General features: G+C 71.2%; 51 protein-coding genes and 2 tRNA genes (1 of these 53 running past the window's edge). 22 read left to right on the top strand and 31 right to left on the bottom strand.

The window, feature by feature from the left end; all coding sequences use genetic code 11:
- Positions 1-272 carry the 3' portion of a hypothetical protein gene (locus IE97_RS0125550; protein ID WP_030899902.1) on the top strand. The gene continues 217 nt to the left of window position 1, outside the view, so only the last 272 of its 489 coding nucleotides appear in the window; its start codon lies beyond the left edge, outside the window; it ends in the stop codon at positions 270-272.
- Between the two features lie 35 nt (positions 273-307).
- Here the strand turns inward: IE97_RS0125550 and IE97_RS0125545 are convergent, their stop codons facing one another.
- Positions 308-1,297, bottom strand: coding sequence for an NAD(P)H-quinone oxidoreductase (locus IE97_RS0125545; RefSeq protein ID WP_030245027.1), 990 nt, complete (start codon positions 1,295-1,297; stop codon positions 308-310).
- A gap of 170 nt (positions 1,298-1,467) precedes the next feature.
- Here IE97_RS0125545 and IE97_RS0125540 point away from each other — a divergent pair, with 170 nt between their 5' ends.
- Positions 1,468-2,487: an ATP-binding cassette domain-containing protein gene (locus tag IE97_RS0125540; protein ID WP_030245025.1), complete on the top strand. Its 1,020-nt coding sequence runs from the start codon at positions 1,468-1,470 to the stop codon at positions 2,485-2,487.
- On the top strand, positions 2,484-3,332 hold the full coding sequence (locus tag IE97_RS0125535; RefSeq protein ID WP_030245022.1) for an ABC transporter permease: 849 nt from the start codon (positions 2,484-2,486) through the stop codon (positions 3,330-3,332). The genes IE97_RS0125540 and IE97_RS0125535 overlap by 4 nt, the downstream gene beginning before the upstream one ends.
- A gap of 69 nt (positions 3,333-3,401) precedes the next feature.
- On the opposite strand, the gene IE97_RS0125530 is transcribed toward IE97_RS0125535, so the two are convergent.
- From IE97_RS0125530 to pdhA, 6 genes are all read right to left on the bottom strand, one after another.
- Positions 3,402-4,508, bottom strand: a complete 1,107-nt coding sequence (locus IE97_RS0125530) for a potassium channel family protein (protein WP_030245019.1) — start codon at positions 4,506-4,508, stop codon at positions 3,402-3,404.
- Positions 4,505-5,911, bottom strand: a complete 1,407-nt coding sequence (locus IE97_RS0125525; RefSeq protein ID WP_030245016.1) for a molybdopterin molybdotransferase MoeA — start codon at positions 5,909-5,911, stop codon at positions 4,505-4,507. The genes IE97_RS0125530 and IE97_RS0125525 overlap by 4 nt, the downstream gene beginning before the upstream one ends.
- Entirely contained in the window at positions 5,908-6,831 is a 924-nt protein-coding gene (locus IE97_RS0125520) for an NTP transferase domain-containing protein (protein ID WP_030245014.1), read from the bottom strand. Before IE97_RS0125520 ends, IE97_RS0125525 begins: the two co-directional genes overlap by 4 nt.
- 86 nt (positions 6,832-6,917) lie before the next feature.
- Positions 6,918-8,288 carry a dihydrolipoamide acetyltransferase family protein gene (locus IE97_RS0125515; protein WP_030245012.1) on the bottom strand — a complete coding sequence of 457 codons (1,371 nt, stop codon included), beginning with the start codon at positions 8,286-8,288 and terminating at the stop codon, positions 6,918-6,920.
- Positions 8,288-9,292 (bottom strand): alpha-ketoacid dehydrogenase subunit beta, encoded by a 1,005-nt coding sequence (locus tag IE97_RS0125510; protein ID WP_030245010.1) that lies wholly within the window; start codon positions 9,290-9,292, stop codon positions 8,288-8,290. Before IE97_RS0125510 ends, IE97_RS0125515 begins: the two co-directional genes overlap by 1 nt.
- Positions 9,289-10,440: a pyruvate dehydrogenase (acetyl-transferring) E1 component subunit alpha gene (gene pdhA / locus IE97_RS0125505; protein WP_030245008.1), complete on the bottom strand. Its 1,152-nt coding sequence runs from the start codon at positions 10,438-10,440 to the stop codon at positions 9,289-9,291. Before pdhA ends, IE97_RS0125510 begins: the two co-directional genes overlap by 4 nt.
- Before the next feature lie 190 nt (positions 10,441-10,630).
- Here pdhA and IE97_RS0125500 point away from each other — a divergent pair, with 190 nt between their 5' ends.
- The gene (locus IE97_RS0125500) at positions 10,631-11,128 is read left to right on the top strand and encodes an Lrp/AsnC family transcriptional regulator (RefSeq protein ID WP_030245007.1); all 498 of its coding nucleotides are present in this window, start codon (positions 10,631-10,633) and stop codon (positions 11,126-11,128) included.
- A gap of 10 nt (positions 11,129-11,138) precedes the next feature.
- Here IE97_RS0125500 and IE97_RS0125495 read toward each other — a convergent pair whose 3' ends face one another.
- Complete coding sequence (locus IE97_RS0125495; RefSeq protein ID WP_030245004.1) at positions 11,139-11,729, bottom strand: TetR/AcrR family transcriptional regulator; 591 nt, start codon at positions 11,727-11,729, stop codon at positions 11,139-11,141.
- Positions 11,726-13,243, bottom strand: a complete 1,518-nt coding sequence (locus IE97_RS0125490) for a 3-hydroxyacyl-CoA dehydrogenase (protein ID WP_030245003.1) — start codon at positions 13,241-13,243, stop codon at positions 11,726-11,728. Before IE97_RS0125490 ends, IE97_RS0125495 begins: the two co-directional genes overlap by 4 nt.
- A 160-nt stretch (positions 13,244-13,403) precedes the next feature.
- On the opposite strand from IE97_RS0125490, the gene paaN reads away from it, so the two are divergent.
- Positions 13,404-15,098 carry a phenylacetic acid degradation protein PaaN gene (gene paaN, locus IE97_RS0125485; RefSeq protein WP_030245002.1) on the top strand — a complete coding sequence of 565 codons (1,695 nt, stop codon included), beginning with the start codon at positions 13,404-13,406 and terminating at the stop codon, positions 15,096-15,098.
- A gap of 637 nt (positions 15,099-15,735) precedes the next feature.
- Positions 15,736-17,049, top strand: coding sequence for an LPXTG cell wall anchor domain-containing protein (locus IE97_RS42215; protein ID WP_030245001.1), 1,314 nt, complete (start codon positions 15,736-15,738; stop codon positions 17,047-17,049).
- Between the two features lie 86 nt (positions 17,050-17,135).
- On the opposite strand, the gene IE97_RS0125475 is transcribed toward IE97_RS42215, so the two are convergent.
- From IE97_RS0125475 to IE97_RS0125460, 4 genes are all read right to left on the bottom strand, one after another.
- The gene (locus IE97_RS0125475) at positions 17,136-18,740 is read right to left on the bottom strand and encodes a sigma-70 family RNA polymerase sigma factor (protein ID WP_051705099.1); all 1,605 of its coding nucleotides are present in this window, start codon (positions 18,738-18,740) and stop codon (positions 17,136-17,138) included.
- Positions 18,741-18,999: 259 nt separating this feature from the next.
- Positions 19,000-19,752 carry a TrmH family RNA methyltransferase gene (locus IE97_RS0125470; protein WP_030244995.1) on the bottom strand — a complete coding sequence of 251 codons (753 nt, stop codon included), beginning with the start codon at positions 19,750-19,752 and terminating at the stop codon, positions 19,000-19,002.
- On the bottom strand, positions 19,749-20,960 hold the full coding sequence (locus tag IE97_RS0125465) for an HTTM domain-containing protein (protein ID WP_030244991.1): 1,212 nt from the start codon (positions 20,958-20,960) through the stop codon (positions 19,749-19,751). Before IE97_RS0125465 ends, IE97_RS0125470 begins: the two co-directional genes overlap by 4 nt.
- Positions 20,957-21,754 (bottom strand): DUF5819 family protein, encoded by a 798-nt coding sequence (locus IE97_RS0125460; protein WP_030244983.1) that lies wholly within the window; start codon positions 21,752-21,754, stop codon positions 20,957-20,959. The genes IE97_RS0125465 and IE97_RS0125460 overlap by 4 nt, the downstream gene beginning before the upstream one ends.
- A gap of 309 nt (positions 21,755-22,063) precedes the next feature.
- On the opposite strand from IE97_RS0125460, the gene IE97_RS0125455 reads away from it, so the two are divergent.
- On the top strand, positions 22,064-23,197 hold the full coding sequence (locus tag IE97_RS0125455) for an acyl-CoA dehydrogenase family protein (protein ID WP_030244981.1): 1,134 nt from the start codon (positions 22,064-22,066) through the stop codon (positions 23,195-23,197).
- Between the two features lie 44 nt (positions 23,198-23,241).
- Here IE97_RS0125455 and IE97_RS0125450 read toward each other — a convergent pair whose 3' ends face one another.
- The 4 genes from IE97_RS0125450 to IE97_RS0125435 form a co-directional block, all read right to left on the bottom strand.
- Positions 23,242-23,571: a rhodanese-like domain-containing protein gene (locus tag IE97_RS0125450; RefSeq protein ID WP_030244979.1), complete on the bottom strand. Its 330-nt coding sequence runs from the start codon at positions 23,569-23,571 to the stop codon at positions 23,242-23,244.
- Between the two features lie 65 nt (positions 23,572-23,636).
- The gene (locus IE97_RS0125445; protein ID WP_030244977.1) at positions 23,637-24,473 is read right to left on the bottom strand and encodes a hypothetical protein; all 837 of its coding nucleotides are present in this window, start codon (positions 24,471-24,473) and stop codon (positions 23,637-23,639) included.
- Positions 24,474-24,597: 124 nt separating this feature from the next.
- Positions 24,598-26,031: a DUF2252 domain-containing protein gene (locus IE97_RS0125440; RefSeq protein ID WP_030244975.1), complete on the bottom strand. Its 1,434-nt coding sequence runs from the start codon at positions 26,029-26,031 to the stop codon at positions 24,598-24,600.
- 127 nt (positions 26,032-26,158) lie between these two features.
- Positions 26,159-26,884 carry a ScbR family autoregulator-binding transcription factor gene (locus tag IE97_RS0125435; protein WP_030899920.1) on the bottom strand — a complete coding sequence of 242 codons (726 nt, stop codon included), beginning with the start codon at positions 26,882-26,884 and terminating at the stop codon, positions 26,159-26,161.
- Positions 26,885-27,063: 179 nt separating this feature from the next.
- Between IE97_RS0125435 and IE97_RS0125430 the strand changes: the two genes are divergently transcribed.
- Positions 27,064-28,104, top strand: a complete 1,041-nt coding sequence (locus tag IE97_RS0125430) for a ScbA/BarX family gamma-butyrolactone biosynthesis protein (RefSeq protein ID WP_234331855.1) — start codon at positions 27,064-27,066, stop codon at positions 28,102-28,104.
- Positions 28,101-29,033 (top strand): NAD-dependent epimerase/dehydratase family protein, encoded by a 933-nt coding sequence (locus tag IE97_RS0125425; protein ID WP_030244967.1) that lies wholly within the window; start codon positions 28,101-28,103, stop codon positions 29,031-29,033. The genes IE97_RS0125430 and IE97_RS0125425 overlap by 4 nt, the downstream gene beginning before the upstream one ends.
- Here the strand turns inward: IE97_RS0125425 and IE97_RS0125420 are convergent.
- The 4 genes from IE97_RS0125420 to IE97_RS0125405 all read right to left on the bottom strand — a co-directional run bounded on the left by IE97_RS0125420 (position 28,978) and on the right by IE97_RS0125405 (position 33,185).
- Complete coding sequence (locus IE97_RS0125420) at positions 28,978-30,318, bottom strand: cytochrome P450 family protein (RefSeq protein WP_030244966.1); 1,341 nt, start codon at positions 30,316-30,318, stop codon at positions 28,978-28,980. The two genes, IE97_RS0125425 and IE97_RS0125420, sit on opposite strands and share 56 nt — an antisense overlap.
- A gap of 153 nt (positions 30,319-30,471) precedes the next feature.
- Entirely contained in the window at positions 30,472-31,167 is a 696-nt protein-coding gene (locus tag IE97_RS0125415; RefSeq protein ID WP_037844779.1) for a ScbR family autoregulator-binding transcription factor, read from the bottom strand.
- Positions 31,168-31,264: 97 nt separating this feature from the next.
- Entirely contained in the window at positions 31,265-31,924 is a 660-nt protein-coding gene (locus tag IE97_RS0125410; RefSeq protein WP_030244962.1) for a response regulator transcription factor, read from the bottom strand.
- Positions 31,914-33,185, bottom strand: a complete 1,272-nt coding sequence (locus tag IE97_RS0125405) for a sensor histidine kinase (protein WP_420706138.1) — start codon at positions 33,183-33,185, stop codon at positions 31,914-31,916. The genes IE97_RS0125410 and IE97_RS0125405 overlap by 11 nt, the downstream gene beginning before the upstream one ends.
- Positions 33,186-33,343: 158 nt before the next feature.
- Between IE97_RS0125405 and IE97_RS0125400 the strand changes: the two genes are divergently transcribed.
- Positions 33,344-34,069: an ABC transporter ATP-binding protein gene (locus IE97_RS0125400; protein WP_030244957.1), complete on the top strand. Its 726-nt coding sequence runs from the start codon at positions 33,344-33,346 to the stop codon at positions 34,067-34,069.
- A complete protein-coding gene (locus tag IE97_RS0125395) occupies positions 34,063-36,504 on the top strand; it encodes an ABC transporter permease (protein ID WP_030244956.1) in 2,442 nt (813 codons plus the stop codon). Before IE97_RS0125400 ends, IE97_RS0125395 begins: the two co-directional genes overlap by 7 nt.
- 216 nt (positions 36,505-36,720) lie before the next feature.
- On the opposite strand, the gene IE97_RS0125390 is transcribed toward IE97_RS0125395, so the two are convergent.
- Positions 36,721-36,804 (bottom strand) — tRNA-Leu (locus IE97_RS0125390).
- Positions 36,805-37,277: 473 nt separating this feature from the next.
- Between IE97_RS0125390 and IE97_RS0125385 the strand changes: the two genes are divergently transcribed.
- The 7 genes from IE97_RS0125385 to IE97_RS43155 all read left to right on the top strand — a co-directional run bounded on the left by IE97_RS0125385 (position 37,278) and on the right by IE97_RS43155 (position 47,297).
- Complete coding sequence (locus IE97_RS0125385) at positions 37,278-38,147, top strand: FhaA domain-containing protein (RefSeq protein WP_030244953.1); 870 nt, start codon at positions 37,278-37,280, stop codon at positions 38,145-38,147.
- 10 nt (positions 38,148-38,157) lie between these two features.
- Positions 38,158-38,670, top strand: coding sequence for an FHA domain-containing protein FhaB/FipA (locus tag IE97_RS0125380; protein ID WP_030244951.1), 513 nt, complete (start codon positions 38,158-38,160; stop codon positions 38,668-38,670).
- 140 nt (positions 38,671-38,810) lie between these two features.
- On the top strand, positions 38,811-40,382 hold the full coding sequence (locus IE97_RS0125375; protein ID WP_030899938.1) for a Stp1/IreP family PP2C-type Ser/Thr phosphatase: 1,572 nt from the start codon (positions 38,811-38,813) through the stop codon (positions 40,380-40,382).
- A gap of 27 nt (positions 40,383-40,409) precedes the next feature.
- Positions 40,410-41,867, top strand: coding sequence for an FtsW/RodA/SpoVE family cell cycle protein (locus tag IE97_RS0125370; protein WP_030244946.1), 1,458 nt, complete (start codon positions 40,410-40,412; stop codon positions 41,865-41,867).
- The gene (locus IE97_RS0125365; protein ID WP_030244944.1) at positions 41,864-43,342 is read left to right on the top strand and encodes a peptidoglycan D,D-transpeptidase FtsI family protein; all 1,479 of its coding nucleotides are present in this window, start codon (positions 41,864-41,866) and stop codon (positions 43,340-43,342) included. Before IE97_RS0125370 ends, IE97_RS0125365 begins: the two co-directional genes overlap by 4 nt.
- 168 nt (positions 43,343-43,510) lie before the next feature.
- Positions 43,511-45,538, top strand: a complete 2,028-nt coding sequence (gene pknB, locus IE97_RS0125360; protein WP_030244942.1) for a Stk1 family PASTA domain-containing Ser/Thr kinase — start codon at positions 43,511-43,513, stop codon at positions 45,536-45,538.
- Positions 45,539-46,931: 1,393 nt separating this feature from the next.
- Positions 46,932-47,297 (top strand): restriction endonuclease, encoded by a 366-nt coding sequence (locus IE97_RS43155; RefSeq protein ID WP_234331854.1) that lies wholly within the window; start codon positions 46,932-46,934, stop codon positions 47,295-47,297.
- Positions 47,298-47,384: 87 nt separating this feature from the next.
- On the opposite strand, the gene IE97_RS0125345 is transcribed toward IE97_RS43155, so the two are convergent.
- From IE97_RS0125345 to IE97_RS0125320, 6 genes are read right to left on the bottom strand one after another with little or no spacing between them, the layout of a single operon-like run.
- Positions 47,385-48,137 carry a class E sortase gene (locus IE97_RS0125345; RefSeq protein WP_030244936.1) on the bottom strand — a complete coding sequence of 251 codons (753 nt, stop codon included), beginning with the start codon at positions 48,135-48,137 and terminating at the stop codon, positions 47,385-47,387.
- Between the two features lie 13 nt (positions 48,138-48,150).
- The gene (locus IE97_RS0125340) at positions 48,151-49,356 is read right to left on the bottom strand and encodes a class E sortase (RefSeq protein WP_030244934.1); all 1,206 of its coding nucleotides are present in this window, start codon (positions 49,354-49,356) and stop codon (positions 48,151-48,153) included.
- On the bottom strand, positions 49,353-49,991 hold the full coding sequence (locus IE97_RS0125335) for an aminodeoxychorismate/anthranilate synthase component II (RefSeq protein WP_030244932.1): 639 nt from the start codon (positions 49,989-49,991) through the stop codon (positions 49,353-49,355). The genes IE97_RS0125340 and IE97_RS0125335 overlap by 4 nt, the downstream gene beginning before the upstream one ends.
- Entirely contained in the window at positions 49,988-50,185 is a 198-nt protein-coding gene (locus IE97_RS0125330; RefSeq protein ID WP_037837210.1) for a hypothetical protein, read from the bottom strand. The genes IE97_RS0125335 and IE97_RS0125330 overlap by 4 nt, the downstream gene beginning before the upstream one ends.
- Before the next feature lie 17 nt (positions 50,186-50,202).
- Positions 50,203-50,877, bottom strand: coding sequence for a class E sortase (locus IE97_RS0125325; protein WP_030244928.1), 675 nt, complete (start codon positions 50,875-50,877; stop codon positions 50,203-50,205).
- A 21-nt stretch (positions 50,878-50,898) separates the two neighbouring features.
- The gene (locus IE97_RS0125320; protein ID WP_030244926.1) at positions 50,899-51,681 is read right to left on the bottom strand and encodes a DUF881 domain-containing protein; all 783 of its coding nucleotides are present in this window, start codon (positions 51,679-51,681) and stop codon (positions 50,899-50,901) included.
- 142 nt (positions 51,682-51,823) lie between these two features.
- Between IE97_RS0125320 and crgA the strand changes: the two genes are divergently transcribed.
- The gene (gene crgA, locus IE97_RS0125315; protein ID WP_030244923.1) at positions 51,824-52,078 is read left to right on the top strand and encodes a cell division protein CrgA; all 255 of its coding nucleotides are present in this window, start codon (positions 51,824-51,826) and stop codon (positions 52,076-52,078) included.
- 259 nt (positions 52,079-52,337) lie between these two features.
- Here crgA and IE97_RS0125310 read toward each other — a convergent pair whose 3' ends face one another.
- Complete coding sequence (locus tag IE97_RS0125310) at positions 52,338-53,228, bottom strand: rhomboid family intramembrane serine protease (RefSeq protein WP_030244921.1); 891 nt, start codon at positions 53,226-53,228, stop codon at positions 52,338-52,340.
- An 88-nt stretch (positions 53,229-53,316) separates the two neighbouring features.
- Entirely contained in the window at positions 53,317-53,844 is a 528-nt protein-coding gene (locus IE97_RS0125305) for a peptidylprolyl isomerase (protein WP_030244919.1), read from the bottom strand.
- Between the two features lie 326 nt (positions 53,845-54,170).
- Here IE97_RS0125305 and IE97_RS0125300 point away from each other — a divergent pair, with 326 nt between their 5' ends.
- Positions 54,171-54,872 (top strand): DUF5324 family protein, encoded by a 702-nt coding sequence (locus tag IE97_RS0125300; protein ID WP_030244916.1) that lies wholly within the window; start codon positions 54,171-54,173, stop codon positions 54,870-54,872.
- A 164-nt stretch (positions 54,873-55,036) separates the two neighbouring features.
- On the opposite strand, the gene IE97_RS0125295 is transcribed toward IE97_RS0125300, so the two are convergent.
- Positions 55,037-55,109: transfer RNA gene (locus IE97_RS0125295), tRNA-Ala, on the bottom strand.
- Positions 55,110-55,291: 182 nt separating this feature from the next.
- On the opposite strand from IE97_RS0125295, the gene IE97_RS0125290 reads away from it, so the two are divergent.
- A complete protein-coding gene (locus tag IE97_RS0125290; protein ID WP_030244913.1) occupies positions 55,292-55,840 on the top strand; it encodes a helix-turn-helix domain-containing protein in 549 nt (182 codons plus the stop codon).
- A gap of 268 nt (positions 55,841-56,108) precedes the next feature.
- Positions 56,109-57,380: serine/threonine-protein kinase (locus IE97_RS0125285; RefSeq protein WP_030244910.1), on the top strand; the 1,272-nt coding region annotated here is incomplete at its 3' end.

The following is a 57,380-nucleotide window of genomic DNA, read 5'->3' as shown; positions in this document are numbered from 1 at the left end:
GGAGCCGGGCGGGTGAGGGGCGGGAGCGGCCGGGGCGGCCGGAGGTGGCCGAGCCGGACACCGGTGACGCCGCCACCGCCGTCACCGAGGAACCCCGGGAAACCGCCCCCGTGCCCTCCGCGTCGACGGAGGAGCCCGTACGTGACGCCCACGCGCATGCCGACCGTTCCGTCGGGCCGGTGCTGCGGATCCTGCCGCTGGGCAGCGGCCTGGTGCTGATCGGCCTCGGGCTGGGGCTCGCGTTCTTCGCGCTGCGGCTGCGGCGGGTCTAGGGGATCCGCCGGCAGCGCCCTGAAGGCCCCGCGTGTCACTCCTCCCGCGGGGCGATGAGCAGCACCTTGCCGATGTGGCCGCTCTCCTCCACGACCCGGTGGGCGGCGGCCGCGTCCGGCATGGGGAGCTCGCGATCGACGACGGGGCGCAGACGGCCACTGGCGAACAGCGGCCAGACGTGTTCGCGAACGGCTGCGACGATGGCCGTCTTCTCCGCCGGCGGCCGGGCGCGCAGGGACGTCGCGCTGATGGCCGCGCGCTTGGCGAGCAGCGCGCCGATGTTCAGCTCGCCCTTCACGCCGCCCTGCATGCCGATGATCGCCAGCCTGCCGTTGACGGCGAGGGCCCTGACGTTGCGCTCCAGGTACTTGGCGCCCATGTTGTCGAGGATGACGTCGGCACCGGCGCCGTCGGTGGCCTTCCTGACCTCTTCGACGAAGTCCTGCTCGCGGTAGTTGATCAGGATGTCGGCGCCCAGTTCGGCACACCGGTCCAGCTTCTCGCCGGTGCCCGCGGTGACCGCCACCCGGGCACCGACGGCCTTGGCGAGCTGGATGGCCATGGTGCCGATGCCGCTGGAGCCGCCGTGCACGAGCAGGGTCTCGCCGGGACGCAGGTGGGCGATCATGAACACGTTCGACCAGACGGTGCAGGCCACCTCGGGCAGGGCCGCGGCCTGCCTCAGGTCGACACCCTCCGGCACCGGCAGCAGCTGTCCGGCGGGGACGGCCACCTTCTCGGCGTAACCGCCGCCGGAGAGCAGCGCGCACACCTCGTCGCCGACGCTCCAACCGGAGACCCCGGGGCCGATCCGGGCGATCCGCCCGGAGCACTCAAGGCCGGGGTAGGGGGACGAGCCGGGCGGCGGGTCGTAGAAGCCCTGCCGCTGCAGGAGGTCGGCCCGGTTGACGGCGCCGGCCGCCACCTCGACCAGGACCTCGCCCTCGCCGGGCTCGGGATCCGGGACCTCGTCCCAGACCAGCGCCTCGGGCCCACCGGGTTCGGGAATCGTGATCGCATGCATGAAGGGGACGGTACCCCTCCGCCCCCGGAACGAGTCCGCTCAGTCCCCGGGGCCACGCCGCCTACGTCGTCCGCCCGATCCTGGCGAAAAAGCCTATGCGGGACCGATGAGTTTGCGGGACGGTGAAGGTCTCTCCATGCGTGACCCAAGTGCACGGAAGGACCCGAAGCATGAGCACGCAGACGTCCGGCCTGGCGATCGAGACCGCGGGCCTGGTGAAGACGTTCGGCGAGACCAGGGCCGTCGACGGAGTCGACCTGTCCGTGCCCGCGGGCACGGTCTACGGCGTCCTCGGCCCGAACGGCGCCGGCAAGACCACCACCGTGAAGATGCTCGCCACGCTCCTGCGGCCGGACGGCGGTGAGGCGCATGTCTTCGGCCACGACATCGTCCGCGAGGCCGACGAGGTACGCGGCCGGGTGAGCCTCACCGGCCAGTACGCGTCGGTGGACGAGGACCTCACCGGCACCGAGAACCTGGTCCTGCTGGGCCGGCTGCTCGGACACCACAAGAAGGCCGCCCGCGACCGTGCCGCCCAGCTCCTGGAGGCCTTCGGGCTCAACGAGGCGGCCGCGAAGCAGGTCAAGCACTACTCGGGCGGCATGCGGCGCCGCATCGACATCGCCGCGTCCATCCTCAACACCCCCGATCTGCTGTTCCTCGACGAGCCGACGACGGGCCTGGACCCGCGCAGCCGCAACCAGGTGTGGGACATCGTGCGGGCCGTCGTCTCCCAGGGCACCACCGTGCTGCTGACGACGCAGTACCTGGACGAGGCCGACCAGCTGGCGTCCCGGATCGCCGTCATCGACCGCGGCAGGGTGATCGCCGAGGGCACCAAGGGCGAGCTGAAGTCGTCCGTCGGCGCCGGTTCCGTCCATCTACGGCTGAGAGATCCGGACCAGCGGGCCCTCGCGGCCGATCTGCTGCGCAGGGCCCTCGACGCGCAGGTGCAGCCGGAACCAGACCCGGTGGCGCTGACCGCCCGTCTGAGCGCGGCTGCGGGCGACGACAGCGCCGCCCAGCAGGCCGCCCGCGCGCTGAACGAGCTGGCCACCGCCGGCATCACCGTCGACAACTTCTCGCTGGGCCAGCCCAGCCTGGACGAGGTGTTTCTGGCGCTCACCGGCCACGACACGCACGACTCCGCCGACCGCTCCGACGACCCGAAGGCCGAGGTGGCGGCATGAGCACCGCGACGACCACGGAGAACAAGGAACTCGCCCCCGTCAGCGCCGAGTCCCTCGCCGCGCTGCTCGTCGCCAGGGAGCGGCCGCCCCGGCCCAGCGCCTGGTCCGCCTCGGTGACGTTCGGCTGGCGGGCCATCCTCAAGATCAAGCACGTGCCGGAGCAGCTCTTCGACGTCACGGCGTTCCCGATCATGATGGTGCTGATGTACACGTACCTGTTCGGCGGGGCGCTGGCCGGCTCGCCGGAGGAGTACATCCAGTTCCTGCTGCCGGGCATCCTCGTGATGTCGGTCGTGATGATCACGATGTACACGGGGGTCTCGGTCAACACGGACATCGAGAAGGGCGTCTTCGACCGGTTCCGCAGCCTGCCGATCTGGCGGCCGTCGACGATGGTCGGCTATCTGCTCGGCGACGCCCTGCGGTACACGATCGCGTCGATCGTCATGCTCACCGTCGGCATGATCCTCGGCTACCGGCCGGACGGCGGGGTCGGCGGGGTGCTCGCCGGGATCGCGCTGCTGGTGCTGTTCTCGTTCGCCTTCTCGTGGATCTGGACGATGTTCGGGCTGATGCTGCGCACCGAGAAGTCGGTGATGGGCGTCAGCATGATGGTGATCTTCCCGCTCACCTTCCTGTCCAATGTCTTCGTCGACCCGAGGACCATGCCGGGCTGGCTGCAGGCGTTCGTCAACAACAGCCCCATCACCCATCTCGCGTCGGCGGTGCGCGGTCTGATGGACGGCGACTGGCCCGCCGACGAGATCGCCTGGTCGCTGGGCTGGGCCGGGCTGTTCGTGCTGGTCTTCGGGCCGATCACGATGCGGCTGTACAACCGGAAGTAGCCCCTGGAACGATCCTGGCCGGCCGTGGCGCACCTGAGCGGTGCCCGCGGCCGGCCTCTGTCCTGCCGGTCAGTTGCGGGGCATGGGTGGCATCGGGCGGACGTCGGGCGCGACCTGGGCGCCCGGTGTCCTCCGCACGATGGTGATGAGCCGGTCGGTCAGCTCCAGCCGCCCGACGGCCGGATCGTCATAGCCCAGCACCCGGTGCCCGCGTATGACGCTGATGACCAGGTCGTCGACCTCGCGCGGGGTCTTGCCCACGTCGGCCTTGACCACCGGCCGCTCCACCAGGTCCAGCCCGGTGCCCTGCTGGATGAGGTCCTCCATCACCATGCCGGCCGACGGGCTGAGCACGGAGAGGCCGAGCAGACGGCCGGCGGCGCTGGCGCTCGTGATCACCGCGTCCGCCCCGGACTGCTTGAGCAGCGGCGCGTTCTCCTCCTCCCGCACCGCGGCCACGATCTTCGCGCCACGGTTGAGCTGCCGGGCCGTCAGCGTCACCAGGACCGCCGTGTCGTCGCGCTGGGTCGCGATGATGATCTGGCGCGCCTTGTGCACCTCGGCGCGCTTGAGCACCTCGCTGCGCGTCGCGTCCCCGACGATGCCCGCGTAGCCCTCGGCGGCCGCGGCATCGATCACCTTGGAACTCGGGTCGACCACGACGACCTGTTCCTTCTTCAGGCCCGTCGCGCAGACGGTGCGGATCGCCGACCTGCCCTTCGTGCCGAAACCGATGACGACGGTGTGATCGCGCAACGTGGACCTCCAGCGGGTCAGCCGCCACTCCTCCCGGGTGCGTTCGGTGAGTGCCTCGAGGGTGGTGCCGACCAGGATGATCAGGAACAGCACGCGCAGGGGCGTGATGACGAGGATGTTGGTGAGCCGGGCGGCGTCGCTGGCCGGGGCGATGTCACCGTAGCCGGTGGTGGAGAGGGTGACGGTCGCGTAGTAGAAGGCGTCGAGAAGGTCGACGCCGCCGCCCGCGTTGTCGTTGTAGCCGTCCCGGTCGGCGTAGACGATCAGCGCGGTCAGGACGAGCACCAGCAGTGCGATGGACAGCCGTTTGGCGACCTGGCGGAACGGGTGCTCCACCACTTTGCGCGGGAGTTTCACCCGATGGGTCACGAGGTGCTCGTCGGCCTGGCGGGCGATCGCGTCCTGGCCCGGAAGTTTCACGTGAAACACACCCCGATTCCTGCGGACGCCCAGGGCAGGTCGAGCAGTTCCGCCTCCTGCCCCGGCCGGGCACCGCCCGGTGGTACGACGGCCAGCGCGTCGGCGGCCGCGATGCCGCGCAGCATGGCCGGCCCGTTGTAGTGCAGCGGGATGGCCTCGTCGCCGCGCAGGGCCACGGGGACGAGCCGGGTGTCGTACGGGTGCCCCTGTACGGCGTCCCTGAGCGGCCAGGTGTACGGCTCCGGGGCGGGGCGGGCCGCGAGGGTCCGCAGCAGCGGCTCTGCGAGGGTCAGCAGCGCGGAGACGGCGGCGAGCGGGTTGCCCGGCAGTCCGACGAGGTGCTGGCTCTCCGTGGTGCGCGCCAGCAGCATGGGGTGGCCGGGGCGCACCTGGACGCCGTCCACGAGGAGGTCGGCGCCGATGCGGCGCAGGGTGGGGTGGACGTGGTCGACGGGGCCCGCGGCGGTGCCGCCGGTGGTGACGATGACATCGGCGTCGGACGTGGTGATCGCCCGGTGCAGGACGTCGGCGTCGTCGCGGACGCGTCGTACGGCGGTGACCTCGGCGCCGAGCGCCCGCAGCCAGGGCGGCAGCATCGGGCCGAGCGCGTCCCGGATCAGACCGTCGTGCGGCAGCCCCTCGCCGAGCAGCTCGTCCCCGAGGACCAGCACCTCGGCGCGGGGACGCGGGACGGCGTCGACGGTGTCGTATCCGGCGGCCGCGGCGAGCCCCAGGACGGCCGGGGTGACGAGCGTGCCGACGGGGAGCAGCTGGTCGCCGGTGCGGCATTCCTGGCCGCGCGGGCGGATGTCCTGGCCGGGGGCGATCTCCCTGGTCGCGTACAGGCGGCCGTTGGCGTCGGTGCGGCCGTGCTCGCTGCGCAGCACGGCGGTGGTGTCCGGGGGGATGCGGGCGCCGGTGGCGATCCGGACGGCCTCGCCGTCGGTCAGCGGCGTCTGCGTGGCGTGTCCGGCCAGGACGCCCTCGTCCCGTACGTCCCAGGGCGCGGGGCCGGCGACCGCCCAGCCGTCCATCGCGGAGGTGTCGAAGGAGGGCAGGTCGGTGAGCGCGTCGAGGGGGGCGGCCAGGGTGAGGCCGAGGGCGGCTTCGAGTGGCGCGGACACGGGAGCGCGGCGGGTGGCCCGGGCGGCGCTCCGGGCGGTGCGTGCCGCGATGGACCGGGCCTCCGGCCAGGGGGTGGCGTGGTGGCGGGCCTCCGGCCGCTGGGAGGCGTCCGGCCGGTGGGAGGCGTCGGGCCGGTAGGGGGTGCGGGGGCTGTCCGCCTCGCCTCGTCCGGCGGGGTCGGGCGGCTGGTTGCCGTTGCTGTTCCTCACGAGGGCGAGCACCTCCTCGACGTCGAGGTCCTCGGCGTCCTCACCGGCGCGGGTGCCGTGCGGGGTCATCCGGCGTCCGGGCGGGTGTCGGGGGTGGCGTCGGGGGCGACGTCCCCCTCGCTGCCGGCTGAGGCCTCCGCTGCCCAGCGGGCGGCGAGGGCCGCGGCCTTGCGGGAGGCCTCGTCGACCGCCTCGGGGCCGCCACCGGCCCGCGCGGCGGCATAGCCGACGAGGAAGGTGGTCAGCGGCGCCGCGGGTCTGGCCACACCGTGGGCGGCGTCGCGGGCGAGGTCGAGCAGGCCGCGGGTGTCGACATCGAGGTCGATCCCCAGTTCGTCCTTGACGGCGGAAATCCATTCATCCAACACGTGCCCATGCTCCCTGATACGTGCCCTGGCGGTGGCGATGTCGTCCCAGGTGTCGCAGTCGAAGGACGCGACGGGGTCGGAGATACGGGTGAGGTTCAGCTCGGCGACGAGGCGCCGCAGGGGGAGACCGGAGAGAGAGCCGTGCCGGCCGGCGAGGGCGGCGAGCGCCGTGTGCAGCCGGGACGCGCTGTAGGCGGCGACGAGCGGCTGGTCACGGCCGCCGGGGTCGGTCAGCAGCACTCCGTCGGTGCCGCCGTCCCGCAGGGTGCCCAGCAGCTCGTCGACGGTCCGCTCCTGGAGGAACGGCAGGTCGGCGGAGAGGACCAGGACGTGTTCCGCCGTGGTGTGCCGGAGACCCGCGTCGAGCGCGGCTAGCGGGCCGCCGCCGGGTGGATCCTCGCGGGCCCAGGTCACGGGCCGTGCGGTCGGGCGGGGCGCGGCCACGACGACGGTGGTGCGGGCGCGGGCGCAGGCCGCGAGCACCCGGTCGAGCAGGGCCCGCCCGCCCACGCGCACACCGGGCTTGTCGACACCGCCCAGCCGGCGCGCGGCACCGCCGGCGAGCACGATCGCGTCGTACCCGGCGGTGCCTGCTGCGTCGGGGGGCTCGTAGGCGGTCACCCCTCGAGTATGCGGGCCCCCGCGATCTCATGGAACGCGGGGGAACCGGCCCGCTCACGAGCACCGGCTCGCGGACCGGACGGGGATCACACAGTCCGCAGCAGCACCGCCGGCTGTTCCACGCAGTCCGCCACATAGCGGAGGAAGCCGCCCGCCGTGCCGCCGTCGCACACCCGGTGGTCGAAGGTGAGGGAGAGCTGGACGACCTGCCGCACCGCCAGCTCGCCCTCGTGCACCCAGGGCTTGGGGACGATGCGGCCGACGCCGAGCATCGCCGCCTCGGGGTGGTTGATGATCGGGGTGGATCCGTCGACGCCGAAGACTCCGTAGTTGTTCAGCGTGAAGGTCCCGCCGGTGAGTTCCGCGGGCGTCAGCGTCCCGGTCCGGCCCGCCTCGGTCAGCCGGGCGAACTCCGCGGTCAGCGACTCGGCGTCGCGCGCGTGCGCGTCCCGTACGACCGGGACGACGAGCCCCCGGTCGGTCTGCGCGGCGAAGCCCAGGTGCACCTGGTCGAACCGCACGACCTCCCTGGCCTCCGCGTCCACGGTGGAGTTGAGCTCGGGGAAGCGGGCGAGGGCCGCGGTGCAGATCCGGGCCAGCAGGGCGAGGACGGAGATCTTCGGTCCGCCGGCCGCGTTCATGGCCGTGCGCGCCCGCATGAATTCGGTGGCGTCGGCGTCCACCCAGCAGGTCGCGTCCGGGATCTCGCGGCGACTGCGCGCCAGCTTGTCGGCGACGGCGCCGCGGACGCCCTTGAGGGGGGTGCGGATCTCGCCGGGGGCCGCCGGTGCGGTGGAGGGCTGGGGTTCGGGTGCCGTCGGCGCGGTGGGACGGGCAGCGGCACGCAGGGCGTACTCCACGTCCGCCCGCAGGATCAGCCCGTCCGGGCCGGAGCCGGTCAGCTCCCGCAGGTCCAGGCCGTTCTGCCGGGCCAGTCGGCGCACCAGGGGCGAGATCACGGGGACGGGGCCGTCGTCGGTCTCGGGGCCACCGTCCTGTCCGTTCACGGTCCGGGTGGTGGAGGCACTGGCGTCGGCGGGTGCCGCTGCGGCCACCCGTGCACTGTCCTGGCCTGACGCCGCGGACGTACCGGACACCGGCCGCTCCCGCCGGACCCGGCGTCGCCGCGCGGGTGCCTCGGACGTGCCGTATCCGACCAGAACGTTGCCCGATCCCCCGGCCTCCGGCTCACCGGACCCGGCGGGCGCCCGCTCCCCCACGGCCACTGTGATCAGCGGTGCCCCGACCGGCAGTTCCGTGCCCTCCTCGCCGAAGCGGGCCGTGACCACGCCGCCGTAGGGGCAGGGCACCTCGACCATCGCCTTGGCCGTCTCGACCTCGACGACCGGCTGGTCGATGGCGACGACGTCACCGACCTCGACCAGCCAGCGCACGATCTCCGCCTCGGTGAGTCCCTCACCGAGGTCGGGCAGCTTGAACTCCAGCACCTGTGCCATCAGCTCTCGGCCTCCCACTGCAGACGCCCCACGGCGTCCAGGATCCGGTCCACACCGGGCAGGTGGTGGCGCTCCAGCATCGGCGGCGGATACGGGACGTCGAACCCGGCCACCCGCAGCACCGGCGCCTCCAGGTGGTGGAAGCAGCGCTCCGTGACCCGGGCCGCGATCTCCCCGCCCGGGCCCCCGAAGGAGCCCGACTCGTGGACGACGACCGCGCGTCCCGTCCGCCGCACCGAGGCGCACACCGTCTCGTCGTCGAACGGCACCAGGGAGCGCAGGTCGACGACTTCGAGGTCCCAGCCCTCGGCCCGGGCCGCCTCGGCCGCCTCCATGCAGACGGGTACGGACGGCCCGTACGTGATGAGCGTGGCGCTCCGGCCCGAGCGCCGCACCACCGCGCGGCCGACGGGTTCAACGGGCGTGGGTTCCTCGGGGTTCCAGGAGTCCTTCGACCAGTACAGCCGCTTCGGCTCCAGGAAGACGACCGGGTCGTCGGAGGCGATGGACGCGCGCAGCAGTCCGTAGGCGTCGGCGACGGTCGCGGGCGTGACGACATGGAGCCCCGGAGTCGCCATGTAGTACGCCTCGGAGGAGTCGCTGTGGTGCTCGACTCCGCCGATGCCGCCGCCGTAGGGGACCCGGATGGTGATCGGCAGGGGCATGGCGCCGCGGGTGCGGTTGCGCATCCGGGAGACGTGCGAGATGAGCTGCTCGAACGCCGGGTAGGCGAAGGCGTCGAACTGCATCTCCACGACCGGGCGCAGGCCGTACATGGCCATGCCGACCGCTGTGCCGAGGATGCCCGCCTCGGCGAGCGGGGTGTCCGTGCAGCGGTCCTCGCCGAACTCCTCGGCGAGGCCGTCGGTGACGCGGAAGACACCGCCCAGGGTGCCGACGTCCTCGCCCATGACGTGCACGGCGGGGTCGGCGGCCATCGCGTCGCGCAGCGCGCGGGTGAGGGCCTGCGCCATGGTGGCCGGCTTGACGGCGACGGTGGTCATCGGTGCGTGCCCCCCTCGGGCTCGGCGCCGGCCTCGGCCTCCAGCTCGGCCCGCAGCTGCTCCCGCTGCTCGCGCAGCTGGGGCGTGGGCTCGGCGTAGACGTCGGTGAACAGGTCCATGGGGTCGAGCACCGGGTCCTGGTTCATGTGCTCGCGCAGGGAGGCGGCCATCGCCTCGGCAGCGTCCGCCGCGGCCCGCTTCCCGTCCTCGTCGAGCAGGCCGCGCGCGGTGAGCTCCCGCTCCAGCAGCTGGATCGGGTCGTGCTCGCGCCAGGTCTCGACCTCGGCGTCGCCGCGGTAGCGGGTGGCGTCGTCGGCGTTGGTGTGGGCGTCGACGCGGTAGGTGATCGCCTCGACGAGGGTGGGGCCGCCGCCCGCGCGGGCGTGGCGTACGGCGTCGGAGAGGACCTCGTGCACGGCGGCGGCGTCGTTGCCGTCGACCAGGCGGCCGGGCATGCCGTAGCCGACGGCCTTGTGGGCCAGTGACGGGGCCGCGGTCTGCTTGGCGAGCGGAACGGAGATCGCGAAGCCGTTGTTCTGCACCAGGAAGACGACCGGTGCCTGCCAGACGGCGGCGAAGTTCAGCGCCTCGTGGAAGTCGCCCTCGCTGGTGCCGCCGTCGCCGACCATGGCGAGCGCGACCACGTCGTCGCCCTTGAGGCGGGCGGCGTGCGCGAGGCCCACGGCGTGCGGCAGCTGGGTGGCGAGCGGGGTGCACAGGGGGGCGACCCGGTGCTCATGGGGGTCGTAGCCGGTGTGCCAGTCGCCGCGCAGCAGGGTGAGCGCCTCGACGGGGTCCACGCCGCGGGCGACGACGGCGAGCGTGTCGCGGTAGCTCGGGAAGAGCCAGTCGCGCTCCTGAAGCACCATCGCGGCGGCGACCTCGCAGGCCTCCTGCCCGGTGCTGGAGGGATAGACGGCGAGGCGGCCCTGCTTGGTGAGGGCGGTGGCCTGCGCGTTGTAGCGGCGGCCGCGGACCAGCTGCGCGTACAGCGCCCGCAGCAGCTCCGGGTCGGCCTTCGCCGCGGCCTCGGTGCCGAGGACGCGGTACGGCTCCGCGTCGGGCAGCAGCGGCGCTGGGTCCGTACGGGGCTGCCAGGCGGGCGGCGGGGTCGGCCGGTACGCGCCCCGCTGCTCCATGACCGTCATGACGGCACCTCCTCGTGGAAGCGGCTACGGGAGACGCGTCGGCTGTGACCCGCCTCACCTACCGATTGTTCGGTCGTCGGCACATTTTGGCTACGGGTGGCATCAGGCTGTGGACAAACGGTTCTCCACAGCCTGAGATGGACGCAGTACGTCCATGGCAGGGAGGGTGGCGCAGGTGGCATCTGAACAAATGGCCGAGAGCAGGGCCGGGAGCCAGGACGACAGCGGTGCGCTGCCGCCACCGCGGCCCCTGGACGCCATCGACCAGGACATCCTGCGCATGCTCCAGGCGGACGGCCGCTCCTCGATACGGTCGGTCGCCGAGCGGGTCCACGTCTCGCGCGCCAACGCCTACGCCCGGATCAACCGGCTCGTCGAGGACGGAGTCATCCGTGGCTTCGGCGCCCGCGTCAATCACGAACGGGCAGGTCAGGGCACATCCGCGTACATCACCCTGAAGATCGTGCAGAACTCCTGGCGGACGGTGCGCGAGGAGCTCAGACAGCTGCCCGGGGCCTCTCACATCGCCCTGGTGGGCGGCGACTTCGACGTGCTGCTGCTGGTGCACGTGTCCGACAACCGGGCCCTGCGCGAACTGGTGCTCACCCGGCTCCAGGCCATCCCGCAGGTGCTCAGCACGCGCACGCTGCTGGTCTTCGAGGAGGAGGACCTGGAGCCGCAGAGCTGAGCGGAGCCGCTCAGGCGTCCTTCCGGAGCCCCCCGAACGCCAGTCGCACCACCGCGTCGGCCACCTCGCGCTCGCCCATGCCGCGCCCGTCCGGCCGGTACCACTCGACAATCGAGTTGATCATGCCGAAGACCAGCCGGGTCACCAGCCGGCCGTCGATGTCGCCGCGCACGTCCCCTTCCGCCGCCGCGGCCCTCAGCAGATCGGCCACCCGGTGGTCGAAGTCGCGGCGCCGCTCCAGCGCCCACCGCTCGGTGTCGGTGTTGCCGCGCACCCGCAGCAGCAGCGTCACATAGGGCAGCTCGGCTATGAGCACCTCGACCATGCGCCGCACGACGTACTCCAGGCGCTCGGCGGCACGCCCCACGCGCGCGTGCTCCTCCCCGAGGATCCCGAAGAGACCGTCGAGCGCCCGGCTCACGGCCCGGCGCAGCAGCTCCTCCTTGCCGGATACGTGGTGGTAGATCGACGACTTGGAGATGCCGGCCGCCTTGGAGAGGTGCTCCATGGAGGTGCCGTCGTAGCCACGCTCGTTGAACACCCGGACGGCGACGGACAGCAGGGTGTCCGGGGTGTAGGTGTCGCGCTTGGCGGTGGTCATGAGGCGGTGCCCTCCCGCTTGTCGGAGGCGTGGGCGTGGCGGTACAGCGCGAGGGACGGCGCGTAGCGCCCCGAGGGGTCGCGTACGTGCAAGTCGTCCAGGAGCGCGTAGGCCCAGTAGCGGCCGAGCCGGCGGCTCCACTCGAACGGGCCCAGGGGATAGTTGACACCGAGGCGCATCGCGGTGTCGATGTCCTCCTCGGTGGCCACGCCCTTGGCGACGGCGTCGTGCGCCAGGTCGATGATCCGCGCGACCGTGCGGGCGACGATCATGCCGGGCACGTCCCCGATGACGCTGACCTGCTTGCCGAGCGCCTGGAAGAGGCCGGTGGCCTCGGCGAGGGTCTGCGGGGCGGTGTCCTGGGAGGCGGACAGGGCGATCCGGGTCGCCTTGCGGTAGTCCAGGGCCAGGTCGAAGTAGACGACGTCCCGGAACTCCACGGACGTCTGCCCGTCGGCGAGGACCAGCTGACCGCCGCTCGGCAGCACCAGCCGGCTGCCGTTGTCCTCGTCCTCGTCACGGACCGGGATGCCCGCCTCGCGGATCATCGCGAGCAGTTCGGAGGCCGGTCCCAGGCCGCCCTCGGCGACGACGTACGCGGGCGGCCGCCGGTGCTCGGCGGTGTCCGGCTCGGGGCGTTCGGCGCCCCCTCGGTGGTCGTACCAGCCCTGGCCGGTCTTGCGGCCCAGCCGGCCGGACTCGACCAGGCGGCGCTGGGCGAGGGACGGGGTGAAGCGCACGTCCTGGAAGAAGGACTCCCAGACCGACCGCGTGACGGACTCGTTGACGTCCTGGCCGATCAGGTCGGTCAGCTCGAACGCGCCCATCCGGAAGCCGCCCGACTCGCGCAGCACGGCGTCGATGGTGGCCGGGTCGGCGCCCTGCGCCTCGTACACCGCGAAGGCCTCGGCGTAGAAGGGCCGGGCGATGCGGTTGACGATGAAGCCAGGGGTGTCCGCGCAGGCCACCGGCGTCTTGCCCCAGGCGCGGGCGGTCTCGTACGCACGCGTGGCGTAGGTGACGTCCGTGGCGAACCCGGAGACGACCTCGACCAGCGGCAGCAGCGGCGCCGGGTTGAAGAAGTGCAGTCCGACGAAGCGGCCGGGGGCACGCAGGGCGCCGCCGATGGCGGTGACGGAGAGGGACGAGGTGTTGGTGGCGAGCAGGCAGTCGCGGTCGACGATGTCCTCCAGCTCGCGGAACAGCTCCTGCTTGACGTCCAGCCGCTCCAGGACCGCCTCGACGACCAGGGAGCAGTCGGCGAGCTCGGTGAGGGTCTCGGCGGGCCGCAGCCGGGCGCGGGCGGCGTCCCGCTCGGCGGCGGTGAGCCGCTCCTTCTCGACGAGCCGGTCCAGGCGGGCCGCGATCGCGTCGGCCGCCTGCCGCGCCCGCCCGGGGAGTGCGTCGTACAGCCGTACGGGATGGCCGGCGACCAGCGCGACCTGGGCGATGCCCTGGCCCATGGTGCCGGTGCCGACGACGGCCACGGGGCTGCTGAGGTCGAGTGCTGTCATGTGCGCGATCCTCCCGCACGGGGTTTTCCACAGATGCGGTGGACCCCCTTGAACCGACCGATCGTTCGGTTACTCTAGCTGTGTCCGAGTGTTCCCGCCCAGGTTTCTGCCCAGGTCATGAACTCGACGAGGAGTTCTTGAGACGAGGAGTTGGTCCCCCATGACCGCCGCCGCACTCTCGGCGCACGAGCTGATCGCCCGGCACCGGTCCACCCTCGACCAGGCGCTGGAAGCGATCCGCACGCGCGCGTACTGGTCCCCGCACCCCGAGCACCCCAAGGCCTACGGGGAGAACGGCAGCCTGGACGCGGCGGCGGGCAAGGCCGCCTTCGACGCCCTGCTCGGCACCCGCCTCGACCTCGGCCAGCCGGGCACGGACGACTGGGTGGGCGGCGAGACCTCCCCGTACGGCGTCGACCTGGGCGTCACGTACCCGCACGCGGACCTCGACGTGCTGCTCCCCGCGATGAAGGCCGGCCAGCGCGCCTGGCGGGACGCGGGCGCGGAGCAGCGCGCGGTGGTCTGCCTGGAGATCCTCAAGCGCATCAGCGACCGGACGCACGAGTTCGCGCACGCGGTCATGCACACCTCCGGCCAGGCCTTCATGATGGCGTTCCAGGCGGGCGGGCCGCACGCGCAGGACCGCGGCCTCGAGGCGGTGGCCTACGCCTACGTGGAGCAGGTGCGCACGCCCGACACCGCGGAGTGGACCAAACCCCAGGGCAAGCGCGACCCGCTGGCCATGACCAAGCAGTTCACGCCGGTCCCGCGCGGCATCGCCCTGATGATCGGCTGCAACACCTTCCCGACGTGGAACGGCTACCCGGGCCTGTTCGCCTCCCTCGCCACCGGCAACGCGGTCCTGGTCAAGCCCCACCCGCGCGCGGTGCTGCCGCTCGCCCTCACCGTGCAGGTCGCCCGCGAGGTGCTCGCCGAAGCGGGCTTCGACCCGAACCTGGTCGCGCTGGCCGCCGAGCGCCCCGGCGAGGGCATCGCCAAGACACTCGCCCTGCGCCCCGAGGTCCGGATCATCGACTACACGGGCTCCACCGAGTTCGGCGACTGGCTGGAGGCCAACGCCCGCCAGGCGCAGGTCTACACGGAGAAGGCCGGCGTCAACACGGTCATCGTGCACTCCACGTCCGACTACAAGGGGATGCTCTCCAACCTGGCGTTCTCGCTGTCCCTGTACAGCGGCCAGATGTGCACGACCCCGCAGAACCTGCTCGTCCCGCGCGAGGGCATTTCCACGGACCAGGGGCCCAAGTCCTACGACGAGGTCGTGGCGGATCTCGCCAAGGCGGTGGACGGGCTGCTGGGCGACGACGCCCGGGCCAACGCGCTGCTCGGGGCGATCGTCAACCCGGACGTGAAGGCGCGGCTGGAGGCGGCCGGTGGGCTGGGCGAGGTCGCGCTGGCCTCCCGGGAGATCGCCAACCCGGACTTCCCCGGTGCGGTCGTCCGGACGCCGGTGATCGTGAAGCTGGACGGGGCCAAGCCGGACGCGGAGGCCGCGTACATGAGCGAGTGCTTCGGGCCGGTGTCCTTCGCGGTCGCGGTCGACTCGGCCTCGGACGCGGTGGAGCTGCTGCGCCGGACCGTCCGTGAGAAGGGCGCGATGACCGTCGGGGCGTACACCACCGACCCGGAGGTCGAGCAGGACGTGCGGGAGGCCTGCCTGGAGGAGGCGGCGCAGCTGTCGCTGAATCTGACGGGTGGGGTGTATGTGAACCAGACGGCCGCGTTCTCGGACTTCCACGGGTCGGGCGGTAATCCGGCGGCGAGTGCGGCGCTGTGCGACGGGGCGTTCGTGGCCAACCGGTTCCGGGTTGTGGAGGTGCGGCGGGAGGCGTAGGAGGTGGCGGCCCGTCGGCTCCACCGCGCGGGTCCGCTTCGCGCAGCAGGTGCGTGAAGCGGACCTGTGCGGTGACCAGATGCCACTGCGGGGCGGACTCGGCTCCGGGGACCATGGCATGCTCCCGGGCACGCCTACGCGATTCACGGCGTACTGCTACCGGTGCGGGCAGTGCGGACGGGCCACGTACCGGGATCGCCGCCGACGAGGCGCCATCGCCTGCCACGGCAGCCAGGACCTCACGGCTGCGTCCCGTGCCGGCCTCCATCTCCATGACGGCCTGTTTGACGGTCGCCGAGCTCACCACCACCCGGCCCGGGGGAGCTGGAGAGCTCATCCATCTGTCCGCCCTGCCAGACCGGCATGGGAGGAACCGGCACCCCTGATGAGGCCATCACCTACGCCCCGGCCCGCCGAGACGTGAACGTCCTGTGGGCTCTCATCCGCGACGGGTTCCGCTGTTCGCACCCCCTCATAACGAACGGATAACGCGCCAGGACGGTATAGGGCGGCCGCGCTCCTCAACCGGTGACAGCTCCTTTGGGGCGCTCATGCGATGAGCGTCGTCCGGGAGCACGTGCAAGCTCCGAGTTCGCTCGCACCGCGCGAGCCGCTCAACCACCGGAAGGACCTTTCCATGCGTGTGCCTCGCGGCGCCCTGCTCATGTCCGCCGCCTGCACGTCCGTCGCACTGGCTGCGACGGCACCGTCCCCCGCCGCTGCCGCGGACGGCCCTGCCCCGCGGCGGATCCAGATCGCGCTGATCAACTTCAGCGACAGCTCCTTCGCTGACCCCGCGAAGGCCAGGAGCAACGCGCAGAACAGCTACTTCGGCAAGACTCGGTCCCTGAACTCGTACTACAACGAGGTGACCCGGCAAGCCACCACGTTCAAGCCGGCCGCGGGGGGTGAGGACGGAGTGATCGGCCCGATCAATCTCGACATACCGGCCGCCGGCTGCGACAAGGACTCGATCTATGGGCTGACGAAGAAGGCGCTGGAGGAACAGGGCTTGACCTGGGTGGACGACTTCGATCACCTGTCGCTGGTCTTCCCCGGCGAGAAGGCGGGCTGCAGCTTCGGGGGACTCGGCTCTCTTGGCGGCGGCGTGACCTGGCTTCCGTCCGGCGACGGCACAGTCGACCAGACGGTGATATCCCACGAGTTGGGCCACAACCTCGGCTACGGCCACCAGATGCGGATCCGCTGCGAGGACTCGGACCTGGCGAGCTGCCGGGACACGCCGGATCACAGCTTCAAGACCCCCATGGGGGGAGGGGGCGTGGCGGTGGGCCTGACCGCGCCCGAGCTGATTCACGCAAAGTGGCTGTCGGACAAGGAAGCCGTGACGGTCGCCAAATCCGGGACGTACACGATGCGTTCTCTGCATGGACCGGGTGACGGCGTGCGCGCGCTGATCGTTCCGGCCGGGCAGGACAGCCTGGTCGTGGAGGTGCGCGGTGGGTCCGGCACACTCGACGATCGCCTCGCGGGCGTGCACGCCTACCGCGTGAAGAACGGCGACTTCGGCAGGGGCGCCACCCTGATCGACACCACGCCTGGTGACGATGACACTCTCAAGGCCGGCACGGCCTTCACCGACAAGGCACACAAGGTTGAGATCAAGGTGGAGAAGTCCGGTGACGGTGCGGCGACGGTGGCAGTCAGCCTGAACGGGGTACCGAGCCCCGCGAAGGCCGATGGCGAGTCCGGCGACGGCGCGGCGCCGCAGACCGGCAGCAGTGAGCGGGTCGCTTCCGGGGACGAGGACGGTGCGGAAGGCACGGGCGGTGCCGGCGGCCGCGATGGCGCCAATCTCGCCGAGACCGGCGCCGACACCACCGACTACCTGCCCATGGCGGCGGGCGGCGCGGCGCTGCTCGCGGCCGGCGGTGCGTTCCTGCTGAAGTTCCGCCGCAAGCGGGCGGCCATGGCTCGCCACGCACGCTGACTCCGCCTTCCTGAACCGGTTCTGGGCACCTCTCGCGGGAGGGAGGTGCCCGGAAACGCCGGACGCCCCACGAGGAGTGGCCCTCGTCAGCCGCTGAAGACGTCTCCTGTGTAACGGAACCGGAGGGAGTCGGTGTCGTAGTAGTTCGCCGTCGTGCCGATGGCAGGCGAGTGAGGCCCGTCGGCCTTGTTCCACTCGTCGATGCCCAGGAAGTACGTGGTGTTCCCCTTCTGAGCGAAGTTGACGGTGCCGGAGTCCCGGAAGAAGTAGGTCCACCGGGCCGTGGCCGCGGTGGAGTTGCAGGCGCGCTCCTGGCGGACCGGGGCGCCGTCCGTCGACGCGCCACTGTGGGTGAGACACATGCCGGTTGCGTAGTTCCGGATGCGGGCCTCCTGTGCGGCACGGTCGACGAGCAACTCCCACTGCTGCGTACGGCTGCCGTCGCACTTGGCCTCGTACGGCTCGGCGCCCTCGGCCGTGGAGATGTCCATGCAGCGGCCGGTGGACACGATCGGCAGCGGGGCGCGGTCGTCAGCAGCCGGCCGCCAAGCGGGAGGAGTCGGCTGCCTGGCGGGAGGAGCCGGCTTCTTGGAGGCGCGTGCGGACGGTGCACGGGAGGAGGGCTTCGGGTCGTGGCGTTCGCTCCGGGTGGGGGCGGGGGCGGGGGACGAGGAAAGCGCGGGTCGCGTGGCCGCCGGGGCGGACCGGGGTGACGGCGGGTCGGTGCCGTCGGGCAGAGCCGCGTAGCCGCCGATCGACAAGGCGAGGAGGGCGGCGCCGATGCCGGCGACCTTGACGGTCGAGGTGGCCCCTGTGGTGGCCGCGGACCCCGTGCCGCCGGAGCCCGCGGAGCCGGCGACCGCGGCCGCTCCCACGGCCTTCGTGCCGTATGAGGCACCTACCCACAGCAGAACGCCCGCCGGGAGCACGGCCTTGAGCGAGCTGTTCAGCTCCCACAGTTGGTGGTTCGCACGGCGACACCGGCGGCATCCCGAGAGATGGCGCGTGAGACCAGAGTGCGCGCCGTGCCGCCCGCCGCGGCGGACCGAGGCGGCCAACAGGCCCGTGAAGTGCCGGCAGTCGTCGGACATCGTCGGGTCCGCCGCGTACTCGGTCAGGTACGCCTCACGCAGCCCCTCACGCGCCCGGGCGGTGAGGGACGCGACGCCGCTCGGACTGATGCCGAGCAGTGGCGCGATCCGCTTCGCTGGTTCCTCCTCCACAGCCGAGTGCCACAGCGCGGTCTGCCAGCGCTCGGGAAGACTGCGGAACGCGCGCTGGATCAGGTCGGCGTCCTCCCGTAGCAGCGTCTGTTCCTCACCGCTCGGCGCCTCGGAGAGCCAGGTCCCGAAATCGGGGGACAGCTCGATCCGGTCGGCGGTGGCGGCCCACGACGCGGCCGTGCGGCGGACCGTGGTCAGCAGATACGGCCGCCAGGCCCCCTCGGGACCGGCACCTCCGCGCACGGCGCGCAGCGCGCGGGTGAACGCCTCCGAGGCCAGGTCCTCCGCCGTGTACGCGTCTCGTGTGCAGGTGCGGGCGTAGGCGATGACCGCAGTGCGGTGCCGCCGGTAGAGCTCGTCGAGCGCCTCGTCGGCGGCATTCGGGGGGCCGCTGCGTATGAAGGCGGTCAGGTCGGCGTCGCTGAGGACGGCTCCCGGAGCGGCGGCTCCGGAGGTGCGGTCGCGCATGACAATCATCCTGGGGGTGGCAGACGGGAACGCTTGTCGAAGGCGAACGAGCGGTCAGCGGGCACGCCGTCCCGGGCCGTTATGAAGTCGTAATCCGACGGGGCCGACAGCGTCGGCGGGGCGTGGGGCGGTGGTGGCCGCCCTTCGCCCATGCGGGAGTCGCGCACCCACCCTGGGCCGAAAACCTCAGCAGTTGGACGCTTTGGGGGCTCTGGCATACCTTCTGAGCCCGGCTGTGCCGGTAGGGGCGGCAACCCTCTCACACGCCTCGGTGGGGCGCTCCGTAACTCCAGTGGTAGAGAGTCATCGCCACGCTCGTCGCCAGGTTGTAACTGCTGACCTGCGGACGCATCGGCAGGGACAGCAATTGGTCCGCACGCGCGCGCAGGTCCGTCGACAGGCCCGTGCGTTCCGAGCCGAACGCGAGGACGGCGTCGTCCGGGAGCTTGACGCCCCGGAGGTCGTCGCCCTCCGGGTCCAGGGCGAACAGGGGGCCGGAGGGCAGTTCCTCCACCGTGAGGCGTTCCACGGCGGTCGCGAAGTGCAGGCCCGCCCCGCCGCGTACGACCGTCGGATGCCAGGGGTCGACCGTGCCCGTCGTCACCACGCCGGTCGCTCCGAAACCCGCCGCCAGGCGGATCACCGCCCCCGCGTTGCCGAGGTTGCGGGGGTTGTCGAGGACCACGACCGGGGCGGTGCGGGGGGCGTGGGCCAGCTTTTCGAGGTTGGACTCGCGGGACGGTCGTACCGCCAGGGCGGCCACGGCGGTGGGGTGCGGGCGCGGCACGAACGACGTGTACGTCTCGTGCGGCACCTCCGTCAGCAGCACGGCCAGCGCGTCCCGTACGTCGGGGGCCAGTTCGTCCGCGAGGGCGAGCGTGGCCGCCCGGTCGGCGGTGACCGCGACCGGTACCTCGGCGCCGAACCGCACGGCGTGCTTGAGGGCGTGGAAGCCGTCGAGCAGGACGGTGCCGCCGGCGAGCCGGTGCCAGACGGTGACGGGATCGGTCATGTGCCGAAGCCTACGTGTGTGGCCTCGGCGTTCTCGTCGGCGTGCTGCTCGGTGACCGGCGGCCGCCCGTCGCGCCGGAGCAGTCGGTCCCGCGCGCGTGCCGCCCGGCCGCCCAGGCGGCGCAGGAAGGCCGTCGGCAGGAACACCGTGTCCGCGGCGATCATCGCCAGCGAGAAGAACGGCAGGCCGAGGACGACGGCGATCACTGCGTGCTCGGTGATCATGGCCGCCAGCAGGACGTTCTTCACCCGCCGGTTGAACAGCGTGAACGGAAAGGCGACCTGCACGAGGACCGTGCCGTAGGTCACGAGCATCACGAGGGTGCCGCTGGCGGACAGCAGGTCGGCGAGCGCGGGCCAGGGCGAGAAGTACTCCAGGTGGAGCGGGTAGTAGACCGCGGTGCCGTCCTGCCAGCGGGAACCCTGGACCTTGTACCAGCCGGCCGTGGCGTAGATCAGGCACGCCTCGGCCATGATCACGAGCAGGGCGCCGTTGTGCACGATGTTGGCGACGACGTCGAGCAGGATCCGCGGCTCACCGGGCTTCGCCCGGCGCCCGGCCAGCCACCACAGGGCCTGCGCCACCCACACCGTCCACAACAGCGCGGGTATCAGCTTCTCGCCCTCCATGCGTCCGGCCAGGGTCACCGCGACCAGCACCAACCCGAACACGCACCACAGGGCGGGGCCGGTCCGGTCCGTGACGCGCTCGCCCCGTGCCTGTGCCACCCGGGCGCGCGAGGCCCGCCGGGCGTCCAGCGACCACACCTGGGCGCAGCGTGTGAACACCAGGTAGACCGACATCAGGTGCAGCACGTTGTCGCCGCCGTCGCCCATGAAGACGCTGCGGTTCTGCAGCGACAGCACGCCGACCATGAACAGCACCGACATGGTGCGAGTGCGCCAGCCCAGCATCAGCAGGGCGGCGGCGAGGATCGCGACCGCGTAGACGAGCTCGAACCAGATCAGGCCGTCCGACCACATCAGGGCGGTGAAGGCACCGTTGGTCCCGATCAGCTGCTCGGCGAGATTCGAGCTCCAGGGGCCGTCGGGGCCGTAGAGCTCGTGTCGGTGCGGTAGCTCGCGCAGCAGGAACAGCAGCCAGGTGGCGCTGAAGCCGATGCGGATCACGGCGGTCTGGTACGGACCGAGGGCGGCCTCGGTGACGCGGGCGATGCCCCGCGAGAGGGCCAGCGAGAAGCGGTTCACCGCACGCCCCCCTCGGCCTCGGCCCGCGGCACCGGCCACCACGGCAGCTCGCGGTAGGACGGCGTCGTCGAGACCTTCTCCCGGCTCCAGTCGGGCGGGGGCACGTTGCTGGTGCGGGAGCGGACCTGGACCCGCTCGATCGCACCACCGCCCCCGGTCGCGGCCCGCACGGCGTCGTCGCGGCCGAGGCGCAGCACCACGATCCGGCGCAGGTACGACTCGGAGAGCGAGCCGCGCAGGCCCACCGGCCGGTTCTCGCTGTCGTGCGTGGCGACGAGGAAGTCCCAGGCACGGCGCAGCTCGTTCTGCTGGGTGTGGCTGGGCAGCAGGTTGCCGTCGATGGCCCGGCCGTCCTCGGCGGACAGGTCGTACCAGCCGGTGGTCGCCGTCCCGCCTTCCCCGTCCCGGACCTCGGCGCGCGCCTGTATCGAGATGTCCTGCTGGAGCGGGTTCGGGGCGAAGAGCTTCCAGTTCTGCTCGAACTCGGGATATATCCAGTCGTCCACGGCCTGGCCGTGTTCCCTCGTGACCGTGTTCGCCGGTGCGACGTGCAGGAACGTCATGCCGAGGTGCACACAGACCCCGACCGCGACGACCGCGAGCGCCAGCGCGACGCCGATCTGGTAGCCGAGGGAGAGCGCGGCTATGCCGGTGCGGGGCTCGATGTGCGGGTCCGGTAGGGATGGGGCCGGTGCGGAGGGGTCCGGTGCATGCGGATCCGGCACGGACGGGTCCGGTGCATGCGGGTTCAGAACGCGCGGATGGCCCCGTTCGCCTTCGTCGTACGCGTCCATTCCGCCCCGTTCCACGATCCCGGTCCGTCGTTCCGTCCGCCCGGCCGCGAGGGCGTCGTCGTCCGCCCTCGCACCGCCGCGCGGCGTCGGCACGGGCACGGTACTCAGGCCGTCCACCCCGGCACAGCCCCTGGCCACCGGTCCCGGCCGTGGCCATCGCCACACCCGGCGGCGGCACAGGAGTGACACGCCGGCAGCGGCACAGGAGTGACACCTTACGGCGCCCGCCCTACGCCCATTCCCTTCTTCTAGAACCTGTTCTATCTTGCGCGCGTCAGCTCAACGGGACCGGCCGGGAGGACAGGCACCGTGGACTTCACCTTCACCGAGGAGCAGCAGGCGGCGGCCGAGGCGGCGAAGGGCGTCTTCGCCGGGGTCGCGCCGGACGCCGTGCCCAGCCCGGCCCTCACCCCGGGCGCCGTCGCGGACGCCTGCGACCGCGCGCTGTGGGCCCGGCTCGCCGACGCGGACCTGCTCAGCCTGCTGCTCGACACCCGCTACGGCGGGGTGAACCTGGACGCGATCGCGCTCTGCCTGGTGCTGCGGGAGTCGGCGAAGGTACTGGCCAGGGTGCCGCTGCTGGAGAGCAGTGCGGCGGCGGCGGCCGTACAGGCCTACGGCGGTGAGGAGGCGAAGTCGGCTCTGCTGGCCCGGGCCGGCCGGGGCGAGCTGGTGCTGACCGTCGCCGCCCATGGCCGCACCGGCCACGATCCGGCCGAGCTCGCCGTGACCGCACGGCCGGACGGCGACGCGTGGGTGCTGGACGGGGTGCAGACGGCGGTGCCGTGGGCGTACGACGCGGACGTCACGGTCGTCCCCGCGCACACGGGGAGCGGCCGGACGGTGCTCGCCCTGGTGCCTCGCGGTCACGACGGGGCCGTCCTCGCCGAGCAGTTCTCCACCAGCGGCGAGCGCCTCGGCGAACTGCGGCTGGAGTCGGCGCGGCTGGCGGCCCGGGACGTGATCGACGCCGATGGGGCGTGGGAGTGGCTGCGGGACCTGCTGGCCACCGGGACGTGTGCGCTGGCGCTCGGACTGGGGGAGCGGGTGCTGCGGATGGCCGGAACGTACACGAGTGAGCGGGAGCAGTTCGGCTTCCCGATCGCGACCTTCCAGGCCGTCGCCGTGCAGGCCGCCGACCGCTACATCGACCTCCGCGCGATGGAGGCCACCCTGTGGCAGGCCGCCTGGCGGCTCGCCTCCGGAGCCCCGGGCGCACTGCCCGCCACCGGTGATGTCGCGGTCGCCAAGATCTGGGCGGCCGAGGGCGTGCGACGCGTCGTGCAGACCGCGCAGCACCTGCACGGCGGGTTCGGCGCCGATGTCGACTACCCCCTGCACCGGTACCACGCCTGGGCCAAGCACCTGGAGCTGTCGCTCGGCCCGGCGGCGGCGCACGAGGAGGCCCTGGGAGACTTGCTGGCGGCTCATCCCCTGGCCTGAACGCCCCGCGTGGGGGCGCTGAATCCCGCTGAACCCTGCCGGGCCTAGAGGACGAACCCCTGCTGCCCGTCGTCCTTCACCACGGGACGGCCCGCCGCCTCCCACACCTGCATGCCGCCGTCGACGTTCACGGCGTCGATGCCCTGCTGGGCCAGGTACATCGTGACCTGGGCGGAACGGCCGCCGGAGCGGCAGATGACGTGAATCCGGCCGTCCTGCGGGGCGGCCTCGGTCAGCTCGCCGTAGCGGGCGACGAACTCGCTGATGGGAATGTGCAGTGCCCCTTCGGCGTGACCGGCCTTCCACTCGTCGTCCTCGCGGACGTCCAGCAGGAAGTCACCGTCCTTGAGGTCCGCGACCGCGACCGTGGGCACACCAGCTCCGAAACTCATGCGTCCGACGCTACCCGAAACGGCCAGGGGGACGGCCGGGGCACGGCTCAGCCCCCGGCCTCGCCGAGCAGCTCGGCCAGCTCCGTCTCCCGTTCCGTGACCTGGGTGAGCAGCTGCTGCCCGATCTGCTCCAGGAGACCGTCCGGGTCGTCCGGGGCCAGCTGGAGCATGTGGCCGATGGCGCTCTCCTCCAGCTCCTTGGCGAGCAGGGCGAGCAGCTCCTTGCGCTGGGCGAGCCATTCGAGCCGGGCGTAGAGCTCCTCGGCGCGGCTCGGGACCCGCTTCAGCTCGGGTCCCTTGGCCCACTCCTCGGCGAGCTCGCGCAGCTCCGCCTCGTCACCCCGGGCGTAGGCGGCGTTCACCCGGGTGATGAACTCCTCGCGCCGCGCTCGTTCGGTCTCCTCCTGGGCCAGGTCCGGGTGGGCCTTGCGGGCGAGGTCGCGGTAGAGCTTGCGGGCCTCCTCGCTGGGGCGGACCCGCTGCGGCGGCCGGACCGCCTGGTCCGTGAGCATCGACACGGCCTCCGGGAACAGGCCGTTGTCGTCCATCCAGCCGTGCAGCAGTTCCTCGACGCCGGGGATCGGTGCGAGGCGGGCCCGGGCCTCTTCGGCCCGGCGCCGGTCCTCGGGGTCGCCGCTGCGGGCGGCCCTCGCCTCCAGGATCCGGGCGTCCAGCTCCTCGAGGCGGGCGTACAGCGGGCCGAGTTTCTGTTCGTGCAGCCGGGAGAAGTTCTCGACCTCGACGCGGAAGGTCTCCACGGCGATCTCGTACTCGATCAGGGCCTGTTCGGCGGCCCGTACGGCCCGCTCGAGCCGTGCCTCGGGACGCGGGGCGTCCTCTTCGGGACCGGCGCCGCCGCCCTCTTCAGGTTCCGGGATCGTCACCCGACCAGCCTAGGCCACGGCCGGGAGCGTCCTGGGCGGGGCGTTGCGCAGCCCGCCGCCGCGGCGTGCCTCCCCCAAGCTCCCGGCATTCACTCCCCGGGCTCTCCGACTGCCCGCGGCTGCGTCATACGCCCGTCTCCGCCGCGATCCGGCCCTCCCGAACCGCCGTCACCAGGTCAGAATGATCCGCCTCGGTCCGATCCGCGTAGGCTACGGCGAACGCCGCCATCGCCTCGTCCAGTTCCTCGCTCTTGCCGCAGTACCCCGCGATCAGCCGCGGGTCGACGCTGTGGGAATGGGCGCGGGCCAGCAACGCGCCGGTCATCCGGCCGTAGTCGTCCATCTGGTCGGCCGCCAGGGCGGCCGGGTCGACGCTGCCCTTGCGGTTGCGGAACTGGCGGACCTGGAAGGGGCGCCCGTCGACCGTCGTCCAGCCCAGCAGCGTGTCGCTGACGACCTGCATCCGCTTCTGGCCCCGCACCACACGCCGGCCCTCGTGCTCGGCCGCCGACGCCTCGAAACCGGCGGTCACCAGATGCGGCACCAGTGCCGACGCCCGCGCCTCCTTCACCTGCAGCACCAGTGGCTCACCCCGGTGGTCCAGCAGCAGGACGACGTAGGACCGGGTGCCGACGCTGCCGGTGCCGACGACGCGGAACGCCACGTCGTGCACCGCGTGCCGGGCGAGGAGCGGCAGGCGGTCCTCCGGCAGTGTGCCGACGTACTCCTCGAGGGACGCCGCCACCGCCGCGGCCTCCGCGTCCGGGACGCGCCGCAGCACCGGCGGGGCGTCGACGAAGCGCCGCCCGCCGTCCTCCGTGGGCTGCGTCGACTTGGCCGCGAAACGGCCGCTGGTGTTGTGGCGTGCCTTCTCGGAGACCCGCTCCAGCGTGCCGAGCAGATCATGGGCGTCCGTGTGGGAGACGAGCTCCTCGTCCGCGATGGCGTTCCACGCGTCCAGCACCGGGAGCTTCGCCAGCAGCCGCATGGTGCGCCGGTAGGCCCCCACCGCGTCGTAGGCCGCCTTGCGGCACCGGTCCTCGTCGGCGCCCGCCGCACGGCCCGCGAGCACCAGGGACGTCGTGAGGCGCTTGAGGTCCCACTCCCAGGGGCCGAGCACCGTCTCGTCGAAGTCGTTCAGATCGATGACGAGGCCGCCGCGCGCGTCGCCGTACAGGCCGAAGTTGGCCGCGTGCGCGTCACCGCAGATCTGCGCCCGGATCCGGGTCATGGGGGTGCGTGCCAGGTCGTACGCCATGAGGCCCGCGGCGCCGCGCAGGAAGGCGAACGGTGTGGCGGCCATGCGGCCCACCCGGAGCGGGGTGAGTTCGGGCAGCCGGCCGCGGCTCGACTCCTCCACCGCGTCGACCGCGCCGGGCCGGGACGCGTCCAGATCGAGCGTGGCGTGTGCGCTGCGCGGGACGCGCTTGCGCAGGGCCTTGCCCTCCTCCCTGGGCGATCCCTCGGCCGGCCACTCGGCGAAGCCCCGCACCCGGGGCAGCCGACGCGGAACCCCGTCCTCCGTCCTGGTTCCGGCCTCTGCTCCATCCTTGGTCATATCGACCGCCTCCCCCGCACGCGCACGAACATCAACTCGTGTCGACCGTACAACCGGCGGCGCGAACGCGTCAGACCCTGTGGACAACTCCACGGCTGTGGACAACCACCCCGGTCACCGGCGTCGGCTACGAAGCCTGCACCGCCCCGGGCGAGGCCGACACCGCCCCCGACGAAGCCTGCACCGCCCCCGGCGAAGCCTGCGCCGGCACGCCCGCCGTCCGGACCCGCACCTCCGCCAGCACCCGCTCGGCCCGCTCCACCGAGATGTCGAGGCGGGCCAGCACCGCGGGGACGGCGATACTCGGCAGGAAGTGTTCGAACAGAACGACGGCACGGCGCTCCAGGTCCTGCCGCTGGCAGCGCAGCTGGGACAGCAGCTGCACGCCCGAGAAACTACCGACCAGCAGTTCCGCCGTCTCCGCCACGTCGACGTGCGGCAGCAGTTCGCCCTGTGCCTTCGCCTCGGCCAGCCGCTGCACGTTCTGGTCGAACCACATGCCGAAGGCCGCCATACGGTCGAGGTCCATGGCCCCCTGGTCCAGGGCGAGGCCCACACTGGCCCGCACCAGCGGTTCGGACCGCAGCCGCCGGGCCAGCACCAGCCCGGAGTCGACGAGTTCCTGGAGCTTGCTGGACTGCGGCGGGAGCGCGATCGCGAGCTGTTCCTCGAACACCCCCACCGCGAGCTCCTCCTTGGAGCCGAAATGGAAGTACAGCGCGCCCTTGGTGACCCCCGCCCGGTCCAGGATCTCCCCGATGGTCGCCGAGGTGTAGCCGCGTTCGTCGAAGACGGCCGCGGCCGCCTCCAGGATGGTCCGCCGGGTGCGGATCGCGCGCTCCTGTCGCGCCATCGCATGCCTCCTGAATCTCCGTCGATCCCTGTGAAATCGCTGTGCAGCGGGGGCGCGGGAGCCCGTCCCAGCGGTGCGGCTCGCCCTTTGAAAAAAACCGGCTAGTTCGTATCTTAGTCAAATGCTGATCTAGGCCAGGCAGTCGATCCTTGGGGGTTCTCATGCCGCAGTCAGGTCCTTTGCGCGCGCCCGCTGACGATCAGACCGGACACGGGGCCCGTCCGGCAAACAGAACTGTCGCGGCCGTCGAGAACGCGCCACAACCCGCGGTCGTCCCACCCACCGAACCCCCCGGATCCGTCCCGGTCACCGGAGCGGAATCCACTTCGGTCACCAAAGAACTCGCCCACCGCACCAACGAGACGGACGTCTTCCCCACCCGCTGGAGGCGAATCTCCGACACCCGCTTCCGTTTCACCGCTCACTGGCCGGCCACCCACCACTTCTTCAGCCCCGTGGACGACCACCACCAGGACCCGATGATGGTGGGCGAAACGTTACGGCAGGCCTCGATGGTGCTCGCGCACGCCGAGTTCGGCGCGCCGGCCGACACCCACTTCGTCATGTACGACCTGACCGTCTCCACCGAACCGTCCGCGCTCCTGCTGGCGGAAGCCGACGAACCGGTCGAGATCGACGTCGTGTGCTCCGAGATCCGCCGCCGCGGTCGCGGCCTGCACAGCATGCGGACCACCATGGAGTTCCGCCGGGCAGGACGCTTCGTCGCACGCGGCACGGGCAGCACCGGCTGCACCTCCCCGCTCGCCTACCGCCGCCTGCGGGCCCGGCAGCTGGCCGCTCTGGGCACCCCGGTGCCGCTGCTGCGGGGCATATCCCCCCGGGTCGCCGGCCGCGCTCGCGCCGAGGACGTCGTCCTCGCCCCCGCCGACCGCCCGGGCGTCTGGCGGCTGCGCGTCGACACCGGTCACCCGGTCCTCTTCCCCCGGCCCAACGACCACGTGCCCGGCATGGTCCTGTTCGAGGCGGCCCGCCAGGCCGCGACCGCCGCGTCCGGCCGGCACCCGTTCCTGCCCCGCGAGATGACGGCCACCTTCGCCCGCTACGCCGAACTGGACAGCCCCTGCTGGATCGAGACCGACGTGCGCGACGGGGACCCCGGGGAGGTCACCGTGCGGGTCTCCGGCCGGCAGGACGGCGAGTCCGTCTTCGACGCCACACTGACCTGCGCACAGCCGGCCCGAATACGGTCGCTGCCGTGACGGTCGACTTCCTGGTCACGGGCGGGAGCGGCTTCGTCGGCAGTCGCGTCGCCGCCATCGCCGCGGAACGGCCGGACGTCCGGGTACGGCACCTCTCCCGCCGGGCGCGGCCGGAAGCGGGCCCCGGCGAACTCGTCCACGGCGACCTCCTCCACCCGTCCTCCCTGCGCGGAGTGTGCGCGGGCACCGACGTCCTGGTGCACTGCGCCACACGGATCGGCGGCGATACCGGGACCGCCGAAGCCGTCAACGACCTGGGCACCCGTGCCCTGGTCGACGAGGCCGTGCGCGCCGGGGTGCGCCGGATCGTGTACGTCAGCACGGCCGCGGTGTACGGCCGGGGCCCCTTCCGGGGCGTACTCCCCGGGGAAGTGCCGATCGCGCCCGCGTCGGCCACCAGCCGCAGCCGGGCCACCGCCGAACGGCACGTCCTCGACGCCGGCGGCCTGGTGCTGCGCCCGCACCTCGTGTACGGCGAGGGCGACCGCTGGGTCGTCCCCGGACTGGCGCACCTGCTGCGCGAGCTGTCGGCGACCCTGACCGGCTGCGAGGCGCTCCAGTCGATGATCGACGTCGACACCCTGGCGCGTGCCGTGGTCGCCGCGGCCCTGTCGCCGGCCCACGACAGCGGTGTGCACCACGTCAACCACCCCGATCCGGTGCCGGCCGCGGACCTGATCGAAGCCGTGTGTACCCAGGTCGAGGCGCCCGGCGGCGGTGCGACGGTGGATGTCGCCACCGCCCTGGACCGGGCCGCCGGAAATCCGCTCGCCCTGCATCACCTCGGCATCCTCACCGTCGACCACTGGTTCGCGGACCACGCCTTCTGGAAGGACCTCGACTGCTCACCCGGTGAGGGATTCGCCGCCGCATTCACCCGCGCGGCCCCGTGGTACCGCTCGTTCCTCCGGGACCGGCGAGTTTCCTGATCGCCTCCGCCTCCCCCGGGCGAGGCCCCGGCACGGGGCCCGGGTCCCGTCCGTGCAGCAGCACGGGCAGCTCCTGGTGCCCCGTCGAGATGATGGACCGCAGCCGCTTCGGAGGCCGGGACGGATCGGCAAGGGCCAGCCGCGGGAAACGGTCGAACAGGGACGTGAGGGCCGCCGTCGCCTCGGCCATGGCCAGCGGCCGGCCCAGGCAGTGGTGGACGCCGTGGCCGAAAGAGACGTGGTCGCGGCTGGTGGTGCGGGTGACGTCGAACCGTTCGGCGTCCGGGCCGTGCCGCTCGGGGTCGCGTCCGGCGCCGGCGAAGGAGACCACGACCGGGTCGCCCTTCGGGATGGTCAGACCCGGCTCGATCTCGATGTCCTCCACGGCGTAGCGCAGGCCCGACATGGCGCCGGGCGCCTCGAAACGCAGCGACTCCTCGATGGCGTCCTCCCAGGTCACCTGCCCCGAGCGGACGAGTTCCAGCTGGTCGGGGTGGGCGAGCAGGCTGTGCACCGTGTTGTCGATGAGATTGACGGTGGTCTCGAAGCCGGCGGTGAGCAGCAGGATCAGGTTGTCCATCAACTCCTGTTCACTGAGGGCGCCTTCGTCACGGACGGCGATGAGAGCCGTCGTCAGGTCATCGGCCGGGTGCTCGCGCTTGTCCTGAAGGAACGCGGTCAGCGTGCCGTACAGCTCGACCGCGTTGGCCTGGGCGTCCTCCAGGGATATCGCCGTGTCGAAGAAGCGGTTGATGATGCGGTAGAGCGCCCCGCGCGGACCGTCCTCGCCACGCGGTACACCGAAGAGTTCGCACACCACCTCGTGCGGCACCGGGGCGGCGAACGCGGCCCGCAGGTCGACGACTTCACCCGCGGGGACCCGCTCCAGGCCGTCCAGAGCCCGGTCGACGATCTCCTGGACGCGGGGGAGGAGCGCGTCGACGCGGCGTTTGGTGAAGGCGGCGGCCATCGGCTTGCGCAGCCGGCTGTGGTCCGGGCCGTAGGCGGTGACCATGTTGCGCACGGAGACCCAGATCGCGAGCGGCCAGGTGCGGGAGATGTCCCCGTTGATCCAGGCCGGCCAGTGCTGGAAGGCGTCCTTGCTCGTCTCGGGGCCGGCCAGGAGCCGCTTGTTGAGCTCCAGGCCGTTGATCCACCACGCCCGTACCCCACCGGGGAGTTCGATCTCCACGGCGGGACCCTGGTCGCGGATCCGGGATATCTCTCCGTACAGGTCCTGGCCGGACGGGTCGATCGTCAGGAAGGGGCATGCCTGCTGTGCCACGACTCATCGCTCCTTGGTCCAGGGGCTGGGACACCATCGTGCGATGCGCACGACGCGAAAACTCGAAAAACTTGGCATCCGGTTTGTTTTGACGACCGTTCAGCCGCTGTCGGCGCCGGCGTGAGCCGAAGCCGGCCAGGTGGCGCGACCCCGCTACCGCAGCGCGAGCCCCGCCCGGCCGGCTTCGCCCGGCGTCCCGTCCGCGCGCACGTCGGCGTCATGCTCCCCGAGGCGCGGCAGGCTCCCGGCCGGGTCCAGGGAGTCGGCCACACGCGGTTCCGCCACGCACGGAAGGAGCATGCGCCACAGGTCGGTCAGCGCATGGCGCCCGAGCCAGCCGTGGTCGTCCCGGGCCAGCACCTCGATGCCGGTCGTGGCGGCGAGGACGACGGCGACGACGCGGTACGGCGCCACCCCGGCGGCGAGTTCGCCCCTGTGCTCCGCCTCGGCCAGCAGCTCGTGCACGCACTCCCGCCACTCCCGGCGCAGGTCCCGGCCCCGCCCGGCGGCCGCCTCGGTGTTGAGCCGCAGCCCCGCTCGCACCACGGTGTCGGCGCGCAGCAGCCGGCCGACCTGGTGGGTGGCGTCCACGAGGCGCTGCAGGGCGCACCCGTCGCCATCACGGCCCCGGGCCGCGGCTGCGCGCAGGGCGCGAGCGGCGGCCTGCTCGACGGCCTCCGCCACGGCGGCCTTGTTCGCGAAGTGGAAGTGCAGCGCGCCGACGCTGACGCCGGCTCCCGCACTGATCTCCGCCAGGCTGGCCCGGACGTATCCCCGTGCCTCGAACTGCTCGGCCGCCGACCGGATCAGCGCGAGACGGGTCCGGACGGCCCGGTACTGTTTGGTCACCCGTGGCTCCCCTGCAAGGGCTCTGATGGCCACGCAATGAAACCAACTCGACGGTTTTCGCACAACGCGTCGGCGAGCGGGGCGCGTTGGGCCCGCCTCAGGACCGCAAGTACGCCAGCACCGCCAGCACCCGCCGGTGGGTCTCGTCCGCCGGTGGCAGGTCCAGCTTGGCGAGGATCCCGGAGATGTGTTTGCCCACGGCCGCCTCGGAGACGACCAGTTCGCGGGCGACGGCGCTGTTGGACTTCCCCTCGGCGATCAGCGCCAGCACCTCCCGCTCGCGCGGGGTGAGCCGCTCCAGCGGATCGCGCCGGCGGCGCAGCAGCTGCCGTACGACCTCGGGGTCGACGACCGTGCCCCCGTCGGCGACCTCGCCGAGCGCCTCCACGAACTCCTCGACCTGGCCGACGCGGTCCTTGAGCAGGTAGCCGACGCCCGTGCCGTCACCGGAGTCGAGCAGTTCGGCGGCGTAGCGGCGCTGCACGTACTGGCTGAGGACGAGGACGGGCAGGGCGGGCCGCTCCTGGCGCAGCCGCACGGCCGCGTGCAGGCCCTCGTCCTGGAATCCGGGCGGCATGCGCACGTCCGTCACGACGATGTCGGGGTCGTGCTCCCCGACCGCCGTGATCAGCGCCTCGGCGTCCCCCACGGCCGCGACGACCTCGTGTCCGCAGCGGCCGAGCAACCCGACGAGGCCGTCCCGCAACAGCACGCTGTCCTCGGCCAGGACCACGCGCAGCGGTCGCTCAACTCGCAGGGTCACAAGGGATCTCCACACACAGCAGGGTCGGCCCGCCGGTCGGGCTGGACAGGGAGAGTCTGCCATCGAGGACCGACACCCGGTCGGCGAGTCCGGTCAGTCCGCTGCCCTCCCCGGCCCGCGCCCCACCGCGCCCGTCGTCACGGATCCGCAGCACCAGCCGGCCCTCGCGATACCCGCCGCTCACCTCGGCCCGGCTCGCCCCGCTGTGCCGGCCCACGTTGGCGAGCGCCTCGCACACCACGAAATACGCGGCGGCCTCGACGGCCTGGGACAGCCGCCCGGGCAGCTCCAGGTCGACGTCCACGGGCACGGCCGAGCGGTCGGCGGCATCGGCCACGGCGGCTTCGAGGCCGTAGTCGGCGAGGACCTTGGGATGGATGCCGTGGATGAGCTCACGCAGTTCCGCGAGAGCGGTGCCCGCCTCCTGGTGCGCCTTGGCGAGCTGGTCGGCCAGCGGGCCGGGCGGGGCGTCCAGACGGGCCAGGCCGAGCGTCATCGTCAGGGCCACGAGCCGCTGCTGGGCCCCGTCGTGCAGATCCCGCTCGATACGCCGCCGCTCCGCCTCGAACGCGTCCACCAACCGCACCCGGGACCGGGCCAGTTCGACGACCCTGGCCCCCAGGTCGGCCTCGCCCGGCGCGATCAGCAGCCGGGCCAGCCCCGCCCGGGCACCGGCGGTGACACCCATCAGGTAGGCGCCGAGGGCCAGGAGGACCAGCCCGAGTACGGCGAACCCGAAGGCCGCCGGCCAACCGGTGACCAGCCACACCTTGAGCACCTTCGCCTCGCCGACCGTGGCCAGGAGCAACGGCGTCGCGAGCACGGACAACGGGCCCAGCAGGAAAACGGCGAACGCGAGCGCGTCGACCGGCCACAACACCCCCGCGAACAGCAGGGTGTGCCCCAACTCCCGCCAGGTGGAGCGCTCCCGCAACCGGGTCGACAGCCACGCCCACAGCCCCGGCTCCCCCGGTGGCCGGTGCCGGCCCGACGCCGGCTCCGCGTCGACCAGCCGCAGCCGGAACCGCTCCACCGCCGCCACCGGCAGACCCGCCAGCGCCACGGCGAGCAACAACGGCACCCCCACCAGCGCCACCGCGAGCACCCCTCCGGCCACCACCGAGACCACGATCCCCACGAGCACGACGGCACCCGTCACCGCGCCGGTGAGCAGGTAGCCGGCCGACCGCCAAGGCCACGCCGACAGCAGGTAACCGGGGCGGGCCATGGCCTGCCACACATTCCGAGGGTGCATGAGGATCACCGTAGAAGCCGGCCCCGCCCCCGGCCATGGGCCCAGCGGGAGAACCGGAGGTATGCCTGGCCCTACCCAAGGTCTAGGCCCCGCCGCACTGCGCCGCCCCGCCCCCGCCCTGTTTCGTGGAAGCGACATCGACACGAGGTGGGGAACCCATGACACACGACGCCGTCCGGCTGGACTCGGTCACCAGGACGTACGGACCGGTGACCGCACTCGACGCGGTCTCACTCGCCTTCCCGGCCGGGACCTTCACCGCCGTCATGGGCCCCTCCGGCTCCGGCAAGTCCACCCTGCTCCAGTGCGCCGCCGGTCTGGACCGGCCCACCTCCGGGTCGGTCACCGTGGGCGGCACCGAACTGACCGGGCTGAGCGAGCGGCGGCTGACCCTGCTGCGCCGCGAGCGCATCGGGTTCGTCTTCCAGGCGTTCAACCTGCTGCCCTCGCTGACCGCCGAGCAGAACGTGGCCCTGCCCCTGCGCCTGGCCGGCAAGCGCGTCCCCAGGGCCCGGGTGCGCCAGGCGCTCCAGCAGGTCGGTCTCGCCGACCGGGCCCGGCACAGACCGGCCCAGCTCTCCGGCGGCCAGCAGCAACGCGTCGCCCTGGCACGGGCGTTGATCACCCGCCCCGACGTGCTGTTCGGCGACGAGCCGACCGGGGCCCTGGACACGCGGACCGGCCATGAGGTGCTCGGGCTGCTGCGCGCCATGGTCGACCGCGAGGGCCAGACGGTCATCATGGTCACGCACGACCCGGTCGCCGCCGCCTGCGCGGACCGGGTGGTCTTCCTCGTCGACGGGCGCGTGCACGGGGAGTTGGCCGGTCCGAGCGCCGACGCCGTCGCCGCGCGCATGACCCGGCTGGAGGCCGTCCCGTGCTGAGCGTCGCCCTGCGCACCCTGCGCGCCCGCTGGGTCACCTTCACCGGCAGCTTCGTCGCGCTCTCCCTGGGCGTGGCCCTGCTCACCGTGATGGGCCTGGCCCTGGCCTCGTCGGCCACCGCACCGGACCGCGCGCCCGAGCGGTTCGCCACCGCGCCGGTCGTCGTCATGGGGCAGGACACGCTGCGCGTCCCGACCCCGACCGGCGACCGCGCGGCCCGGCTCACCCACCCGCGGCCGGTGCCCACCACCACCGTGACGCGCCTGAAGGAGCTGGGGCCGGTCGTCGAGGACCGGTCGTTCACCGTGCGCGCCGAGGGCGGCCCAGCCGACCTGGTCGGTCACCCCTGGTCCACCGCCGCGTTCGCCCCGTACCAGCTCGCCACCGGCCGGGCACCCCGGACGGACGGCGAGGTCGCCGTCACCGGCGACTGGACGCGCCCCGGCAGGCTGATCGACACCGACCGGGGCCCGGTGCGCGTCGTCGGCACCCTCACGTCGCGCGGCTTCGAGAACGCCGTGTTCTTCACCGACGCGCACGCCGCCCGCATACAGCCGGTCAGCACTCAGGTGGCCGTCGACGGCGAGCCGTCGGCCGTACGGGAGGCCGTGGGCGACAGCGCCCAGGTCCTGACCGGCGGCACACGCCGCCTCGCCGACGCCGATCCGGACCGGGACAGCGAGGCGCTCACCGCGATGAACGCCCTGTTCGGCACGGCCGGCGGTGTCACCGCCTTCGTGTCGGTCTTCGTCGTGGCGTCGACCTTCGCCTTCGCGGTCGCCCAGCGACGCCGTGAGTTCGCGCTGCTGCGCACCTCCGGGGCGAGCCCGGGCCAGATCCGCCGGACCGTCCTCGCCGAGGCCCTCGCCGTCGGCGCGCTCGCCTCGGCCACCGGCTGCGTCCTCGGCTCTCACGGCGCGCCCGCGCTGGCCTCCTGGGTGGTCGGCGAGGGCCTCGCCCCGGCCTGGTTCGCCATCGGCGACCACACCTGGCCGTACCACACGGCCTTCTTCACCGGCCTGCTCGTCGCACTGTGCGGAGCGACCGCGGCCTCCTGGCGGGCCGGCCGCACCGGCCCCGCCGAGGCGCTGCGCGAAGCGTCCGCCGACAGCAGGACGGTGACCCCGGGCCGCCTGCTGTGCGGTACGGCCCTGCTGCTGACGGCCGCCGTGACGCTCGCCCTCGCCCTGACCGGCGACCCGGGCGACCTGCTCCACCGCAAGTCCTATGTCATCCGGCCCATGCTGCTGATCACGGCGGCCGCCCTGCTGTCCCCCCTCGTTCTGCGTCCCCTGGTCAGGCTGCTCGCCCGGCTGCCGGGCGTCTGCGCCCTGCTGGTCCGGGAGAACACCGCCACCTCAGTACGCCGCACCGCCGCCCTCGCGGCTCCCGTCCTGGTCACCGTCGCCCTCGCGGGTTCCCTGCTGGGCGCCACCGCGACCCTAAACCGGGCGAAGAGCGCCGAGGCCGACGAGCGCACCTCCACCGCCGCCTTCGTCGTGACCCCCGCCGCCGGCAGCGGCTTCGACGACGCCACTCTGCGCCGACTGCGCGCGGTACCGGGCGCCGAGGTGTCCCCGTCGTCGTCGACGGCCGTCCACGTCCTGGAGGACGGCGTGGCCCTCGTCCGCTCCGAGGCCCGGGCCGCGTCCCCCGGCCCCCTGGCGGCCACCACCCGACTGCCGCTGGCCGCCGGCGAGCCGAGCGGCCTCGACGACGACTCGATCATCGTCAACGAGGAGTGGCAGCGGCACCGGGTCGGCGAACGGGTACGCGTGTGGCTGGGCGACGGGACGCCGCGCGTCCTGCGGATCGCCGCGGTGATGACCACCGGCACGGGCGACAACGGCGTCTACGTCACCCCGCGCAACGCCCCGGGCGCCACGGTCGACCGGGTGGACGTGGCCCTGGCCCGCGGCACGGATCCGAAAGCCGTGGCCACCGCGCTGCGCACGGCGGTCGGCGCCGGGAACGGGCAGGTCCTCACCCGGGACCAGTGGATCCGGGCCACCCACCCCGAGACCAACCGCACCACCCGCCTCGGCCTCCTGCTGGTTCTCGGTATCGCCCTGCTCTACACCGGCATCTCCGTGGCCAACACCATGGTCATGGGCACGTCCGACCGGGTCCGCGACCTGGCCGTGCTACGGCTGGCCGGAGCCACCCGGTGGCAGGTGCTGCGGATGACCGGCGCCGAGGCCCTCACGGTCGTGACGGCCGGCGCGCTCCTCGGCCTCCTGGTCGCCGCCGCCAACCTGGCCACGCTGGGAAGCGCCCTCGCGCTGCAGTCGGCCCCGGTCACGGTCGCCTTCCCGTGGCGGGCCCTCGGCACGACGACGGCCGCCTGTGGGCTCCTGGCAGTGATCTCGGCAGCCATCCCGGCCGCCCTCGCCCTGCGGCGCCGCCCGGCGGAACTGGCGGGTGTGCGGGAGTGAACCCCCGTACAGAGTGAGGGTCTGTGAGGAGTGAGGCCCTGTGAAGAGTGAGGCGCTGGAGGAGTGAGACCGACCACACCCCGGCGCCTCACCGAAGATCGACAAGCACCCGGGCCCACCGGGCGGTCATGCGTGTAAGCATCATCACACCGCAGCGGACGGGCTCAGAAAATACCGAAAGGGCCCATCGTGATCACGATGGGCCCTTTCGCGGTGTGCGCGAGGGGGGAGTTGAACCCCCACGCCCTTGCGGGCACTGGAACCTGAATCCAGCGCGTCTGCCTATTCCGCCACCCGCGCATTGGGTGTGTCCTGGGCTCCTGCCCCTTGGGGCCCGGCGCCTTCCGACACCCAGAACATTAGCACGCTGGACGGGGTGGGTTCACATCCCTTCTTCCCGCAGGCAGACCGGCCTCCGAACCTTCGGTGGCCTGCCCACGTATCAACGCGTACCGCTTCACGTATCAACCTCGTACCGGTACCCGCTGTCTCCCCAGGAGGCGGTCCGCGTCCACAGCCCGGTGCGGGACACTGGTCTGCAGCCGCCTCTACGATCCTTGCGAGGAGTACGCGAAGCGGTTACGCGCAGCAGTACCACCGGAGGAGTTCGAAGGCGAGCTCCACAGGGAACTTCGTCATCCGTCGACACCCGTCGACCGGCCTGACAGGGGGAACCAGCCGATCGAGCGGCGCGTGGATACGATCAGTAAGCAGTACCAGGCAAGCGGCCCTCAGAGCAGTACACAGGACGGCAGCGACGGAGGAGGTGCCCCATGGGAGTCCTGAAGAAATTCGAGCAGCGTCTCGAAGGTCTGGTCAACGGCACCTTCGCCAAGGTGTTCAAGTCCGAGGTCCAGCCCGTGGAGATCGCGGGAGCTCTCCAGCGCGAGTGCGACAACAACGCCACCATCTGGAACCGTGACCGGACGGTCGTGCCCAACGACTTCATCGTCGAGCTGAGCACCCCCGACTTCGAGCGGCTCAGCCCCTACTCCGGCCAGCTCGGCGACGAGCTCGCCGGCATGGTGCGCGACTACGCCAAGCAGCAGCGCTACACCTTCATGGGCCCGATCAAGGTGCACCTGGAGAAGGCGGAGGACCTCGACACCGGCCTGTACCGGGTACGCAGCCGCACACTCGCCTCCTCCAGCAGCCAGCAGAGCGGCCCGGGAGGCGGCGGCGCCGCGCCCGCGGCCCCGCAGGGCGGCCGCCCGGGCGGGTACGGCTACCCGCCGGCCGCCGCGCCCGCCGGCGCCCCGCCCATGCCGTCCGCGCCGCCGCCCGGCGGCCGTCCCGGCGGATACGGCTACCCACAGCCCGCGAGCGGCCAGCGGCCCCCGGCCGCCCCGGCCGCCGGCGGACGCACCCGCCACTGGATCGAGATCAACGGCACCCGCCATCAGATCTCCCGCGCCACGCTGGTACTGGGCCGCAGCACCGAAGCCGACGTGCGGATCGACGACCCCGGCGTCTCCCGCCGGCACTGCGAGATCCGGACCGGAACGCCCTCGACGATCCAGGATCTCGGATCCACCAACGGCATCGTGGTGGACGGGCAGCACACCACCCGCGCTACGCTCCGCGACGGCTCGCGGATCGTCGTGGGCAGCACCACCATCATTTACCGGCAAGCCGAAGGGTGAAGCGGGGGCAATGTCAGAGCTGACCCTCACGGTCATGCGGCTGGGTTTCCTGGCCGTACTGTGGCTGTTCGTGATCGTGGCCGTGCAGGTCATCCGGAGCGACCTTTTCGGTACGCGCGTCACCCAGCGCGGTTCACGCCGCGAGGCAGGCCGCCAGCAGCAGGCCGCGGCCCGCCAGGCACCGCCGCAGCAGCGCCAGCAGCCCGCGGGCGGGCGACGCGGCCGTAACACCCCCACCAAGCTGGTCGTCACCGAAGGCACCCTCACCGGCACCACGGTCGCGCTCCAGGGCCAGACCATCACCCTGGGCCGGGCGCACGACTCCACGATCGTGCTGGACGACGACTACGCCTCCAGCCGCCATGCCAGGATCTACCCGGACCGCGACGGCCAGTGGATCGTCGAGGACCTCGGCTCCACCAACGGCACGTACCTGGACCGGAACCGGCTGACGACTCCCACACCGATTGCGCTGGGCGCGCCGATCCGCATCGGCAAGACCGTCATCGAGCTGCGGAAGTAGTGCTACATCATGGATAGGCGCGAGCGGAGCGAGCACGCAGTGGCGGGCCCCACCCCGGGCCCCGGCGCGCTCCCGACCGGAGGGTGGGCAGTGTGGCTCGACACGACCGGCTGTACCCGGAGCCGACAGGCGAGGTGCGCATGAGTCTGTCACTGCGCTTCGCCGCCGGATCGCACAAGGGCATGATCCGTGAGGGCAACGAGGACTCCGGATACGCCGGCCCGCGCCTGCTCGCCATCGCCGACGGCATGGGCGGCGCCGCGGCCGGAGAGGTCGCCTCCTCCGAAGCCATCTCCACCATCGTCGCTCTCGACGACGACGTCCCCGGCTCCGACGTCCTCACCTCCCTCGGCACGGCCGTCCAGCGCGCCAACGACCAGCTGCGCTCCATGGTCGAGGAGGACCCGCAGCTGGAGGGCATGGGCACCACCCTGACCGCCCTGCTGTGGACCGGCCAGCGCCTCGGCCTGGTCCACGTCGGCGACTCCCGCGCCTACCTCCTCCGTGACGGCGTGCTGACCCAGATCACCCAGGACCACACCTGGGTGCAGCGCCTGGTCGACGAGGGCCGCATCACCGAGGAAGAGGCCACGACCCACCCCCAGCGCTCGCTCCTCATGCGCGCGCTCGGCAGCGGCGACCACGTCGAGCCGGACCTGTCCATCCGCGAGGTCCGCCCGGGCGACCGCTACCTGATCTGCTCCGACGGCCTGTCCGGCGTGGTGTCCCACCAGACCCTCGAGGACACCCTCGCCAGCTACCAGGGCCCCCATGAGACCGTCCAGAACCTGATCGAGCTGGCGCTGCGCGGCGGCGGCCCGGACAACATCACCGTCATCGTCGCCGACGTCCTCGACCTCGACACCGGCGACACCCTCGCCGGCCAGCTCTCCGACACCCCGGTCGTGGTCGGCGCCGTAGCAGAGAACCAGCACCAGCTGCACGACAACGGCATCATGCAGACCCCCGCCGGCCGCGCCTCCGGCCTCGGCCGGCAGGGACACGGCCACGACGGCGGAGGCGGCGAGTTCGGCCCGCCCGGCTCCGGCGACACCACCGGCTTCATCCCCGCGGACGGCTTCGACTACGGCGACGACTTCACCAAGCCACGCAAGAAGGGCCGGTGGCTGAAGAGATCGTTCTACGGCGCCCTCGCGCTGGCCGTCGTCGGCGGCGGTCTGTACGGCGGGTACCGCTGGACGCAGACCCAGTACTACGTCGGCGCCGAGGACGAGCACGTCGCGCTGTACCGGGGCATCAGCCAGGACCTGGCCTGGGTCTCGCTCTCGAAAGTCGAGAAGGACCACCCCGAGATCGAACTCAAGTACCTGCCGCCCTACCAGCAGAAGCTGGTCAAGGCGACCATCGCCGAGGGCGGGCTGACGAACGCCCAGGCGAAGATCCAGGAACTGTCCGTGCAGGCATCCGCATGCAAGAAGCAGGAGCAGCGGCGCCAAGCCGAGAACCGGGACAACGCCAAGACCGGCGAAGGCGAGGCCGGGGGCACCACGGGAACCACTCCCGCCTCCTTCACGTCCAAGGCCACACCGACGCCGAACCCGTCGAACTCGTCGAACCCGTCGAGCCCGTCGGGCTCGCCGTCGGCGCCTGAGCAGTCCACGCCCCCGACCACGACCGCACCCACTCCCAGCCCCGGCCCCAGCCTCTCGGAGGAAGAGCAGAAGGTCGTCTCGCTGTGCGGTAAGCAGTAGGCAAGCCGTGAGAGGCCCCGTCATACGATGAGCAGTACGAATACGTCGCACTCGCCGACGCACCACACGTCCACGATCGGCGCGATCGGCGCACCCAGCCGCCGCAACACCGAACTCGCGCTGCTGGCGTTCGCCGTGGTCATCCCGGTGTTCGCCTACGCCAACGTCGGACTGGCCATCAACGACTCGGTCCCCCCGGGCCTGCTGAGCTACGGGCTCGGACTCGGCCTGCTCGCGGGCGTGGGCCATCTCGTCGTACGGAAGTTCGCACCGTACGCGGACCCGCTGATGCTGCCGCTGGCCACGCTGCTGAACGGCATCGGCCTGGTCGTCATCTGGCGCCTGGACCAGTCCGAGAAGCTCCAGGCGAGCAGGACCTTCGTCGAGGCGGCACCCCGTCAGCTGCTGTACTCCGCGATGGGCGTCTCCCTGCTCGTGGCCGTGCTGATCTTCCTCAAGGACCATCGCGTCCTGCAGCGCTACACCTACATCTCCATGGCCGGAGCGCTGTTCCTGCTCGTTCTGCCGCTCGTGCCCGGACTCGGCGCGAACATCTACGGCGCCAAGATCTGGATCAAGATCCCCGGCCTCGGCACGCTGCAGCCCGGTGAGTTCGCGAAGATCGCCCTGGCGGTCTTCTTCGCCGGCTACCTCATGGTCAAGAGAGACGCCCTGGCCCTGGCCAGCCGCCGCTTCATGGGCCTGTACCTGCCGCGCGGCCGTGACCTCGGCCCGATCCTCGTCGTCTGGGTCATCTCGATCCTCATCCTGGTCTTCGAGACCGACCTCGGTACGTCCCTGCTGTTCTTCGGGATGTTCGTCATCATGCTGTACGTCGCCACCGAGCGGACCAGCTGGATCGTCTTCGGTCTGCTGATGTCCGCGGTCGGCGCCGTCGGCGTGGCGAGCTTCGAGCCGCATATCCAGACCCGTGTGCAGGCCTGGCTCGACCCGATGCGCGAGTTCGAACTCTCCCGCGCCGGCGTCCAGGACGGCGTCGTCCACTCCGAGCAGGCGATGCAGGCCCTGTGGGCCTTCGGCTCCGGCGGCACCCTCGGCACCGGCCTCGGACAGGGCCACTCCGACCTCATCGGCTTCGCCGCCAACTCCGACTTCATCCTCGCCACCTTCGGCGAGGAACTGGGCCTCGCCGGTGTCATGGCGATCCTGCTGCTCTACGGCCTGATCATCGAGCGCGGCGTCCGCACCGCGCTCGCCGCCCGCGACCCCTTCGGCAAGCTGCTGGCCGTCGGCCTGTCCGGCGCCTTCGGCCTCCAGGTCTTCGTCGTGGCCGGCGGTGTCATGGGCCTCATCCCGCTGACCGGTATGACGCTGCCGTTCGTGGCGTACGGCGGCTCCTCCGTGATCGCCAACTGGGCGCTCATCGGCATCCTGCTGCGCATCAGCGACACCGCCCGACGCCCGGCCCCCGCCCCCGCCGCCAACCCCGACGCCGAGATGACCCAGGTGGTCCGCCCGTCATGAACAAGCCCCTGCGCCGGATCGCGATCTTCTGCGGCCTGCTCGTCCTGGCCCTGCTGATCCGCGACAACTGGATCCAGTACGTCCAGGCCGACGAGCTCAGGACGGACAAGAACAACCGCCGCGTCACCATCGAGCGCTACGCCTCGCCGCGCGGCGACATCATCGTCGACGGCCAGCCGATCACCGGCTCCACCGAGACGTCGGGCAGCGACTTCAAGTTCAAGCGGACCTACAAGGACGGCGCGATGTGGTCGCCGGTCACCGGGTACGCCTCCCAGGCCTTCGGCGCCACCCAGCTGGAGTCCATCGAGGACGGCATCCTCACCGGCAACGACGACCGGCTGTTCTTCCGCAACACCCTCGACATGCTGACCGGCAAGAAGCAGCAGGGCGGCAACGTCGTCACGACGCTGAACGCCGCCGCGCAGAAGGCCGCCTACAACGGCCTGAAGAAGCAGGGCGGCAAGGGCGCCGTCGTCGCCCTCGAGCCGTCCACCGGCAAGATCCTGGCCCTGGCCTCCTACCCGTCGTACGACCCGTCGTCCTTCGCCGGGAACTCCACGACCACGGACACCGAGGCCTGGTCGAAGCTCCAGAAGAAGAACAACCCCGACGACCCGATGCTCAACCGGGCACTGCGCGAGACCTACCCGCCCGGCTCCACCTTCAAGGTGGTCACCGCGGCCGCCGCCCTGGAGGACGGGCTCTACGCGGAGCCGAACCAGAAGACGGACACACCGCTGCCGTGGATCATGCCCGGCACCACCACGCCGCTGAAGAACGAGGGCAACATCCCCTGCAAGAACGCGACGCTCCGGGTCGCCCTGCAGTACTCCTGCAACACCGTCTTCGGCAAGATCGGCGCCGACCTCGGCAACGACAAGATGCTGGACATGGCCAAGAAGTTCGGCTTCACCGAGGAACAGTTCACGCCGGTCCGCGCCAACGCCTCGGTGTTCTCCGACGACATGAACGACTCGCAGACCGCGCTGTCCTCCATCGGCCAGTTCAACACCGCCGCGACCCCGCTGCAGATGGCCATGGTCGCCTCGGCCGTCGCCAACGACGGCAAGCTGATGAAGCCGTACATGGTCGACGAGCTCCAGGCCCGCAGCGTCGACACCCTCGAGAAGACCGACCCCGAGGAGCTCAGCCAGCCGCTGTCCTCGGAGAACGCCCAGAAGCTCCAGTCGATGATGGAGACGGTCGTCGAGGAGGGCACCGGCTCCAACGCCAAGATCCCGGGCGTCACGGTGGGCGGCAAGACCGGTACCGCCCAGCACGGTGAGAACAACAGCGAGAACCCCTACGCGTGGTTCATCTCCTACGCCAAGGACAGCGACGGCGGCGCGCCGGTCGCCGTGGCGGTCGTGATCGAGGACGACAACGCCGTCCGTGACGACATCTCCGGCGGTGGCCTCGCGGCGCCGATCGCGAGGAACGTGATGGAGGCGGTCATCGACAGCAAGAAGTGACCCCGCTCACGTCTGCTTCACATCGGTGCACGTTGCGATACCGGTCCTGTATCGGCTGACGGGCTTGGCCAGGTCACACAAAACAAGCCGGGTACGGTAGGCCCGGACGGCAGCCTCCGACCGTACAAGCTTGTGGTCGGGACCGACGGAGAGGGCTGGTAGGTAGCTATGGAAGAGCCGCGTCGCCTCGGCGGCCGGTACGAACTGGGCCAGGTGCTCGGGCGTGGTGGCATGGCGGAGGTCTACCTCGCGCATGACACCCGCCTCGGCCGCACCGTGGCGGTGAAGACGCTGCGCGCAGATCTCGCGCGTGACCCTTCCTTCCAGGCCCGGTTCCGCCGGGAGGCCCAGTCGGCCGCCTCGCTCAACCATCCCGCGATCGTCGCGGTCTACGACACGGGCGAGGACTACATCGACAACGTGTCGATCCCGTACATCGTGATGGAGTACGTCGACGGCTCCACGCTCCGCGAGCTCCTCCACAGCGGCCGCAAGCTGCTGCCGGAGCGGGCCATGGAGATGACCATCGGCATCCTCCAGGGCCTGGAGTACGCCCACCGCAACGGCATCGTCCACCGCGACATCAAGCCGGCGAACGTCATGCTGACGCGCAACGGCCAGGTCAAGGTGATGGACTTCGGCATCGCCCGCGCCATGGGCGACTCCGGCATGACCATGACCCAGACCGCGGCCGTCATCGGCACGGCCCAGTACCTGTCGCCGGAGCAGGCGAAGGGTGAGCAGGTCGACGCCCGGTCCGACCTGTACTCCACCGGCTGTCTGCTGTACGAACTGCTGACCGTCCGCCCGCCCTTCGTCGGCGACTCGCCGGTGGCCGTGGCCTACCAGCACGTCCGGGAGGAGCCGCAGTCGCCCAGCGTCTTCGACCCCGAGATCACGCCCGAGATGGACGCGATCGTGCTGAAGGCGCTCGTCAAGGACCCGGACTACCGCTACCAGTCGGCCGACGAGATGCGCGCCGACATCGAGGCCTGCCTCGACGGCCAGCCGGTCGCGGCCACGGCCGCGATGGGCGTGGCGGGCTACGGCGGCTACCCAGACGACCAGCCGACGACGGCCCTGCGCGCGGACTCCGGCGCGGGCGCCACGTCGATGCTGCCCCCCATGAACCCGGACGACGGCGGCTTCGGCTACGACGACCGCCCCGACCGGCGCCGCGGCCAGCAGCGCAAGTCCAACACCTCCACGATCTTGCTGGTGGTGGCGGGCATCCTGGTGCTGGTCGGAGCGATCCTGATCGGGCGGTGGGCGTTCAGCGGCGACGGGGTCGCCAACGACAAGGTCGAAACGCCGAACTTCGTCGGTGAAAAGCTGGACCGCGCCAAGCAACTGGCCAAGAACAGCGAACTCAAGCTGAGCACCACCAACAAACCCTGCGAGAACCAGGCCAAGGGCAACATCTGCTCGCAGGACCCGGTCGCCCCGACTGAGGTCAAGAAGGGCACCACCGTCAACCTCGTGGTGTCGACCGGGGCGCCCAAGGTGGCGGTGCCGAGCGTCGTCGGCGACAGCCTGGAGGACGCCAAGGCGACCCTGACGGCCGACAAGTACGAGTTCCGGGTCGAGACGACGGCGAAGGAGTCCCCGGAGGACCCCGGCACCGTCCTCGATCAGAACCCGAAGCTGGGCGAGGAGGTGGAGAAGGGCTCCACCATCACCCTCACCATCGCCAAGGCGGCGGAAAAGTCCACCGTCCCGGACGTCCTCGGCCAGAGCTGTGACCAGGCCAAGGCCCAGATGACGGCCAACAACCTGGTGGGCAACTGCACCGAGGTGGAAACCGGCGACGACAACCAGGTCGGCAAGGTCATCGCGACCACGCCGGAGGCCGGTGCCTCGGTCGACAAGAACTCGTCGGTCAACATCCAGATCGGCAAGAAGAAGGAACAGCAGAAGATCCGAGTGCCCCAGGTCGTTCGCCAGACGGTCGGCCAGGCCAAGCAGACCCTCGCGCAGGCCGGCTTCACGAACATCCAGTTCGCGAACGGCAGCGACCAGAGCGACACCGCCATCGTCGTCGGCCAGGACCCGCAGCCCAACCAGGAGGTCGACGACCCGGCGGCCACGACGATCACCCTGCAGACCATCGGCGTCGGAGGCGGCAACAACAACGGCGGCAACAACGGCGGCGGCGGCTTCTTCGGCGACGTCACCGGCCGCGGCGAGGACAACTGACCCCGCCCCCTCGCCTCGCACCACAGAGCCCCCGGCTTTCGCAAGCCGGGGGCTCTGTGGTGCGAGGCGTCCTACGCGGTGCCACTCTCCGAGTTGCAGTACACCTCTCGGCCGGCATCGCCCTTCTTCAGGCATACCTTCACCGTGACCCGGGTTCCTTCAGGGAGGTTCTTGACCGTGTCCCTGCACTTTCCGTTGCCCCCGAAAACCTGGAATGACACAGAGCCGCCCGAGTACGTCATTTCCACGCGCGGCCGAAGGCCGTCCGCCTCGATGTCGCAGCCCTCGAGCTTGTCCCCGTTGGGCGTCCAACAGGCCTGCCCACCCTTGAAGGCATCTGTTGTGTAGACGCAGAAAGTATTCGCCGCGCTCGCCGAAGGAGCGCTGAACATCACGGATGCCACTGCGGCGGCGGCTCCCGCCGCAAGAACCCGACGTATCACTGATTGCCTTCCCCCTCTGCCGCAAGCCCTTACTTGCGGACGTTACGAGTAGATGCGTCCCGTCAGGCCTGATGGTCTGCAGACCCGACAACCCACCTACGCGTCGGACATGTTACCCACAGGGCAACTACGGGCGTCACAGTGATGGAGGCGATGTGCCCGTAGACGTCGTCTCATTTGGTGGGTTGCGGTAGCAGATGAGGCTGCAGGCGATGGGCAACTCGTCCGGCACCACCTTGTTGCTCGCGAAGCCACCCACGGGACCGACCTGCCGTGCCGGGGGGCGCGAAGGTGACGCTCCGGCCGACCTTGCCGACGGACGGCCTCCTCGACTCCGAGCTCGTCGAGCGCCTTGTGAAGCCTTTCGGGTCTACCTCGCAAGCCCGTACACCCATCGATCGTGTCTTCACATTTCATGACTCGTTCACCGGATGGGGTGGGGACTCAAGACTCCGCCCCGGCCACACGAGTCGAAGGGCAAGACGTGATCAACGAAAAGGCGCTGCTGGAATCCCAGGCCCTGCGCAGCGGCGTGCTCGACCGCACAGACGTACTCGACCGGGTCAAGGCACTGTCGCTACTGCCGGACGGGATGCATGTGACGACGGCGATGGTGGCGGCGTACTTCAACGTCACCGTGGAGGCCATCCGCGCTCTCGTGCAAGATCACCGTGACGAGCTGGAAGCGAGCGAGTATCGAGTCCTGACAGGTACAGAACTGAGTGACTTCAAGCAACTCAGTGGCATCCAGTCCCGCACCCGATCCCTCGCTCTCTTCCCCCGACGCGCCGTCCTGAACGTCGCCATGCTGCTCCGTGACAGCGAAGTCGCACGTCAGGTGCGCATCTACCTCCTCGACATGGAATACCTGGCACGCTCACAGCCTGTGGAAAACCCAGGGCACACCGAGCGAGACACCGGCAGAAAACGTCAGGGCCACCCTCAAGGCCATGACCTGGCAGGCCTTCGAGCGTCACGTCGCCGACCTGCTGCGCCGGGACGGATGCACGGACGTCGTCGTACGACAGGCCCGCAGCGACCGAGGCATCGACATCACCGCGCGCACGGCCGACGGCCGTAGCGTCGCCGTCCAGTGCAAGAACCGAGCCGGCCGCGCGTCGGTACCCAGCGCCGACATGCAGAAGTTCGCCGGTGCGGCACGAGCCGTCGATCGCGTCGACATCGCCCTGTTCGTGGCCACCTGCACCTTCAGCCGAGAGGCACAGGCAATCGCCGACCTGAGCGGCGTCATCACCGTGAACCGCGACGAGCTGGAGGCGTGGAGCGCCGGTGTCAGGCTCAAGACGCTGCGCTAGCAGCCGACATGCGAGGGCCCGAAGCCGCAAGGGTAATTTGCGGCTTCGGGCCCTCGTCATGCTACCGACCGCCTCACAAGAGGCCGGTCAACGCAGTTCCTTCGGCGGCGTCCGGTCCTCGTCGACCTTCTCGACCCGCTCCAGCTCACCCCACACGATGTACCGGTACGTGCTCGTGTACACCGGCGTGCAGGTCGTCAGCGTGATGTAGTGGCCCGGCTTCTTCTTGCCGGACTCCTCCGGGACCGCCGAGAGGACCTTGACGTTGTACTTCGAGGTCTCGGGAAGGATGTCGTAGACCTTGTAGACGTACCACTTGTCCTTCGTCTCGAAGACGATCGGGTCGCCCTTCTCGATCTTGTCGATGTTGTGGAACGCGGCACCGTGACCGTCGCGGTGGGCGGCGAGGGAGAAGTTGCCGGTCTTGCCCGACATCGGGAGGGCCGACTTGACGGGGTCCGTGTAGTACCCGGCGACACCGTCGTTGAGGATCTTGTTCGACGTGCCCTTCTCGACCAGGACCTCACTACCGCTCATCGCCGGCACATGCAGGAAACCGATGCCGTTCTTGGTGTCCAGCGCACCAGGCCCACCCCGGCCCTGCCGCCAGTTGTCACGGACCTTGTCCGCCTGCTTCCCGGCCGCACGGTCCGCGACCACGTTCGTCCACCACAGCGAGTAGACGACGAACAGGCCCAGCACCAGGCCCGCGGTGATGAGGAGTTCCCCGAAGACACTGACCGCCATCCCGATCGGGCCGGGACGGCGCCGTGCCACCGCCGACCGGGACGCCCTCGCGCCGGTGTGCTCTTCGTGCTCCGTGTCGGTGGTCGCTGCCACTGGTCATCTGCCCTTAACTGACGAGCGCATCCGGCTTGCCCTTGCTGCGCGGCCGTTCCTCGACCATCTTGCCCCAGACGATCATCCGGTACTTGCTGGTGAACTCCGGCGTGCACGTGGTCAGCGTGATGTAACGGCCGGGCTTGGTGAATCCCGATCCTGCGGGGACCGGATTCAGGACGCTCGTGTTGCTCGGCTGGGTGACAGGCAGGATCGACGACATCTTGTAGACGTAGTACTCGTCCTGCGTCTCCACGACGATCGGATCGCCCGGGGAGAGCTTGTTGATGTACCGGAACGGTTCGCCGTGCGTGTTGCGGTGACCCGCGACGCCGAAGTTCCCGGTCTTGTCGCCCGGCATCGCGGTCTTCAGCGCACCCTCCGCGTAGTGGCCTACCATGCCCCGGTCGAGCACTCCCTTGCTGGTGCCCTCGGCGATCGGCACGACCACGTCCAGCTTCGGAATGTGCAGGATGGCGAAGCCCTGCCCCGGCTCGAAGGCCCCCGGATTGCGTTTGCCGCTCGCCCAGTCGCTCTGGAGACTGCTGGCCTCGTTTCCGGCCTGCGCGTGCGCCCGGATATTCGTCCACCACAACTGGTAGGTGACGAACAGCAGCATCAGCACGCCGGTGGTGATGAACACCTCACCGATCGCCCGGCTGGCGACAACCGCCGGTCCCGGCCTGCGCGCCCGCGCCTGCCGCCGCGCCTCGACCCGCGACAGCGGCGCCCGCCGCTCCTCCTGGGGGGCGCGGGTGTCCGGAGCGCCACCATGGCGCCCGTGACGGCGTTTGGCGGCCTTCCTGCGGGCCGCCCGGCCCCCGTGGGCCGGTCCGTCGCCCCGCGCGGCGGAAGACGCCGGAGAGCCCGACAGGGCGTCACCTCCCGCGGGCGGCGGATCCGGGATCCGCAGCGCCACCGTCTCCTCGTCGACGGGCGGCAGATAGGGCTCCTCCGAAAGGGGCTCGTACGACGCCGGGTATGCCCCCGGGTGCGACTCCGAGGCCGGCGCGTAGGACTCGGACTCCGACGGGTACACCCCGAGCTCCGGCGCGTACCCCGGCTCCGGCGCGTACACCCCTGGCTGTGACTGCGCTGCCGCCTGCGAAGAGGCCCCGTAGGCCACGCCCTCCGACCACTCCTCGAACGCACCCGGCACCCCGTACGACTGCTGCCCGTACGAGGTGTCGGACTCGCGCTCGGGGCGCAGCGCCGTCACGCCGTGGCCCTGCCCACCACCGGGGCGAGCCCGGCCGACCTCGCCACCGCGCCCTGGTCGCCGCACTCCACCAGCCAGTTGGCCAGCATCCGGTGCCCGTGCTCGGTCAGCACCGACTCGGGGTGGAACTGCACCCCCTCGACTGGAAGTTCACGGTGCCGCAGGCCCATGACGATGCCGTCCCGCGTCCGGGCCGTGACCTCCAGGTCAGCCGGGACCGTGGCCGGCTCGGCGGCCAGGGAGTGGTACCTCGTCGCCGTGAAGGGCGAGGGCAGACCCGCGAAGACGCCTCCGCCACTGTGCTCCACCAGGGAGGTCTTGCCGTGCAGCAGCTCGGGCGCCCGGTCCACCACACCGCCGTACGCCACCTGCATCGACTGCATACCGAGGCAGACGCCGAAGACCGGAACGCCCGTACCGGCGCAGTGCCGGACCATGTCCACGCACACGCCGGCCTGCTCCGGAGTACCCGGCCCCGGGGAGAGCAGGACACCGTCGAAGCCGTCCTGGGCATGCGCCGTCGACACCTCGTCGTTGCGCAGGACCTCACACTCGGCACCCAGCTGGTACAGGTACTGGACCAGATTGAAGACGAAGCTGTCGTAGTTGTCGACAACGAGAATGCGCGCACTCACTGGTTGTCCACCGTCACATCGTTGAAGGGCAGCAGCGGTTCCGCCCACGGGAACACGTACTGGAAGAGGACGTAGACCACGGCCACGACCAGGGCGAGCGAGATCACTGCCTTCACCCACGTGCTCCCCGGCAGATGCCGCCAGATCCAGCCGTACATGCCGTCCCTTCCGTCGTACCACGGCACCAGACCCACGCCGTACAGCCACCAGACTAACGGCGCAACGCCTCAGGTTTCCCGGCCTCCACAGGCTGTGTGGAGTCCAGGTGCGCCCAGACGATCAGCCGATGACTGTGCCCCCACTCCGGTTCGCACGTGGTCAGCGTCAGATAGCGGCCCGCACGCGTGTACCCGGATGTACGTGGGACAGCGTCGATCACCTCGATGTCCGTCGGCACTGTTTTGTACGGGCCTTTGTCGATCCGATACGTGAACCAGGTCGTGCCGTCGGTCAGGACTACGGCGTCCCCCCGCCGGAGCTGGGGAAAGTCCTTGAAGGGATCACCGTGGGTGCGGCGGTGCCCGGCGACCGCGAAGTTCCCCCGCCGACCGAGCTGTGCGGTCTCCGCGTAGTGCCCGAGGCCCTTTTTCAGGGTGCCGGTGGCGGTTCCTTCCAGGACCGGCTTGTTCCACGTGAAACCAAGACGCGGGATGTACATGATCGCGAAGGGCTTGCCCTTGGCGTACGGCGCCGGTTTCGGCGGACTCGCGACGGAGCCGGCCGGCGGGCGGGGCTTCGCCCACTCCTTCCGCAGCAGATCGATCTGGTCGTCCATGACGCCCTCGGCCCGCACGCCCGTCCAGAACAGCACGTAGACGACGAACAGCACGATCAGGCTGCCGGCGGTGACGCACAGTTCGCTGACGGTCCTGACGATCACGCGCACCGGCGGCTCCCCCCGGCCTGGCTACTGCTCCACAGGTTTCGCGTAGTGCAGGTCCACTGTGCCCGAGTAGCCGGGCAGAGTCACCGGGCCGTTCTCCTCGACCTTCCAGCCGAGCCCGTAGACGTTGACGTAGACCATGTAGTTCTGGATCGCCGGTGAGGCCGCGAGCGCCTGCTGCAGCCTGCCCGGGTCGCCGACCGCCGTGATCTTGTACGGCGGGGAGTAGACGCGGCCCTGGAGGATCAGGGTGTTGCCGACACAGCGCACCGCACTGGTGGAGATCAGCCGCTGGTCCATGACCTTGATGCCCTTGGCGCCGCCCTGCCACAGCGCGTTCACCACGGCCTGGAGATCCTGCTGGTGGATGACCAGGTAGTCGGGCTGCGGCTCGGGATAGCCGGGGAGCTTGGCGGTGGCGTCCGGCGGGGCGTCGTTGAGTGTGACGGTGAGCCCCTCGCCCTCGAGCTTCTGCGTGCCCGCCCGCTTCTCCAGGGCGGTCAGCTTGTCGTCCTCCGCCTTGGTACTGCCGTCGTCGCGCTCGGCGAGCGCTTCTATGTCCTTGCGCAGGGCCCCGTTGGTCTCGTCCAGCTCGCCGTTCTCACGGCTTCGCTCATGGATCAGGTCGGACAGCTTCAGCAGGGAGGCGTCCGTCCGGATGTTGGTGCCCTTGGCGGTGTCGAAGCTGGTGAAGAAAATGAGCCCCGCGAGAGCGAAGACGGCCGCCGTGAGGATCCGCACGGGCCGGAAACGGCGCGCGGGCTCAGGGCTGGATCCCGTCCCGGGGGAGTCGGCAGAATTGCTCAACGTACCCTTATCTCCTTCGGCGCCACGGAAGCACTACGCTAACGGACGACCGGGGGAGCACTCAGAGTCCCCTCACGCTGCCCCCCGGGCCCCGACCCGGTTACCTGCGCGGCCACGCAGCGCATCGACAGGAGAGACCCTCGTGCCGAAGTCACGTATCCGCAAGAAGGCCGACTACACGCCGCCGCCTGCGAAGCAGACGACCGCCATCAAGCTGAACAGCCGTGCCTGGGTCGCACCCGTCATGCTGGCCATGTTCCTCATCGGCCTGGCCTGGATCGTCGTCTTCTACGTCACCGACGGCTCGCTGCCCATCGACACGCTGGGCAACTGGAACATCGTGGTGGGCTTCGGCTTCATCGCCGCCGGATTCGGTGTCTCGACCCAGTGGAAGTAGCGGTCACCGGCAGGTGAACGCAGCTCTGCCCATGGTTGTTCGCTGAGTTATCCACAGCCGTTATCCACACGGGTGGAAAAAGAAAGACGATCTGTGGATAACTCGTCGGACGTTGACGCCGGTATGACGGAAGTACCGGCATTCGAAAACCCGTTCGCCCCCTGCCTGACCTGCGCAAACATAGGTCGCTCGCAGAGGGCACAGGTGTTCCCGCACCGTATGCACAAGATCCGGCACCCACTGTGGACAACACCCGCGCTCAGCTGAGCTGGGCCGTCCTCAACAGGGTCAGCAGGACGACCGCTCCCAGGACCAGCGCGCACGTGCCGTACTGGATCAGGGCACGCCGCTCGCGCGGTGCGTGGACCATGGCGTATCCGATGACGACACCGGCGACGAGTCCGCCGATGTGGGCCTGCCAGGAGATGTTGAAGCCCGGGGCGAAGGTGAAGATCAGGTTGATCGCCAGCAGCGCGATGATCGGCCGCATGTCGTAGTTGAGCCGGCGCATCAGCACCGCCGTGGCACCGAACAGTCCGAAGATCGCGCCCGAGGCGCCCAGGGTGGCCGTGTTGGGGGAGGCCAGCAGGTAGGCGAGGGCACTGCCCGCGAGTCCCGAGACGACGTAGAGGGTGAGATAGCGGACGCGGCCGAGTGCCGCTTCGAGGGGGCCGCCGAGCCACCACAGGCTGAGCATGTTGAACGCGATGTGCCAGGGCTCCTGGTGCGTGAAGATCGAGGTCACCATGCGGTACCACTCGCCGCCCGCCACACCCTGCGTGGGCGTGAAGGGCTCGGGCGGCCAGGCGCCGAGCAGGACGATGTCGGTCAGGAGCGACTCGTGGACCTGGACGGCGATGAACACGGCCAGGTTGATACCGATGAGGATCTTGGTCAGCAGGCGGGGGTCGGCGGCGATGCTGCCGCCCGCGATGGTGCGGGGCATGGCGGCCGAGGGCGCGTGGCCGGTGCCGGAGCCGCTGCGGACGCACTCGGGGCACTGGAAGCCGACGGAGGCGTTGACCATGCACTCGGGACAGATCGGGCGCTCGCAGCGGGTGCAGCGAATGCCGGTCTCGCGGCCCGGGTGGCGGTAGCACATGGGGACGCTGTGGGCGTCCTGCGGGCTGCCCGCAGCCTGGTCGTCCATGAGATCCCCTCGGTCGTGGTGAAAAAGCCCCGCCCTGCTCATCCCTACGGATGAGCAGGGCGATTGGTTCCCTGTGACAGGTTCGCGCTCAGCGGGTCTCGATGACGACCGACTCGATGACCACGTCCTTGACCGGGCGGTCGGTGCGCGGGTTCGTCTGGGTCGTGGCGATGGTGTCCACGACCTTCTGGCTGGCGGTGTCGGTGACCTCGCCGAAGATGGTGTGCTTGCGGTTCAGCCAGGCCGTCGGGGAGACGGTGATGAAGAACTGCGAGCCGTTGGTGCCCGGGCCGGCGTTGGCCATCGCCAGCAGGTAGGGCTTGTCGAAGCGCAGGTCCGGGTGGAACTCGTCCTCGAACTGGTAGCCGGGACCGCCGGTGCCGTTGCCCAGCGGGTCACCGCCCTGGATCATGAAGCCACTGATCACCCGGTGGAAGACCGTGCCGTCGTAGAGCCTGTCCGTGGACTTCTGGCCCGTCTCCGGGTGAGTCCACTCCCGCTCGCCCTGGGCGAGCTCGACGAAGTTCTTGACCGTCTTGGGGGCGTGGTTCGGCAGAAGCCGGACTTCGATGTCGCCGTGGTTGGTCTTCAGGGTGGCGTAGAGCTGCTCAGCCACGATCCTGCCTTCCGTTGTCTTTCCGTGACTCCCTGATCCTCGCATGGACGGGGCTCCGCGTCGCCCGGCCTCCGTTCACCGGGGGGAAAGCAGGCGGACCGGTTGCAGAAAACCGGTCGAGTGGTCCCGGGGCGGGGGCGCGCGGCGGAGATCCGTGGCATTGTCGACGACAAGCTCACGTTGCCCCCTATTCATCCGTACTTGTACTCGATCAACGTCATCGGCACCCGTATGCCCGTCTCACATGGCGCGATGCGTCCGGGCAGGCATGATCCGTAAAAGGGTGGAAAGTCGAAATACCGTACGCCACCGAGGAGGAGGAACCCGTGACCCGCATCGACAGCGTGCGCGCCGCGACCGGTTCGGCGAAGGACAGCGTGCTGCACGCCGCGGACGTGGTGGCGCCCTACGCCGACACAGCCAAGGACAGGGCCGCGCACTACGCACACGAGGCGCGCGTACGGCTGGCGCCCAAGGTGACGCAGGCCGCCGGGCAGGCACGTGTCCAGTACGGCGCCCATGTGCAACCGTATCTGGAGCAGGCCCGCTCGCATGTGCCGCCGAAGGTCGACCAGGCCGCCCATGAGGCCGCCGTCCGCACCCGCAAGGCCGCCCGGCAGGCGGCTGAGTACTCCAGGCCGAAGATCGAGCAGGCGGTGGCCGCTGCCGGGCCTGTCACGACCGAGGCCGCCGCCCGGAGCATGGCCGCGATGGCCGCGCTGCGCGGTCAGGTCTCGGCGAAGGAGATCCAGAAGCTGGTGCGCAGGCAGGAACGCCGGGCGAAGGCCGGCCGGGCCATGAAGTCGCTGGTGATTCTGGGCGCCCTTGTGGGCGGTGCCGTGGCCGCCTGGAAGTGGTGGGACAAGCAGGCGAATCCGGACTGGCTGGTGGAGCCGCCCGCTGCGACGGAGGTCCCCGAGTCGGGCCGCCTGTCCTCCGTGGACGGCAGCGGCAAGTCGGCCCTGGATCCTGAGGTCGAGGCCAAGGAAGCCGAGGAGGAGGCCGCCCGGCGCGACGACCGTTCCTGACGGACGCCGCTCCAACAGCACGGCGGGGCGGGAGACTTGGGGTTCGCCCTTGAGTCTCCCGCCCCGCCGTGGTGTTTCACGTGAAACACCCGTCGCCGACGGCACCCCGATCGCACAACGATGCCCTCCGTACCGCGTTTCCGCAGTTCGGAGGGCATCCGGGGTGGAGCCTAGGGGAGTCGAACCCCTGACATCTGCCATGCAAAGACAGCGCTCTACCAACTGAGCTAAGGCCCCGGGAGAGGAACGCCCAACCCGAGAAACCACGTCTCGGCGGGCGTCGGAGACCAGAGTACCGGGTCACCCCCGTGATTCTGCAAAAAGATTGGGGGTCCCCGTGACCGACCACTCTCCGTAAGATGCTCGGCGTGGTTCGCTACCGCGAACCGCCGTATTAGGGGAAGCGATGGGGAGACGCAATGGACGCCGCACAGCAGGAAGCCACCGCAAGAGCGCGGGAGCTGCAGCGGAACTGGTACGGGGAGCCGTTGGGGGCGCTCTTCCGTAGGCTCATCGACGATCTTGGTCTCAACCAGGCTCGTCTCGCGGGGGTTCTGGGACTGTCCGCACCGATGTTGTCGCAGCTGATGAGCGGCCAGCGAGCGAAGATCGGCAACCCGGCCGTGGTGCAGCGGGTGCAGCTGCTGCAGGACCTGGCGGGGCAGGTCGCGGACGGCAGTGTGAGCGCGGCCGAGGCCACCGAGCGCATGGAGGAGATCAAGAAGTCGCAGGGGGGCTCGGTGCTCAGCAACACCACGCAGACGACGAGCAGTTCGGGGGCGCCCACGGTCAAACGCGTCGTCCGGGAGATCCAGTCGCTGCTCCGCTCGGTCGCGGCGGCGGGCGACATCATCGAAGCCGCGGACACGCTCGCCCCGAGCCACCCGGAGCTGGCGGAGTTCCTCCGGGTGTACGGCGCCGGCCGCACCTCGGACGCGGTCGCGCACTACCAGTCCCACCAGAGCTGAGCCCCCGGCCCGGCAGTCGAAGGGGGTTCGGCAGCCGGCTCGGGTGGTGAGTTCACGGGGGTCACGGGGGTACGGGGGTCACGGGGGCACGGGAGGCACGGGGGCACGGGGGTATAAGGATCAGAGGGTCACGGGGGCACGGGGGTGACCAGAGTGGCGGGATCCCGTATCACCCATCGGGGGATCCGTTTCGCTCGTCGGGGAGTCGTATGGCTCGCCGAGGGGGAAGCAAGGGGGAAGACCACAGGGGGAGGAGCGACGCACAGCAATGGGTGAGGTGTTCGCCGGCCGGTACGAACTGGTCGACCCGATCGGACGCGGAGGGGTCGGCGCCGTCTGGCGCGCCTGGGACCACCGCCGCCGTCGCTACGTGGCCGCCAAGGTCCTCCTCCAGAGCGACGCGCACTCGCTGCTGCGCTTCGTCCGCGAACAGGCGCTGCGGATCGACCATCCCCATGTGCTGGCTCCCAGCAGCTGGGCCGCCGACGACGACAAGGTCCTGTTCACCATGGACCTGGTGGCGGGCGGCTCCCTGGCCCATCTCGTCGGTGACTACGGCCCCCTCCCGCCGGCCTTCGTCTGCACGCTGCTCGACCAGCTCCTCGCGGGACTGGCGGCGGTACACGCGGAGGACGTCGTACACCGTGACGTGAAGCCCGCCAACGTGTTGCTGGAGGCCACCGGCACGGGCCGGCCCCGGCTGCGGCTGTCCGACTTCGGCATCGCGATGCGGCTGGGCGAGCCCCGTCTGACGGAGACCAACCTCGTGGTGGGGACGCCCGGCTACCTCGCCCCCGAGCAGATGATGGGCGCCGAGCCGGACTTCCCCGCCGACCTGTTCGCCGTGGGCCTGGTCGCGCTGTATCTGCTGGAGGGCGCCAAGCCGGACAGCAAGGCGCTCATCCAGTACTTCGCCGAGTACGGGACGCCCGGTGCGCCCAAGGGCATCCCGGACCCGCTGTGGCAGGTGGTGGCCACGCTGCTGCAGCCGGACCCCCGGGCGCGGTTCCGCACGGCCACGGGGGCGCGCAAGGCCCTCGCCGCCGCCGCGGAGCTCCTTCCCGAGCCCGGCCCGGACGACGAACTGATCGAGATCTTCGATCAACTCGGGCCGCTGCCCCAGGGGTTCGCCCCCGATGGCCCGCTGGAGCGAGCGCGGGGGCTGGGCCGGGGAGAGAAGCCGTCCGGTACGGGGACGGGCGGCGAGAGATCCGGCCCGGGGACGGGCGAGGGGCCACTGCGGCAGGACGCCCGGGTGTCCTCGGGCACGGACCCGTCGGGCTCCCCCTCAGGCGGCAGCGACCGCACCGGGTCCACCCCGGGCGCAGCGGCCGTACGCCCCGACCCGCGCCAGGACACCGCCCCGCCAGCCACCCCGGCCACTCCCGCTCAGCCGTCCTCGATGTCGGACACCGGAAGTTTCCACCTGCCTCCTCCCCAGGCCACCGTCACGTCCTCCCCCACGCCCGGCCGGCCCGAGCACCCACAGCCTCATGCCCGGCACCAAACGGCTCCCTACTCCCCCTACGACCCCCCGCAC

This window comes from Streptomyces sp. NRRL S-455 (assembly GCF_000717875.1).
Taxonomy (GTDB): domain Bacteria; phylum Actinomycetota; class Actinomycetes; order Streptomycetales; family Streptomycetaceae; genus Streptomyces.
This window is presented reverse-complemented; position numbering and strand designations above follow the sequence as displayed.

Excerpts from the sequence above, each read along its gene's own strand:
- IE97_RS0125460 (WP_030244983.1), bottom strand. The coding sequence starts at position 21,754 with ATGGACGCGTACGACGAAGGCGAACGGGGCCATCCGCGCGTTCTGAAC.
- IE97_RS0125470 (WP_030244995.1), bottom strand. The coding sequence starts at position 19,752 with ATGACCGATCCCGTCACCGTCTGGCACCGGCTCGCCGGCGGCACCGTC.
- IE97_RS0125490 (WP_030245003.1), bottom strand. The coding sequence starts at position 13,243 with ATGACAGCACTCGACCTCAGCAGCCCCGTGGCCGTCGTCGGCACCGGC.
- IE97_RS0125535 (WP_030245022.1), top strand. The coding sequence starts at position 2,484 with ATGAGCACCGCGACGACCACGGAGAACAAGGAACTCGCCCCCGTCAGC.
- IE97_RS0125380 (WP_030244951.1), top strand. The coding sequence starts at position 38,158 with ATGTCAGAGCTGACCCTCACGGTCATGCGGCTGGGTTTCCTGGCCGTA.
- IE97_RS0125510 (WP_030245010.1), bottom strand. The coding sequence starts at position 9,292 with ATGACCACCGTCGCCGTCAAGCCGGCCACCATGGCGCAGGCCCTCACC.
- IE97_RS42215 (WP_030245001.1), top strand. The coding sequence starts at position 15,736 with ATGCGTGTGCCTCGCGGCGCCCTGCTCATGTCCGCCGCCTGCACGTCC.
- IE97_RS0125290 (WP_030244913.1), top strand. The coding sequence starts at position 55,292 with ATGGACGCCGCACAGCAGGAAGCCACCGCAAGAGCGCGGGAGCTGCAG.
- IE97_RS0125385 (WP_030244953.1), top strand. The coding sequence starts at position 37,278 with ATGGGAGTCCTGAAGAAATTCGAGCAGCGTCTCGAAGGTCTGGTCAAC.
- IE97_RS0125475 (WP_051705099.1), bottom strand. The coding sequence starts at position 18,740 with ATGCGCGACCGCACCTCCGGAGCCGCCGCTCCGGGAGCCGTCCTCAGC.
- IE97_RS0125375 (WP_030899938.1), top strand. The coding sequence starts at position 38,811 with ATGAGTCTGTCACTGCGCTTCGCCGCCGGATCGCACAAGGGCATGATC.
- IE97_RS0125540 (WP_030245025.1), top strand. The coding sequence starts at position 1,468 with ATGAGCACGCAGACGTCCGGCCTGGCGATCGAGACCGCGGGCCTGGTG.
- IE97_RS0125365 (WP_030244944.1), top strand. The coding sequence starts at position 41,864 with ATGAACAAGCCCCTGCGCCGGATCGCGATCTTCTGCGGCCTGCTCGTC.
- IE97_RS0125545 (WP_030245027.1), bottom strand. The coding sequence starts at position 1,297 with ATGCATGCGATCACGATTCCCGAACCCGGTGGGCCCGAGGCGCTGGTC.
- IE97_RS0125440 (WP_030244975.1), bottom strand. The coding sequence starts at position 26,031 with ATGACCAAGGATGGAGCAGAGGCCGGAACCAGGACGGAGGACGGGGTT.
- paaN (WP_030245002.1), top strand. The coding sequence starts at position 13,404 with ATGACCGCCGCCGCACTCTCGGCGCACGAGCTGATCGCCCGGCACCGG.
- IE97_RS0125370 (WP_030244946.1), top strand. The coding sequence starts at position 40,410 with ATGAGCAGTACGAATACGTCGCACTCGCCGACGCACCACACGTCCACG.
- IE97_RS43155 (WP_234331854.1), top strand. The coding sequence starts at position 46,932 with ATGACCTGGCAGGCCTTCGAGCGTCACGTCGCCGACCTGCTGCGCCGG.
- IE97_RS0125405 (WP_420706138.1), bottom strand. The coding sequence starts at position 33,185 with ATGCACCCTCGGAATGTGTGGCAGGCCATGGCCCGCCCCGGTTACCTG.
- IE97_RS0125525 (WP_030245016.1), bottom strand. The coding sequence starts at position 5,911 with ATGACCCCGCACGGCACCCGCGCCGGTGAGGACGCCGAGGACCTCGAC.
- pdhA (WP_030245008.1), bottom strand. The coding sequence starts at position 10,440 with ATGACGGTCATGGAGCAGCGGGGCGCGTACCGGCCGACCCCGCCGCCC.
- IE97_RS0125515 (WP_030245012.1), bottom strand. The coding sequence starts at position 8,288 with ATGGCACAGGTGCTGGAGTTCAAGCTGCCCGACCTCGGTGAGGGACTC.
- IE97_RS0125495 (WP_030245004.1), bottom strand. The coding sequence starts at position 11,729 with ATGACCACCGCCAAGCGCGACACCTACACCCCGGACACCCTGCTGTCC.
- IE97_RS0125310 (WP_030244921.1), bottom strand. The coding sequence starts at position 53,228 with ATGGACGACCAGGCTGCGGGCAGCCCGCAGGACGCCCACAGCGTCCCC.
- IE97_RS0125435 (WP_030899920.1), bottom strand. The coding sequence starts at position 26,884 with ATGGCGCGACAGGAGCGCGCGATCCGCACCCGGCGGACCATCCTGGAG.
- IE97_RS0125400 (WP_030244957.1), top strand. The coding sequence starts at position 33,344 with ATGACACACGACGCCGTCCGGCTGGACTCGGTCACCAGGACGTACGGA.
- pknB (WP_030244942.1), top strand. The coding sequence starts at position 43,511 with ATGGAAGAGCCGCGTCGCCTCGGCGGCCGGTACGAACTGGGCCAGGTG.
- IE97_RS0125500 (WP_030245007.1), top strand. The coding sequence starts at position 10,631 with ATGGCCGAGAGCAGGGCCGGGAGCCAGGACGACAGCGGTGCGCTGCCG.